The 57,671-nt window shown below is 42.8% G+C and carries 50 protein-coding genes, 1 tRNA gene, 1 pseudogene and 1 riboswitch (2 of these 53 only partly in view); of the genes and pseudogenes, 26 read left to right on the forward strand and 26 right to left on the reverse strand.

Going from position 1 to position 57,671, the window contains the following annotated elements:
• Window positions 1–179 carry the 3' end of a carboxylesterase family protein gene (locus tag FAM09_RS15610; protein ID WP_136578066.1) on the forward strand. Its footprint begins 562 nt before the window's first position, so the window shows 179 of its 741 coding nt (coding positions 563–741); its start codon lies off the left edge, out of view; the stop codon is at window positions 177–179.
• Between the two features lie 22 nt (window positions 180–201).
• Here the strand turns inward: FAM09_RS15610 and FAM09_RS15615 are convergent, their stop codons facing one another.
• Entirely contained in the window at window positions 202–945 is a 744-nt protein-coding gene (locus tag FAM09_RS15615) for a bleomycin resistance protein (RefSeq protein WP_136578067.1), read from the reverse strand.
• 80 nt (window positions 946–1,025) lie between these two features.
• The gene (locus FAM09_RS15620; protein WP_136578068.1) at window positions 1,026–1,835 is read right to left on the reverse strand and encodes a helix-turn-helix domain-containing protein; all 810 of its coding nucleotides are present in this window, start codon (window positions 1,833–1,835) and stop codon (window positions 1,026–1,028) included.
• Window positions 1,836–1,927: 92 nt separating this feature from the next.
• Here FAM09_RS15620 and FAM09_RS15625 point away from each other — a divergent pair, with 92 nt between their 5' ends.
• The 12 genes from FAM09_RS15625 to FAM09_RS30700 all read left to right on the forward strand — a co-directional run bounded on the left by FAM09_RS15625 (window position 1,928) and on the right by FAM09_RS30700 (window position 14,139).
• Window positions 1,928–3,412: a cobyric acid synthase gene (locus FAM09_RS15625; RefSeq protein WP_243751684.1), complete on the forward strand. Its 1,485-nt coding sequence runs from the start codon at window positions 1,928–1,930 to the stop codon at window positions 3,410–3,412.
• Between the two features lie 5 nt (window positions 3,413–3,417).
• The gene (locus FAM09_RS15630) at window positions 3,418–4,437 is read left to right on the forward strand and encodes a pyridoxal phosphate-dependent aminotransferase (RefSeq protein WP_136578069.1); all 1,020 of its coding nucleotides are present in this window, start codon (window positions 3,418–3,420) and stop codon (window positions 4,435–4,437) included.
• Window positions 4,416–5,357, forward strand: a complete 942-nt coding sequence (gene cbiB, locus FAM09_RS15635) for an adenosylcobinamide-phosphate synthase CbiB (protein ID WP_136578070.1) — start codon at window positions 4,416–4,418, stop codon at window positions 5,355–5,357. The genes FAM09_RS15630 and cbiB overlap by 22 nt, the downstream gene beginning before the upstream one ends.
• Before the next feature lie 7 nt (window positions 5,358–5,364).
• Window positions 5,365–5,904, forward strand: a complete 540-nt coding sequence (locus FAM09_RS15640) for an AAA family ATPase (protein WP_136578071.1) — start codon at window positions 5,365–5,367, stop codon at window positions 5,902–5,904.
• 203 nt (window positions 5,905–6,107) lie between these two features.
• Window positions 6,108–6,404: riboswitch (cobalamin riboswitch) on the forward strand.
• A gap of 33 nt (window positions 6,405–6,437) precedes the next feature.
• On the forward strand, window positions 6,438–7,658 hold the full coding sequence (locus FAM09_RS15645) for an ABC transporter substrate-binding protein (protein WP_136578072.1): 1,221 nt from the start codon (window positions 6,438–6,440) through the stop codon (window positions 7,656–7,658).
• Complete coding sequence (locus FAM09_RS15650) at window positions 7,658–8,731, forward strand: FecCD family ABC transporter permease (protein WP_136578073.1); 1,074 nt, start codon at window positions 7,658–7,660, stop codon at window positions 8,729–8,731. Before FAM09_RS15645 ends, FAM09_RS15650 begins: the two co-directional genes overlap by 1 nt.
• Complete coding sequence (locus FAM09_RS15655) at window positions 8,731–9,738, forward strand: ABC transporter ATP-binding protein (protein WP_136578074.1); 1,008 nt, start codon at window positions 8,731–8,733, stop codon at window positions 9,736–9,738. The genes FAM09_RS15650 and FAM09_RS15655 overlap by 1 nt, the downstream gene beginning before the upstream one ends.
• Before the next feature lie 111 nt (window positions 9,739–9,849).
• Window positions 9,850–12,021: a TonB-dependent receptor gene (locus tag FAM09_RS15660; RefSeq protein ID WP_136578075.1), complete on the forward strand. Its 2,172-nt coding sequence runs from the start codon at window positions 9,850–9,852 to the stop codon at window positions 12,019–12,021.
• A gap of 51 nt (window positions 12,022–12,072) precedes the next feature.
• On the forward strand, window positions 12,073–12,675 hold the full coding sequence (locus tag FAM09_RS15665) for a cob(I)yrinic acid a,c-diamide adenosyltransferase (protein WP_136578076.1): 603 nt from the start codon (window positions 12,073–12,075) through the stop codon (window positions 12,673–12,675).
• Between the two features lie 317 nt (window positions 12,676–12,992).
• A tRNA-Leu gene (locus tag FAM09_RS15670) sits at window positions 12,993–13,079 on the forward strand.
• 202 nt (window positions 13,080–13,281) lie between these two features.
• A complete protein-coding gene (locus tag FAM09_RS15675) occupies window positions 13,282–13,905 on the forward strand; it encodes a hypothetical protein (RefSeq protein ID WP_136578077.1) in 624 nt (207 codons plus the stop codon).
• A gap of 72 nt (window positions 13,906–13,977) precedes the next feature.
• Window positions 13,978–14,139: a hypothetical protein gene (locus FAM09_RS30700; protein WP_153825454.1), complete on the forward strand. Its 162-nt coding sequence runs from the start codon at window positions 13,978–13,980 to the stop codon at window positions 14,137–14,139.
• A gap of 185 nt (window positions 14,140–14,324) precedes the next feature.
• Here FAM09_RS30700 and FAM09_RS15680 read toward each other — a convergent pair whose 3' ends face one another.
• Window positions 14,325–14,723 carry a GNAT family N-acetyltransferase gene (locus FAM09_RS15680; protein WP_136578078.1) on the reverse strand — a complete coding sequence of 133 codons (399 nt, stop codon included), beginning with the start codon at window positions 14,721–14,723 and terminating at the stop codon, window positions 14,325–14,327.
• Window positions 14,724–14,932: 209 nt separating this feature from the next.
• The gene (locus tag FAM09_RS15685) at window positions 14,933–15,505 is read right to left on the reverse strand and encodes a hypothetical protein (RefSeq protein ID WP_136578079.1); all 573 of its coding nucleotides are present in this window, start codon (window positions 15,503–15,505) and stop codon (window positions 14,933–14,935) included.
• Window positions 15,506–15,867: 362 nt separating this feature from the next.
• Between FAM09_RS15685 and FAM09_RS15690 the strand changes: the two genes are divergently transcribed.
• On the forward strand, window positions 15,868–16,449 hold the full coding sequence (locus FAM09_RS15690) for a membrane lipoprotein lipid attachment site-containing protein (protein ID WP_136578080.1): 582 nt from the start codon (window positions 15,868–15,870) through the stop codon (window positions 16,447–16,449).
• Between the two features lie 40 nt (window positions 16,450–16,489).
• Here the strand turns inward: FAM09_RS15690 and FAM09_RS15695 are convergent, their stop codons facing one another.
• Window positions 16,490–18,418, reverse strand: a complete 1,929-nt coding sequence (locus FAM09_RS15695) for a beta-L-arabinofuranosidase domain-containing protein (RefSeq protein ID WP_208025577.1) — start codon at window positions 18,416–18,418, stop codon at window positions 16,490–16,492.
• A gap of 634 nt (window positions 18,419–19,052) precedes the next feature.
• The gene (locus FAM09_RS15700) at window positions 19,053–19,475 is read right to left on the reverse strand and encodes a winged helix-turn-helix transcriptional regulator (RefSeq protein ID WP_136578082.1); all 423 of its coding nucleotides are present in this window, start codon (window positions 19,473–19,475) and stop codon (window positions 19,053–19,055) included.
• A gap of 131 nt (window positions 19,476–19,606) precedes the next feature.
• Between FAM09_RS15700 and FAM09_RS15705 the strand changes: the two genes are divergently transcribed.
• The gene (locus FAM09_RS15705; protein WP_136578083.1) at window positions 19,607–20,722 is read left to right on the forward strand and encodes an alkene reductase; all 1,116 of its coding nucleotides are present in this window, start codon (window positions 19,607–19,609) and stop codon (window positions 20,720–20,722) included.
• Window positions 20,723–20,817: 95 nt separating this feature from the next.
• On the opposite strand, the gene FAM09_RS15710 is transcribed toward FAM09_RS15705, so the two are convergent.
• Window positions 20,818–21,582 (reverse strand): sterol desaturase family protein, encoded by a 765-nt coding sequence (locus FAM09_RS15710; RefSeq protein WP_136578084.1) that lies wholly within the window; start codon window positions 21,580–21,582, stop codon window positions 20,818–20,820.
• Between the two features lie 151 nt (window positions 21,583–21,733).
• Between FAM09_RS15710 and FAM09_RS15715 the strand changes: the two genes are divergently transcribed.
• From FAM09_RS15715 to FAM09_RS15730, 4 genes are all read left to right on the forward strand, one after another.
• The gene (locus FAM09_RS15715; RefSeq protein ID WP_262711663.1) at window positions 21,734–22,357 is read left to right on the forward strand and encodes a metalloregulator ArsR/SmtB family transcription factor; all 624 of its coding nucleotides are present in this window, start codon (window positions 21,734–21,736) and stop codon (window positions 22,355–22,357) included.
• A gap of 55 nt (window positions 22,358–22,412) precedes the next feature.
• Complete coding sequence (locus FAM09_RS15720) at window positions 22,413–23,867, forward strand: MBL fold metallo-hydrolase (RefSeq protein ID WP_136578086.1); 1,455 nt, start codon at window positions 22,413–22,415, stop codon at window positions 23,865–23,867.
• A 194-nt stretch (window positions 23,868–24,061) separates the two neighbouring features.
• Window positions 24,062–25,303: an MFS transporter gene (locus FAM09_RS15725; protein WP_136578087.1), complete on the forward strand. Its 1,242-nt coding sequence runs from the start codon at window positions 24,062–24,064 to the stop codon at window positions 25,301–25,303.
• A 450-nt stretch (window positions 25,304–25,753) separates the two neighbouring features.
• Window positions 25,754–27,148, forward strand: a complete 1,395-nt coding sequence (locus FAM09_RS15730) for a tail fiber domain-containing protein (protein ID WP_166437170.1) — start codon at window positions 25,754–25,756, stop codon at window positions 27,146–27,148.
• A 264-nt stretch (window positions 27,149–27,412) separates the two neighbouring features.
• On the opposite strand, the pseudogene FAM09_RS31580 reads toward FAM09_RS15730, so the two are convergent.
• Window positions 27,413–27,535, reverse strand: a pseudogene (locus FAM09_RS31580) (HNH endonuclease); the annotation flags it as partial.
• Between the two features lie 26 nt (window positions 27,536–27,561).
• Window positions 27,562–28,038: a hypothetical protein gene (locus FAM09_RS15740; RefSeq protein ID WP_136578089.1), complete on the reverse strand. Its 477-nt coding sequence runs from the start codon at window positions 28,036–28,038 to the stop codon at window positions 27,562–27,564.
• Window positions 28,039–28,499: 461 nt separating this feature from the next.
• Between FAM09_RS15740 and FAM09_RS15745 the strand changes: the two genes are divergently transcribed.
• Both FAM09_RS15745 and FAM09_RS15750 read left to right on the forward strand, forming a co-directional pair.
• Window positions 28,500–28,826, forward strand: a complete 327-nt coding sequence (locus FAM09_RS15745) for a DUF2200 domain-containing protein (protein ID WP_243751685.1) — start codon at window positions 28,500–28,502, stop codon at window positions 28,824–28,826.
• A gap of 29 nt (window positions 28,827–28,855) precedes the next feature.
• Window positions 28,856–29,461 (forward strand): class I SAM-dependent methyltransferase, encoded by a 606-nt coding sequence (locus FAM09_RS15750; RefSeq protein ID WP_136578091.1) that lies wholly within the window; start codon window positions 28,856–28,858, stop codon window positions 29,459–29,461.
• 1 nt (window position 29,462) lies between these two features.
• Here FAM09_RS15750 and FAM09_RS15755 read toward each other — a convergent pair whose 3' ends face one another.
• The 4 genes from FAM09_RS15755 to FAM09_RS15770 all read right to left on the reverse strand — a co-directional run bounded on the left by FAM09_RS15755 (window position 29,463) and on the right by FAM09_RS15770 (window position 33,185).
• Window positions 29,463–29,927, reverse strand: coding sequence for a heme-binding domain-containing protein (locus FAM09_RS15755; RefSeq protein WP_136578092.1), 465 nt, complete (start codon window positions 29,925–29,927; stop codon window positions 29,463–29,465).
• Window positions 29,928–29,934: 7 nt separating this feature from the next.
• Window positions 29,935–30,519, reverse strand: a complete 585-nt coding sequence (locus FAM09_RS15760) for a DUF3347 domain-containing protein (RefSeq protein WP_136578093.1) — start codon at window positions 30,517–30,519, stop codon at window positions 29,935–29,937.
• Between the two features lie 94 nt (window positions 30,520–30,613).
• A complete protein-coding gene (locus FAM09_RS15765) occupies window positions 30,614–32,683 on the reverse strand; it encodes a copper-translocating P-type ATPase (protein ID WP_136578094.1) in 2,070 nt (689 codons plus the stop codon).
• A gap of 109 nt (window positions 32,684–32,792) precedes the next feature.
• Window positions 32,793–33,185, reverse strand: coding sequence for an HYC_CC_PP family protein (locus FAM09_RS15770; protein ID WP_136578095.1), 393 nt, complete (start codon window positions 33,183–33,185; stop codon window positions 32,793–32,795).
• A 293-nt stretch (window positions 33,186–33,478) separates the two neighbouring features.
• Between FAM09_RS15770 and FAM09_RS31245 the strand changes: the two genes are divergently transcribed.
• Window positions 33,479–33,868, forward strand: a complete 390-nt coding sequence (locus FAM09_RS31245) for a VOC family protein (protein ID WP_136578096.1) — start codon at window positions 33,479–33,481, stop codon at window positions 33,866–33,868.
• Window positions 33,869–34,027: 159 nt separating this feature from the next.
• Here FAM09_RS31245 and FAM09_RS15780 read toward each other — a convergent pair whose 3' ends face one another.
• The 3 genes from FAM09_RS15780 to FAM09_RS15785 form a co-directional block, all read right to left on the reverse strand.
• Entirely contained in the window at window positions 34,028–35,275 is a 1,248-nt protein-coding gene (locus tag FAM09_RS15780) for a serine hydrolase domain-containing protein (RefSeq protein WP_136578097.1), read from the reverse strand.
• A gap of 193 nt (window positions 35,276–35,468) precedes the next feature.
• The gene (locus FAM09_RS30705) at window positions 35,469–35,618 is read right to left on the reverse strand and encodes a hypothetical protein (protein WP_153825455.1); all 150 of its coding nucleotides are present in this window, start codon (window positions 35,616–35,618) and stop codon (window positions 35,469–35,471) included.
• Between the two features lie 1,072 nt (window positions 35,619–36,690).
• Window positions 36,691–39,393, reverse strand: a complete 2,703-nt coding sequence (locus FAM09_RS15785; protein WP_136578098.1) for a sialidase family protein — start codon at window positions 39,391–39,393, stop codon at window positions 36,691–36,693.
• Between the two features lie 381 nt (window positions 39,394–39,774).
• On the opposite strand from FAM09_RS15785, the gene FAM09_RS31250 reads away from it, so the two are divergent.
• Complete coding sequence (locus FAM09_RS31250) at window positions 39,775–40,131, forward strand: VOC family protein (protein WP_136578099.1); 357 nt, start codon at window positions 39,775–39,777, stop codon at window positions 40,129–40,131.
• Window positions 40,132–40,173: 42 nt separating this feature from the next.
• Here the strand turns inward: FAM09_RS31250 and FAM09_RS15795 are convergent, their stop codons facing one another.
• The gene (locus tag FAM09_RS15795) at window positions 40,174–40,557 is read right to left on the reverse strand and encodes a YcbK family protein (protein ID WP_136578100.1); all 384 of its coding nucleotides are present in this window, start codon (window positions 40,555–40,557) and stop codon (window positions 40,174–40,176) included.
• Between the two features lie 534 nt (window positions 40,558–41,091).
• Here FAM09_RS15795 and FAM09_RS15800 point away from each other — a divergent pair.
• Complete coding sequence (locus FAM09_RS15800) at window positions 41,092–42,360, forward strand: HEAT repeat domain-containing protein (RefSeq protein WP_136578101.1); 1,269 nt, start codon at window positions 41,092–41,094, stop codon at window positions 42,358–42,360.
• Window positions 42,361–42,576: 216 nt separating this feature from the next.
• Here FAM09_RS15800 and ppsA read toward each other — a convergent pair whose 3' ends face one another.
• From ppsA to FAM09_RS15835, 6 genes are all read right to left on the reverse strand, one after another.
• Entirely contained in the window at window positions 42,577–45,204 is a 2,628-nt protein-coding gene (gene ppsA, locus FAM09_RS15810; protein WP_136578103.1) for a phosphoenolpyruvate synthase, read from the reverse strand.
• Between the two features lie 18 nt (window positions 45,205–45,222).
• Window positions 45,223–45,678: a MarR family winged helix-turn-helix transcriptional regulator gene (locus tag FAM09_RS15815; protein WP_136578104.1), complete on the reverse strand. Its 456-nt coding sequence runs from the start codon at window positions 45,676–45,678 to the stop codon at window positions 45,223–45,225.
• A 150-nt stretch (window positions 45,679–45,828) separates the two neighbouring features.
• Window positions 45,829–46,464, reverse strand: a complete 636-nt coding sequence (locus FAM09_RS15820) for a hypothetical protein (RefSeq protein WP_136578105.1) — start codon at window positions 46,462–46,464, stop codon at window positions 45,829–45,831.
• A 331-nt stretch (window positions 46,465–46,795) separates the two neighbouring features.
• Window positions 46,796–47,194 carry a hypothetical protein gene (locus FAM09_RS15825; RefSeq protein WP_136578106.1) on the reverse strand — a complete coding sequence of 133 codons (399 nt, stop codon included), beginning with the start codon at window positions 47,192–47,194 and terminating at the stop codon, window positions 46,796–46,798.
• Between the two features lie 86 nt (window positions 47,195–47,280).
• Complete coding sequence (locus FAM09_RS15830) at window positions 47,281–47,670, reverse strand: DoxX family protein (protein ID WP_136578107.1); 390 nt, start codon at window positions 47,668–47,670, stop codon at window positions 47,281–47,283.
• Window positions 47,671–47,710: 40 nt separating this feature from the next.
• Window positions 47,711–48,448, reverse strand: coding sequence for a hypothetical protein (locus tag FAM09_RS15835; RefSeq protein WP_136578108.1), 738 nt, complete (start codon window positions 48,446–48,448; stop codon window positions 47,711–47,713).
• Between the two features lie 207 nt (window positions 48,449–48,655).
• Between FAM09_RS15835 and FAM09_RS15840 the strand changes: the two genes are divergently transcribed.
• Window positions 48,656–50,260 carry a M1 family metallopeptidase gene (locus FAM09_RS15840; RefSeq protein ID WP_208025578.1) on the forward strand — a complete coding sequence of 535 codons (1,605 nt, stop codon included), beginning with the start codon at window positions 48,656–48,658 and terminating at the stop codon, window positions 50,258–50,260.
• A 95-nt stretch (window positions 50,261–50,355) separates the two neighbouring features.
• Here FAM09_RS15840 and FAM09_RS15845 read toward each other — a convergent pair whose 3' ends face one another.
• From FAM09_RS15845 to katG, 3 genes are all read right to left on the reverse strand, one after another.
• Window positions 50,356–53,061 carry a PKD domain-containing protein gene (locus FAM09_RS15845; protein WP_136578109.1) on the reverse strand — a complete coding sequence of 902 codons (2,706 nt, stop codon included), beginning with the start codon at window positions 53,059–53,061 and terminating at the stop codon, window positions 50,356–50,358.
• A 176-nt stretch (window positions 53,062–53,237) separates the two neighbouring features.
• Complete coding sequence (locus FAM09_RS15850; RefSeq protein ID WP_136578110.1) at window positions 53,238–53,696, reverse strand: GNAT family N-acetyltransferase; 459 nt, start codon at window positions 53,694–53,696, stop codon at window positions 53,238–53,240.
• Window positions 53,697–54,351: 655 nt separating this feature from the next.
• Window positions 54,352–56,631, reverse strand: coding sequence for a catalase/peroxidase HPI (gene katG, locus FAM09_RS15860; protein ID WP_136578111.1), 2,280 nt, complete (start codon window positions 56,629–56,631; stop codon window positions 54,352–54,354).
• A 292-nt stretch (window positions 56,632–56,923) separates the two neighbouring features.
• Between katG and FAM09_RS15865 the strand changes: the two genes are divergently transcribed.
• On the forward strand, window positions 56,924–57,671 hold the 5' portion of the coding sequence (locus FAM09_RS15865; protein ID WP_208025579.1) for a T9SS type A sorting domain-containing protein. It continues 593 nt past the right edge of the window; the window shows 748 of its 1,341 coding nt (coding positions 1–748); its start codon is at window positions 56,924–56,926; its stop codon lies beyond the right edge, outside the window.

Consider the following 57,671-nt stretch of genomic DNA (forward strand, 5'->3'; position numbering starts at 1 on the left):
AAGATGACGTTGTACCTGTTCATTTGTCGCGGAATATTTATGAAGCGATCATCAAGCTGGGTGGCAAAAAAACAAAATATACTGAGTACCCCGGCGTAAAACACAACAGTTGGGAAAACGTGGGCCGCGAAAGCGCGTTGTTGCCCTGGTTGTTTTCACAACGGTTGCAGGGTAAGTAAGGGGATTTTGTTTCGGTGAAAGTTAAGAATGCCCAGCCTTCAATTCCTTCAGCAACCTTCGTTCTTCTGTTGCTTCTGTGGCGGGAAATACCGCTAATTGCGCTTCTGTCGCTTTTATCAATTCATTGAACCTGTCTGTTTCGGAAAGTCTGAGGGAGATGTCTGCACGAAGGATAAGCACTTTAATGAGGTTTAAGGTATCCGTTGTATCTGCCGATGCAAGGGCCTTGTCAAGTACGCTGGCGGCTGTTGTGAAGTCGCCTTTTGCATCTGCCAGCCTGCTGCCCGATTCATAGGCTTTGGCCAGTGGCGTGCCCGTTATAACGGCTTTATTGTTTTCGCGAAAGATCAGGCTGTCTGTTTTTTCTATCCGTTGCCCTATCCTGATATAATTGCCATTAGGGTCTACAATGATAAATTGCCGAACCCCGTTAGACGGCATGTCTTTTAACGGGTTTATCCTGGGTATTCCCTTCAAAGGTATTTTGCCATACAACGTTTTAAGTGCTGTCCTGCACGCTTCGTAAAACGGATCAATATCTGTTACAACCAGGTAACAGGTGCTGTAATTGGAAGCAGGTACTAATGGCTTCAGGGCAAAAAAATGCACCTCAATATCCTTTATGGAGAGCCCAATATAATTATTTGGCGCCTTTTGCTTATAGGTTACAACTGCGCCCAACGCTTTATAAAAATTTTCAGTCTCGTTTATTGATATGCAGGGCAGCAACGGAATGGCAAATTGGGTTACATTTTTTTCAGTCATAATACAAACCTGGTTTTATGGCCGTGCGAAGTTGAAAAATTATCCCCGCTTAAAATTGTACCCAAACGACATTTTGAATGCTATTGGTTTTGTACCTCCTGTCGTTTCAGATAACCGGAAGGTGACAAACCGGTAAACTCTTTAAAATGGCGGTTCAGGTGGGCCTGATCGTAGTAGCCGAAATCAAGCGCCATGTCAGTTAGCTTTTGTGATGTAATCCCTTCCTGGCAGGATAATGCTGATGCAAGGCTTTCAAAGCGGCTAATTTTTAAATATGTTTTTGGGGAAAAGCCGGTCAGGTTTTTAAAATGCCTTTCAAATTGCCGCTGCGAGAAATTGGCCTGGTTTGCCAGCTCACATATTGAAAGGTGTTGGGCAGAATGATAAACAGAAAGAATACGCTTTTCGAGGTGCTCTAATTTTGCAGGTTTCTTTTGAAGGCGTGATAGCAGAAAGTCAGCAGCGATCTGCACTCTTTCTTCGAATGATGGCGCCAGAAATATTCTCTCTGATAGTTCCGCTCCCTGTTTATTAAGCAACGAAGCAATGTCAATATGCTGGTTGGTGAGCATGGTAGCCGGAATGCTAAAGAGCAATGGCAACGCATGCGCATATAATCGAACGCCAAAAAAGCCATTTTGGCGGGCTGTTGAAATATATTGTTTAGAAGTGGTGGTTTGTCCGTAAAAGCTTGCCTTGGGCATCTTTACAGGCTGGCCGTTTACACCTGTTGTTACATAATTACCGGCATAACAGAAAAGCAGCTCTACTTTACTATTTGCAATGGCATGATGGGTATGCACCTGGTTGGCGTTAATAACCAATTCTCCTTCCCAAAAGCAGGAAACGTACTTATGGAGTGGCGGTATAGGAAAAGTAGTTTTATACAAGGCGGGTAAAGGTATTACAATTTATCAATGCGCATTAACCCCTTTCTTAGTACGTTTGCAAAAATCAAAGCTGTTTATTCTATTAATTCCTGATGACACCATCGAAAAATGCGCTCCGTTCTTTAATGTTTGTAGGTACTGCTTCCGATGTGGGAAAAAGCATTATTACCGCCGGGTTCTGCAGAATATTGAAACAGGATGGCTACCACCCTGCCCCTTTCAAAGGACAAAACATGTCGCTGAACAGCTATGCCACGCCGGAAGGTTTTGAAATTGGCCGTGCACAGGCGGTACAGGCTGAAGCCGCCGGAATTCCCTGCCATACCGATATGAACCCGGTGCTGCTGAAACCTGTCAGTGATAAAAGTTCACAGGTTGTTTTAAATGGTAAACCCATTGGCACGCAATCGGCCTGGGAGTATTTCATGGGCAACGACCGCCAGGAGTTGTTTGCAGAAGTGACAAAAGCCTATGATCGTTTAGCCGCCCGTTACGCGCCTGTTGTTATGGAAGGCGCCGGCAGCATCTCTGAACTGAATCTTAAACAGCGCGACATCACCAATATGCGCATGGCCATGCATGCCAACGCCGCCACTTACCTCATTGGTGATATAGACCGCGGCGGAATCTTTGGCAGCCTGTATGGCACCATTGCTTTACTTACCCCACCCGAAAGGCAATGTATCAAAGGCATTATCATTAATAAATTCAGGGGCGACAGCCGCCTGTTCGACGATGGCAGAAAGATGATTGAAGAACTGTGTGGCGTGCCGGTCATTGGCGTACTGCCTTATTTCAGAGATATCTTTATTGAAGAAGAAGACTCTGTACAACTGCAGCTTAAGAAGCGCGCCTCGGTGAATAATAAAATAAATGTTGCGGTTGTACTGCTCCACCGCTTATCGAACTTTACCGACTTCGACCGGTTGGAAAAAGATCCCCGGGTAAACTTGTTTTACACCGTTGACCCTGCAGAAATTACAAAAAGCGAGATCATTATTCTTCCCGGAAGCAAGAACACCATAGAAGACCTGATCGCCATTAAAAATAATGGCGTTGCAAAGGCTGTTATTGAAGCGCAAAAAAAAGGAAAAACAGTAGTTGGTATTTGTGGCGGCTACCAGATGATGGGCGAACTCATTGAAGACCCATTTGAAGTGGAAAGCAAAGCGGGAAAAGTGGCCGGACTGGGCCTGCTCCCGGTGCACACGGTTTTAGGAAAGGAAAAAACAACGCTGCAGCGCACGTTTAGGTACCGCCAGTATGCAGCTGCCTGTACGGGTTATGAAATACACATGGGACAAACGGCTGTTACCCGCACGGGGCATGAACCGGTAATTACTTTTTCTGATGGCAGTACCGATGGCTGTTACTTAAACAATACCTGCTGGGGAACATATGTGCACGGCATTCTGGATAATGATGCGGTGGTAAATGATCTGTTGTCGACCTGCACCAGCTCCGTTGCCACTTCCTTCAATTACCGGCAATTTAAAGAAGAACAGTATGACAAGCTGGCGACGCTTATACGAGAACATGTTGACATGAAGCAGGTGTACCAAAATATGAAATCATAAAACTTATGCTGCAGGGACACGGAGATGATGCTTACTGCTATAAACAGGAGATAATAGCTGATTTCAGCACCAATGTATTCTATGGCGGCGAGCCCGCCGGATTGAAAGAACATATTTTTCAGCAGTGGCAGGTGCTCAACAAATACCCCGAAGTGCTGGCCGAAAGCCTTGCCCAAAAAATAAGCCAGCATCATCAGTTGCACGCTTCGAATGTGCTGATCACCAATGGTACTACGGAAAGTATTTACCTCATTGCGCAGGCATATAAAAACCTACAAACAACAATCGCCATTCCGGCCTTTGCCGAATATGAAGATGCCTGCAGGATGCACCATCACCAGGTACAGTTTGTAAACCAGGATGCCATCCATCCAAACATGCAAATGGATAAAGGGTTGTTCTTTCTCTGTAATCCCAATAACCCGACCGGCCATGTTTTTCCGCAACTGGAGGCATTAATAAAAGCCCATCCCGAAACCCTGTTTGTAATAGATGAAGCCTTTATTGAATTTACTGTTGGCATTAATTCCCTTATATCTCTGATCAATACCTGTGAGAATGTTATTGTTCTTCGTTCACTTACCAAGGCTTATGCAATACCCGGCTTACGGCTTGGGTACATTGCTGCGCATGCGCGGTTGATCGATACATTATTGCAGTGCAAAATGCCCTGGTCGGTCAATGCATTTGCCATAGCGGCGGGCCATTATATCTTTGATCATATTTCCGGCATGCAACTTCCATTAGAACGGATCTTCAACGATAAAGAACAACTGATGCAGCAATTACGGCAACTGTCATTCACTATCGACAATAGTTACACCCATTATTTTCTTGCCAAAACACCTGTTGGAACAGCGCGGGAATTGAAAGCATATTTGATCGATCACCACCGGTTATTGATCCGGGATGCTTCCAACTTCAGGGGTTTGACCGAACAACATTTTCGGATTGCCACGCTGACAAAAGATAAAAACGAATTACTAATAGCTGCCTTACAAGAATGGATAAAACATTGCTCCTGATACTGCCGCTGTTGACGGGCTATTTATTAGACCTGCTGCTGGGTGATCCTGAACGGTTGCCCCACCCTATTCGCTTGTTCGGTAATACCATTTACAAAGGCGAAAAACTGTTGAACAAAGGGAATAACCGGTTTTTGAAAGGGACGTTGTTCACGCTTGCTTTATGTGCCACCGCCTTCTTTTTCTTCTATTATTCATCAGTCATGCTCCTCACCTTTCAACCCATACTATATTTGATCTTCAGTACTGTATTTGTTTACTACGGACTGGCTAATAAAAGCCTGATTGAAGAAGGCAAAAAAGTATTTCATGCACTGGAAGCACAGGGCATTGAAGCAGGGCGCAAACAACTGAGCCGCATTGTAGGCCGGGATACCACTGCGCTAACGCCGCAGCAAATACGCATAGCCGTGCTGGAAACCATGTCGGAGAATTTAAGCGATGGCGTTGTTGCACCCCTGTTCTATTACGCCATAGCGGGTGTGCCCGGTATGATGACCTATAAAATGATCAATACCCTGGATTCGATGGTGGGTTACCGCAATGAACGATATGAGCAGTTTGGTAAATTTGCGGCCCGGCTCGATGATGTAGCGAACTTTATTCCCGCCCGCATCACCGCGTTGCTGATGGTGCTGGTTAGTTACAGTTGGCGTGGCCTCCAATTTATTTTCCAATATGGCAATAAGCATAAAAGTCCCAATTCAGGTTATCCCGAAGCAGCCCTGGCCGGCATCATGGATAGCCGTTTTGGCGGACCAAACAACTATCATGGTATTCGGGTGGAGAAACCTTTTATCGGTACCAACGACAGAGCCGTGATGCATCATGAAATAGCTTTAGCAGGCAGCATCAATCATAAAGTATGTTTGTGTGCCGTGCTGATCATTTCTCTTATCATTTACTTGACATTTACATAAGTACCCATTGAATATTTCTGAAAAATATATTATCACCGGAGGGCCGGGAGCCGGCAAAACAAGTTTGTTGCAGGCATTAAAGTATTCAGGTTATCATTCTTCAGAAGAAGCATCCCGCCAGGTGATCATAGAACAGGTTGCTAAAGGCTCCGATTGCCTTCCCTGGCGCAACCTTTCCTGTTTTGCCAATAAGGTTCTAAGCCGAATGATAGAATCGTATGCCCAAACTACTGATTATACAGGCGTAACTTTTTTCGATCGCGGCATCCCCGATATTATCGCTTACCTGAAAGCCGCTGCGCTTCCTGTTGATGATCGTTATTACTCCGCGTTACGACAGCATCCATACCAGCAACTCGTTTTTATTTTACCACCCTGGAAAGCCATCTATGTAAATGATGCCGAGCGATGGCAGCCATTTGAGGAAGCGGTTCATTTGTATGCAAACATCAGGGAAACGTACCAGGCAGCAGGCTTTACGCTGATAGAAGTGCCGGAAGACAGCGTTGAGAACAGGATGAATTTTATATTAAAATCGATTGTTTGATGGTTAAAAAATTGATTGTTTGATTGCCCGATTGTTTGATGGTTAAAAACTCCGCAATTTGAAGAGGCCAACAGTACTCAACAGGTTTATAATTTATCATCCAACCATCAAGCAATCAATCCATCAAGTCATAAGAGCCTTCAAACCATTTAAAGAAATTGGTTTATGCAGGAATTTAAAAACCATAGATAAACAAAATTATTATTACTTTCGCCGCCGAAGGTAGCAGCATCCGCTGCTTTAATAGGGAATCCGGTGTAAGTCCGGAACAGTCTCCGCTGCTGTAAGTTCTTGTTCGTGAAAAGTGAAACGTGAAATGGGGTACCCCGACTTATCGGGACAGGCTGCGAAATTTAATGCGCCTGCTGGAACCGTTTGCTGTTTTACGTTTGCCGTCTCACGACTGTTGCAACTCCATACCACTGTCCCGGCTTAGCCAGGATGGGAAGGTCAGTCAACAGGGAACAAGTCAGAAGACCTGCCTTTACAATAAAATTTACTCACCGCTTTCGGAAGAAAGGCAAAGAGCAAAAATGAAAAAAAGCAGGTTTCTTCTTAAGGGCAGAAAACACCTTTTTCTGCAAGGCCTACCAGGTTTATGTTCACTTAGCATTTACTGTATTGTTGTTTTGTTGGCAGGGTTTACCGCCTGTAAACAAGCGGCCAAGTCATCGCCCGGTACGGTTGCTGACAAGCATGCTGCTGCCGCAAAAACCACCATTCAATATTCAAAAGGGTTTACAATAGAATATTTCGAAAACTACAAGCTGGTTAAAATTGTAAACCGTTTTTCCGACAAAAGCGACACCCTTCAATATTTGTTGGTGCAGCGGGGAACGCCTGCGCCTGCCAATCATCCGGGCGCACAGGTAATACAGATACCCGTGCAAAAAATGGTGGTTACCTCTTCCATGCACATTGCATTGGCAGAGTTTGCCGGTGCGGTGGATGTAATAACCGGATTGGCCGAAGCAAAATATGTTACCTCGCCTGCCGTGCGCAGGAATATGGCAACCGGCAAAGTGGTTGAAGTGGGCAATGGCAGCCAGATGAATCATGAGTTGATCATTGCCATGAAACCCGACCTGGTTATGACAATGGGCAGTCCGGATGCGCCATTCAGCCGCTACCAGCCGTTGACCGGCGCCGGCATTCCGGTAATGATGAATGCAGAATGGCTGGAAACCGACGGGTTTGGACGTTCAGAATGGGTGAAGCTTATGGCAGCCCTGCTGAATAAAGAAGAAGTAGTGAACCCAAAATTTGAAGAGCTGGTAAAAGAATACAATCGCATAAAAGCGCTGGCCGCAAAAGTAACGCTGCAACCTGAGGTAGTGGTTGGAATGCCTTTTAAAGGCACCTGGTTTGTTCCTGACGGCGACAGTTACATCACACAATTATTAAAAGATGCGGGGGCTAAATACCATTGGGCAAATGTAATAGGCACCGGCAGCCTGGCGCTTAATTTTGAAACGGTGGCGCCCATTGCGCTGAAAGCCGATTTCTGGCTGAACATGAGCAATGCCAAAACAAAAGAAGAAATTGCTGCTGCTGATCAACGCTATACCCGGTTTAATTCATACAGGAAAGGAACAATGTATAACAGCAATAAGCGCGTGAACGACATTGGCGCCAATGATTTCTGGGAATCAGGCGCTGTGAATCCACACCTGATCCTCGCCGACCTGGTTAAAATTTTTCATCCGGAGCTATTACCAGACCATCAACTGTTTTATTACCAACAAATACAATAATGAACGTAGCAACTCATCCTGCTACCCGAAAATATCAATGGGCTTCCTTCGGGAAAATGACCGCATTGTTTATTCTGCTGCTGATCGTTTTCATAACAGATGTAGCCTTCGGTTCTGTGTCTATTCCGTTTCAGGCAGTGCTGGATATTATTGTATCGGGCAAATCAGATAATGAAGCATGGCGATACATTATTGAAAACATCAGGATCCCCAAGGCCATTACAGCCATTATTGTTGGCTGTGGACTACCGGTGAGCGGCTTGCAGATGCAAACGCTTTTCCGCAATCCCCTGGCAAGTCCTTCGGTGCTGGGCATTACCGCCGGCGCCAGTTTGGGCGTTGCGCTGGTGATGTTATCCGCAGGCACCATCACTACCATTTACTCCATTAAAGAGCTGGGCATTTCGGGAAGCTGGTTGATCTTGCTGGCGGCTTCATTGGGCGCCGCTTTTATCATGTTCCTCGTAATAGCCATTTCGGCCCGCATCAGAGATAATGTCATTATGCTGGTGGTGGGTATTATGATCGGCAATATTACCCTTTCCGTTATCAGCATCTGGCAATACTTCAGCGCACCGGAGCAATTGAAAGATTATTTACTATGGACATTCGGTTCGCTTGGTGGTGTTTCCGGCAGCCAGCTTTACCTGCTGGCAGCGGTAGTGGCGGTGGGTTTGCTCATTTCATTTGCCTCCTCCAAAATGCTCGATACATTATTGTTGGGTGAGCGGTATGCCCGTACCATGGGTTTAACGGTAAACAGGGCCCGGTTGCTGATCATTGGCAGCACCAGTTTACTGGCGGGCAGCGTTACAGCCTTTTGCGGCCCTATCAGCTTTATTGGCATTGCCGTACCGCACCTGGCGCGCTCACTGTTCAATACGTCGGATCACCGGGTGCTTATACCTGCCTGTTGTTTAATAGGCACCTCGCTTATGCTGCTGTGTGATATCATTGCCCAATTGCCGGGAAGCAATTCGGTATTGCCCATCAATGTCATTACGGCGCTGGTAGGTTCTCCGGTAGTTATCTGGATCATTATGAGCCGGAATAATTTAAAAAATTCTTTCTGATGAATAACACAGCACCTTTATTAAAAGCAAGTCGGTTATGCATCGGATATAAGAAAGGAAAGAAAGAAGAAAAAGTTCTTTCCGGCCCGCTGGAACTGGAAATGCATTCCGGACAGTTGATCTGTTTGCTGGGACCCAACGGCGCCGGTAAATCTACGCTCATTCGTACCCTGGCCGGTTTACAGCCTTCCCTATCGGGCACGGTAGCAATAAATGGTAAGAATATTACGAAGTTACAACCGCAGGAAAGAGCCAAGCGATTAAGTATGGTGCTCACGGAAAGAGTGCAAAGCGGTAACCTCACTGCTTATTCCATTATTGCGTTGGGGCGGTTCCCTTATACCAACTGGTTAGGTACGTTGCAACCGCATGACAGGGAAATAGTGCAATTGGCCATGCGCAAAACAGATACCACTACTTTTGCCAACAGGAAACTAAACGAGTTGAGTGATGGCGAGGCACAGAAGGTAATGCTGGCAAGAGCGTTGGCGCAGGATACGCCGATCATTATTCTCGACGAACCAACCGCACATCTTGACCTTCCCAACCGTATAACCATGATGCGCCTGCTGCATCAACTGGCAAAAACAACGGCCAAAAGCATTTTACTTTCTACCCACGACCTCGACCTAGCCCTGCAATCGGCCGACGAAGTATGGTTGCTGCGTAGCGATGGCGTATTAACAAAAGGTGCACCCGAAGATGTAGTGCTGAATGGCACCTTTGAAACGGCTTTTCACAAAGAAGGTTTTGAGTTCGATAAAAGCAGCGGCACATTTTCCATACACAATGGCAATGGAAAATCGATCGGGCTTACAGGTGAAGGCGCTCCTCTGTTCTGGACAAAAAGAGCGTTGCAGAGGGAAGGGTTCAGGGTTTTGGCCGATGCAGCAGAAAGCATTCACATCATTGACAACGGAAGCACGCTGCAATGGAAGTATAAAAATGAAACGCATGATACCATTGCCGGTTTACTGGCTTCATTGCGTACCCATTACAGTATTTAGTAAAAAGGCAACAAGGTAACAAGGCAACGAGTGAAAGGCAAATTATCAAATACAAGAATCAATATTACTCAATTATTCATCCCACACTATAGGGTAAAGTAAACAAAAACCATGAAGCAATTTTTATTGGTCAGCGCCGCATTGGCTGCTGCTACTGGCACTGCCATGTCGCAAAGCGGGCAAACAGATAGCCTGAAAACACAAACATTAGGGCAGGTTGTGGTAACGGCCACCCGAACCGAAATTCAGCGAAACAAAACGCCGCAAAGCATTACCGTTATCAATCGTACAGACATAGAGACCACCGGCGGACAGGAATTTACCGACCTGTTGAAAAAGAATGCCGCTGTGAATATTGTGCAATATCCCGGGCTACTCTCGGGCATAGGCATCCGCGGTTTCCGTCCGCAAACAGGCGGGTTGAACCAGCGTGCGCTTTTATTGATCGACGGCAGGCCGGCAGGAACGGCTAATTTAGCCACCATCAATCCGTCGGATATAGAACGCATAGAAGTATTGAAAGGATCAGCCTCCGCCATCTATGGCTCACAAGCGATGGGTGGTGTGGTAAATGTAATAACCCGTAAATCGGCAGGCGCTATTCGCAGTACGGTGTCAGCGGAATACGGTTCTTACCAAACCTTTAAAGGAACGGTTGCAACCGGTGGAAATATTACGGACAAGCTTGATTTCGATCTTTCCTTTACCACTTTCGACCGCGCCAAAAACATGAAGCTGGGCGATGGAAATGTGTTCAGAAAAATGCTGAACGCAGAAACCGCCACGCAAAATTTTGCTGACGGCCCGGTAGAAGCAGACGATAAGCGTTCAGATGGGTTACGGCGTGAATACACCCGGTTAAATTACAATACCGGAAGTATACGAGCCGGCTATCAGTTAACAAACAATTGGAAGGTGAATGCAAAAGCCGAGCGGTTCATTGCCAAAAATGTAGAATCGCCCAGTGACATCTTTTACGGGAATGCACAGCCCAGCACCAAAGACATAGAACGATACAACAGTGAATTAAGCATTACAGGCAATTTGCACAATCATGAGGTTTCTATAAGAGGTTATGCTGCTGAGGAGAAAAATTTCAACAATACATTGATCTCAGGCGGCAACTTCATTGCACCGTATCTTTCCTTCCAAAGTAAAGCGGAATGGAATGGCGTACAGTTAAAAGATGTAGTGAAGCTGGATCAGCATACACTTATTTTCGGGATCGATCACAACCGGGCGTCTACTACTTCCAGGGCTTACAATAGCAATCGCACAGAAAGAGCGCCATTTTCACCCAATTACAGCCTGGTATTTACCGCCGCTTATGTACAGGGACAATTGAACTTCTTCAATGAAAAATTGATCCTCAATCCCGGTATTCGCTATGACCTCATTTCTTATGATGTAAAGAAAACGCCGCTGCTTGAAACATATGCGCCCGGCAAAGAAAGCAATCCATTTGTCAGTCCGAGTTTGGCCGCGCAATACCAGGTGTTGAAGAACCTTACCATCCATGCAACTGTTGGACGTGCGTATGTAACACCCGATGCGTATAATGTAGCCGGGTATTCAGAAATTATTACCGGTAACAAGGCTACCGTAACACAAGGCAACCCCGACCTGAAAAATGAGAACAGCATTACCTGGGATGCAGGCATCCGGTATCAGAAGAATGCATCGGGCTTTGCAGCAGACCTTACCTACTTTTTTACCGATGTAAAAGACCGCATTACTACCCAGCGCACTACGCCAACTACGACAGAAACGACAGCTAGCGGTTATGAGATCAGTACCCGCACCACGTACATCAATGCCAACAAAGGAGAAATACGCGGGCTGGAAGGTGAAGTGTCGTATGATTTTGGCGCCCTGCAAAACAATCGATATTCATTAAGGACATTTATCAACGCTACCAAAACGATATGGGCGGAAGAAATAACCATTGCCGCCAACGGTAACAAAACCAAAAGAGATATTTACAACGTAGCCAGCCTGACCGCAAGTTATGGTATAGAATACAACAATAGAAAAGGGCTCGATGTACGGTTAAGCGGACGGTATGCAGGCCATCGTAAGGATACGGATTTCAATACGGCCGGGTCGCCTGAAATTGAATATCCTGAATTTATGGTGCTCGATTTTTATGCCGGTTATACGTATGCCAAAAAACATACATTTGGGGTGTTTGTAAATAATATTACCGACGAGAATTATTATGAGAAGCGCGGCTTTAATTTGCAGGGACGGAACATCAACGTTCGTTATTCAATCACTTTTTAAATAAAACCGGGTCACGGTTCTAAACCGTGGCACGGTTCACAATCAGGAACAATGAAAATATATACCAAAAAAGGCGATAAAGGCACTACCGGATTGTTTGGCGGCAAGCGCGTATACAAGGATGATATACGGGTAGATTGCTTTGGAACGCTTGATGAAGTAAATTCAACCATCGGGCTGCTGCGCGCCAAACTGGGCAATGACCATGAATGGCAGGCTAATTTGCACAAAATACAGAAGGATATGATGGATATGATGTCGCACCTTGCGCGGCCATCCGATACCAAAAAGGTGAACACCAATCCCATGCCCGAAGACGGCGCGGCTTTTTGCGAAGCATGGATAGATGAATTGGAAAATGCCATGACCTCCCCTTCCGACTACTTTTTATTGCCGGGCGGCAATGAGATCTCGGCGTTGTGCCACGTAGTACGCACGCAAATGCGCCGCGGCGAGCGGAAGCTGGTAACGTTGATGAAAGAAGATGAAGTGCATGAGGCGATCCCGGCGTATATCAATCGACTTTCCGATCTGTTCTTTACGCTGGCAAGGGCGGAAATGGACAAGGCCGGCGTAGCAGAAGAAAAGTGGAAGCTCTTTTTGTACAAGCGCTTTAAGAAGCAGGAGCCGGATAGTAGCCAGCCGGAAGCGTGATCATTGCGATTGTCTGATATTTTAAGGTAGGTGGCCGGGTTGGAAAGCGAGTGGCCTGGCTCCTATCCTTGCTTTACTAAAGCCGTTCTATTTAATTCAAAAGTCCAGTCCGTTTAATTTGGGGATTAACTGGGGCCTGAGGGCGATTAGATAACAATGCGTAAGGGCCGTTCAGGGCGTCTTTCCAGACGCATCTCCTTATTTCTCAACCATTTTCTTACAAAAAAGGCGATAATTTTTTGGCTAATTCAGATTTACGGTTATCTTTGCAACCCGAATTAAAAAAGCTCTTTCAGTATTTAATATAGATCTGAAATGCCCAGGTGGCGAAATTGGTAGACGCACTGTGTTCAGGTCGCAGCGCTCGCAAGGGTGTGCTGGTTCGAATCCAGTCCTGGGCACCAAAACTGAAACGCCCTGTAAATCAATATTTACAGGGCGTTTTTATTTATATCCTGGAATGGAATATCGAACCTCCATTTCTGGGATCAAGTCGAATTCTTTCTGGGGCATCCGGCGAGCTAAGTTGATTGCAGCAGCTTTTTCCAATCGCCTTGTATTCTTCAAAATTCCATTCTATTGTAGATTGCCAAAAACCTTTCATATATGCCTACCTCTAAACTTCTAGTTATTCTTTCCATATCATTTCTTTCGTGCAATTATGGGCAGGTAAATAAACAACATACCGGCGCTGCTCGAACCGATACTATGCAGAAAAAAGAAACTGAAATTTCAAAAGAGGCGGGCAACCAGAAAATGCCTATCCCTGCCGATACCACCTCATCAGATTATTTAATTTATTTATTAAAAAACGACATGCCTTTAACGGGCTATTGGACACAGCAATTAAAAAAGCTCGATGCATTTGCAATTCCCCTAGACTCCACGACTCGTTTATCAGTAACTCGTGACTGGACAATCAACGATTCCATTTCGGTTGTTATTCTGCAATATTCCACTAATGTAGGCGGTGATGAATTTTTATTAACCGTAAAGAATAAAAGGCAATTTATTGCTAGAGTTCATATCAGCAACGAGTACGACAGTGATGTGAGCGAAGAAAATCCAGATTATTATTATACGGAATATCAAATGATCGATGATCGAAAAATAAAGTTACTGCTACATAAAATTAAAAATTATGACACTGATAAGGAAAAAGACGTCGTTACCATTGAGCATTGGACTATACAGAGCAACGGGAAGGTATTAAAAAATAAAATGTTATAACAAAACATCGACTTCCAGCCGTCATGGTTCTTTCCCGTTAGTCATCGAATTGGAAAAGTTGAATTAGGAGAAGTGTCTTTGTTTGCAGACACAACGTCTCCCAGGGTATTAACATGGCATCTCGAAGCGAAGGCCGATATGACCCTGCAACTGGTAATGACCATTCAGCTATTATTATTGTCTATTACACTTTACATACCGCAAATAGTACTGATCAGCGGCTTAAGCTTATAAATTAAACTCAATTCCTCCATCTCCTGGTTCGATAATTCTTTAATCCGGGCCACCAAATTAGAAAGCTCCGAATTTTCGGAGCTTTCTTTATTTTTCAGACCCGCTGAAACCCTTGTCTGGTCTGATATCGGTAAGTTTAATTGCCACCAATACTTATAAATTATACTGCAGGCATTTTACAATGCTTAACTTGTTCTGAATATTGCGAATGCCCTGTCTTCTTTTGTAAATCCAACTTTTGGGTAATATTCCATTGCTGTAGGAACTGAAAGCAGTAAAATCATAACCTGTTCCCCTACTTTCTCTCTTGTGAAGTCAATGAGTTTTTTCCCTATTCCAGATTTTTTATAGTTGGGATCTACTGCTAAATCTGCAAGGTAGCAACTCCAGGCCCAGTCGGTAATAGATCTGGCAACTCCTACGAGAGTTGAATTATCCCAAGCTGTAACAATGAGGTTTGAATTTTCAAACATGATTTTGATTCGATCTTTATCGGCTGTTGGTCTCGGTAATCCAGATTCATTATAAAGTTTTACTATCTGGTCGGGAGTAGGAACAATATCAAATTTGTAGATGATTTCCATGTGATGATTTCGATTTGGAATACTATTTTCTTTAATGCTTGCAGCCAACGTTCCGGGCCTCACTAAGTACGGGCATTCGTATCCCGTCTATTCGCCTGGCCGTAACTTTTGATTTTATACGTCTAAAGTAAAAAAAATAAATAGAATTACAACTGCTGATGTGAGTTACTAATCATATCGTATTTTACAAAACCCATGTTGCGTTCGCTTTAGTCACGCAATTTTAAATGTGGTATCAATATTTTTTCAAGTTCTGTCAAACTAATATTGTCAAAATCCCCAGCAGGTGAATATGGCATTTCATTATAAGCAGATGGATTTTCTAAAGCAACGAAGTAGTTATTGTCTATGTTGCTAATTGTTGAAATATAAGCTAAGTACTGTCCGGTCTTGTCTGTCAGACCAATAGCTTCCCTGTCAGCCTCCCAGTGGTCATTGATGATAATATTTGTCTCGCCATATTTGTTTTGCAAAAACGCTAAGACATGCATTATTTTCTTGCTTTTGTTTAGGTTTCTGTTTTTGAGCTTATGTATATACTCAGACTCTTTACCATTCCAAAAGCATTTAATACATCTTCCATTGTCAAACTCATGTTCACAGTTTTTGTAACCAAATAAGAGGAACGGTGGTAAACACCATGTAAATAGAATGTAAATGGATGTAAATTTTTGCAGAGGGTTCGTTCCACAGTAACTTGCGGATATTGGCTGGCGGATGATTTTTTTAGGCCAAGGCCGGTTTGAACGTGACTTTTGGAACAATTCTGTCATTGTCTTCATTATCACGCATTTTGCTGGAAAGTGACCCGCTGATTTCGAAGATATCCTTCGAACAGACAAAGCATATGCCAACCGGTTAGAACGCCATTACCACCTGGTGAAAGACCTAATAAATAATAAAAACCAACGCTGACCCGTGATCTATAAGTTTTATATCGAGTTGCTGGAAAGTGACCCGCTGGTATGGCGGCTTTTTTGTTTCTCCTTGTGATATCCAGGTATGGTCAATGGCAATGTATAGCGTAGCACCCCTGCGATGGCAGGCGCCACCAAATATCATTTCATCCAGCTTCTTTTACAGTTCATCCTTATTTAACACATGCAGGTAACCGAAATAATTGAAGTTTTGTAAAATTTTTTATATGAAAAAGATGATCGTAGTTGCAGGATTCGCTCTACTACTGGCGGGCTGCTGCAAAAAGGATAATGTTCCTGAGGCAACTAACCCTGAAATGCGGTATTTGAATCTGAACGATAGCGGAGTTGTTTTTAACCGGTCGGCCTCATTTGATCTTGATGGCAACGGTTCTAAAGATATTTATTTCACTACGATGTTAGTAGCAGACCCACTGAACAAGCAGGACAAAAAACAATGGTGGGTAACCAGTTCTTTTTATGCTAATCTTCCGGTAAATGACATAGAGGAGATACCGGTCATGCAGATGGGGGAAACTATTTACCCCGAAAGTTTTTCCGGTTATACCTGGTATAATGCATCCGGAGTAATACTGGCGCAAAAAATATTCACTGATAATCAGCCGCCATACTGGGCAGGGAAATGGAAAGATGCGTCACGACGTTTTATAGCTATACAGATTATAAACAACAGTAAAGTGTACAATGGTTGGGTAGAGATAAGCTTCAGTAATACAGAAGAAAAGGTGATCATTCATCGCGCTGCCATCTGCAAGGAGGCCAATAACACGATAAAGGCGGGATGGTAGGGCTGTGGTAAATAATACTCATGTTGCCAGCAGTGTTTTTTCAATAATCTCGTAGCGTAGCATATACTCCATAAGATTGTTCGCCAATATCAAACAACGGTCTAAGCAGGTAGGAGTTTCCATTGTCGGTCAGCTTAAATGTTCGTTGGCTGATATTATCTACAACTATATGCTGAAGGATTTCTTCTTTGTGTAACCTTAGAACAAGTTCAGACTCGCTTTCAAACGCCAATAGCATCGGCCCATAATAAATGGCTATTACGTTCTCGTCGTCGGGCATTGATTTGGCGTGGAAGCGGTAATGGAATACAATCTTTATTTGATCTTTATGCTGCCATTGACGATTGAGCGATACATAGGATGAGGGAATAACGGCCATGGCCTGTTTTACCCCATTCACATACACCTCTGCATTGTTTGCCCATTCAGGAACAAAAAGTTTCAGTGAAAAGCTGGTTTTTGTTTTAACCGATACTTGAAATAAAACGGCGGTATCGGTAGGAAAGTTCCCTTGTTGCTCCAACAGAATGCCTCTGGAAGCCCAATTAACTTTTGAAGGGATGTACATGTTCACCCAAAGCGATGTGTCGTTTTGAAAATAAATACCTGAATTAAGCAAAGCAAAAGCCTCTATGGTGGTGCCATTGCAACATCGGAAATCATCTTCTTTCAGAAAAGCTTTTTTTCCTGGCGAACCCAAAGGTAAATGATATACGCACCTGCCACTTTTGGCGCTTTGCAGCGCAAGTATGGAGTTATAAAACGTATTCATATAAGCATCGGCATATTTCGGGCTCCCGGTCCAGGTGAATAATGTTGAAGTAAGCTTTTGGGTATTGTGCGAAACGCATGATTCCGCAATTTCCTTTGTAAGGGTATTGCTGAGCACTCCGGGCTTACCCCAATGCTCGGAGGTAAGGGATGTAGGCGTGGTAACGTTCGGGCGGGGGCCACTGCTGGAACCGTTTACATAGGCATGACTGCTGATAAGCATATCCCAGAAGTTGGTTATGGCAGCATGATATTTTTCTTCTTTCGTGATGGCATATCCTTGTGCAAATCCGTTCACTATAACTAAATGTGTATTGGAATGCAGCCCGGATAAAAGATCTTTATTCTGAGATAAAGGGTTTAAAAACCAGTTACGGTCAAACAATTTAGCTAAGGCAAGATGCTTCGGGTCATTGGATACTTTGTATAAATTGTACAATACCTCATTCATGGCGCCGGGTTCGTTTGGCGGGTTGGCTGCTGTAGTATAAAGCATTTTTTCTATGGCAGCACTGTCCAGTTTCGACATCCTCTTTTCAACATAATCTGCCATATTTAATACCATCTCGTAGGCTTTTTTGTTCTTCGCTCTTTTGTAAACATCGAGTAGCCCCTGCATGAGTTTATGATAGGTATAATAGGGAGCCCACACACCCCCAAATTTCTTTTCAAGTATATCAAAATCTGTTTGTGGAAAGGCACTCAAATATCCATTGCCCATTGCTCGCTGGCACTTGTACAATTCATCCGTCATGTAGTTTAACCTGTTGGACAACAATGTGTCGCTATATTTTTCCACCACTTCTGAAACGGCAGAAAGATAATGTCCAACAAAATGTCCCCTTATGCCAATATTGGGTGCCTCCCAGCCCTCTAATGGCTTAGCGGAGGAAGGAAGCCCTGCATTCACTCTGAAATTATGCAAAAGCCGGTCAGCATTCAATGATTTTAGATATTGAATATTTAGCGTTTCCCTGTCTTTTATCCATGATGGCGTAAGGGTTACTGCCGTGTTAGAGAAAGGAAAGACCTGGGTTATTTCATCATGGAAAGTAGATGTTTGTCCGAAGATATAAATAGTGGTTGTAAGCAAAGAAAGTAGAAAAGAAATTTTTTTTAACATGCGGTATTTTGATTTTTGATTAAAGTTATATTTCTTGGGTAAGGAGTCGTATGTAAATAAAGCTACTGTTTTCATACATTTGCTGGCAACACTTAAATATATGCCGTTAACCGGTCTTGCCCTAAAAAAATCAGTATTGATAATCAAAGTAGTAGTATTCGCCTTTTAAATTGTTACGGCGCAAATACAAAATAAATATTATTACCGTTCCACCTTTCCGCTACGCCACAGGTCATCCAAAGGACTCTCAATATTAATGAGCACCTTCTTACTAACGTGCAAATAGCGTTCGGTAGTTTTAATGTTAAAATTGCCTAACAAATTACCGGCTGGTGTTCTATCTGTCTTTATTATTTGTTAAAGACATTTTGTTAGGTTTTTCATATTTCAATACGAGGCCATTTCCATGCATAACGTATAATTAGACAAAGAAGAACGACTTCTACAACAGCGCCAAACATCATGTGTTGAATTCCGGGGGAATAGTATAAGTCACCGCCAAGTAATTCCGGTTTTTTTCTCCTGCAAGGGCCTAGATCGCCCATCTCTTTGAATTATTTCTTATTTTTTGTCTCCGATAGGCAGTAACGTTCAAAAGTGTTTATCGGGGATGAGGTAGCGCCACTCTATTGTAAGGAAGAATAAAATTTGGCCGTAATTTTTTTTATTTGCCCCGACAGGTAGAAAATGGGAATAAGCAAAAACAATCTCATCCAATTTTACGCTCTACAAGCATATGCCCGTACTTCAGGCATATCGATTTTGAAGTTTCGCCGATCTTAGGATCCTGCGCAATAACAGTCTCCAAAAAACTGCGATTAGCATCACCCCATTGATTCATAGCATCAATAACAGGTATCAACGACCGGCCGATCTCCGTAAGCGAATATTCCACTTTGGGCGGCAGTTGCGGGTAGGTTTTCTTTTCTACCATACCATGCGTCTCCAATTCTTTGAGTTGTACGTTCAACACCCTTCGCGTAACACCCGGCAATAAACGCAATATCTCGCTTGGTCGCTTTATATCCATCGAAATGGCATATAGCAGGGCCGGCTTCCACTTGCCGTTCAGCACTTCCCTTGTGAGGTGCAGGCCGCAATCTATAGAGAGGGGTGTCTTTCTTTCGTACATATGCTATTCACTTTACTCAAATATACGTAATGTGTCTCGATACATGGAGGGGGATAAATTTATCCCTATGGCATTAGCTTTTCCCATATTGTCCCGCTGAGATACATGCCCGAAGTTTGTAAAAAAAAGCGATGAGAAATACAACACAAGCACTGTTAGAAGAATACCAACTGGGCGATTTAAAACTGAAGAACCGGGTAATTATGGCGCCAATGACGCGTGCGCGAGCCACTAACGCGAGCCTGGCACCTACACCATTGATGGCTACATATTATGCACAACGCGCCTCAGCCGGGTTAATTGTGAGTGAAGGCACCTGGATGAGTTCAAAGGCTATAGGTTTTATTAATGTACCGGGCATCTACACTCAGGAACAGATAAATGGATGGAAACTGGTGACCAAAGCCGTACACGACAATGGCGGTTTGATCTTTTCCCAACTAGGGCATATTGGCTCCGCATCCCACCCGGATTTCTTTGATGGCGAACTGCCTGCCGGACCTTCCGCCATCAATCCGCAAACTCATTCTTTTACTCCTGAAGGCTTTAAAGAAACACTAACGCCACGTGAGTTGACCGCCACTGAGATCAAACAAACTGTGCAGGATTTTAAGCAGGCTGCTAAAAATGCCATGGAAGCAGGATTTGATGGCGTTGAGGTGCATGCGCAAGCCGGCATGTTTATTCCTCAATTTTTAAGTACGGCCACTAATCAGCGCACCGATGAGTATGGTGGCAGTATCGAGAACCGTGCGCGCATTGTATTTGAGATACTGGATGCCATTACAGAAGTTTGGGACAGCACACGTGTAGCCATCAAATTCGCGCCGGTTGCGATCAGTCATGTAGGCATTGTGAAGCCAGATGAAGAAACTATTCCAATGTTCCAGTACCTCCTTAAAAAACTGAGTGATTATAATCTCGCTTACCTGCACATTGTGGGGCCGGCAGAAGACTTAACCGGTACACCGGTAGAAGCATTGCAGCAAAATTATTTCAGCCATTTTCGTCACCACTATCGCGGCAGGCTGATGGCCAATCTGGGCTTTACGCAGGAAAGCGGTAACGCAATTCTGATAGAAGGTACGGCTGACCTGGTATCTTTTGGCACACCATTCATAGCCAACCCGGATTTGGTAGAGCGCTTTAAATATAATCTGCCTTTGTCAGAAGCCAACCGGGATACGTTTTATGCCGGAAACGAAAACGGATACGCCGACTACCCTGTCGCGGTTCTCCCAAGTTAAAAGGAATAAGTATGATAAAAGTGGAGCACCATTTAGGCCCTTCTGGTAAAACCGGGAGGGCATTTTTATTTGACGGCGTCCCGGGCTCTGCTCGGTTAATCAATTTTCTTTCTTGACGTAACTTCTTCAAACGTCTCATCGTACTTGCTGTTCATTGTACCCATTAATCTATCCCATATTGTAAAATATAAACCATAATTTCCTTTGAAATATTGGTGATGCATATTATGGGAAACAGAAGTGTTAATCCATTTTCCAAGCCAATGGGTGCTAAAGCCTTTTGGATAAAGCTCAAAACCCAGGTGCCCATAAACATTATAAATAAGGCTAAAAATAAAAAATAGCATCAGATGAATACTGTGAACAGGAATTGTAAACAGGAATACTACAAATATAAGCGATTCAATCACCGCCTCTAAGGGATGAAAGGAGTATGCAGCCCAGGGTGAAGGATTGCTCGACTTATGATGCACAAGGTGAAAAAATTTGAACAATATCGGATGATGCATAAACCGGTGCATCCAATAAAAGTAAGTATCATGCATTATTAACATTAAAGGGAACGCCAGGATTGCATAAAGCCATCCATAACTTGCAATATCAGGGTAAAAAGTAGTAAGCGGCCTTATGGTATCACTATATAACATGAACAATGGCGGGAATGAAAATATAATGATCGACAATACAGAAAAGAATATCTCCCTCCGGTAATCCTTCGGTTTTGGAAAGCGGCCCTGAATTTTTTTATAAGCGATCTTTTTTCTCAGCCAAACATAAAACAACAGAAACGCAGGGCCGGCTATAAGGAAATACTTATCAGCATTGTCAATCAATAGCCAGGTGAACTTTTCCCAATTCATAATACCAACTTAACAAAAGTTTTACTACCTCCCCAAAAATAATCTATTCAATAATTATATTGAATAGTTGAATTTCCTTATTTTTGACTAACATTTAGAAACTATGGAGAAAAGAGTGTTTAAGGATAAAGCATATTCTATATTGGCAACAATGGTCAAAGCAATGGCCAACCCCCACCGCCTGGAGATTGTTGACCTATTGGGGCAAGGGGAAAAAACGGTAGAGGAAATAGCCGGCGAAACCGGCATGTCAGTTGCCAATACCTCCCAACACCTTCAGGTTCTAAAATCAGCCAACCTTGTAGAAATCAGACGGGAAGGAAACTTTATTAATTATAAGTTAACCCATGAGGAAATTTATAAATCCTGGCAAAACCTCCGTGAATTAGGGTTAAACCATATTGCGGAAATGGAAAAACTGGTAAAAGATTTTAGAGAAAAAAGAAACAGCCTGGAAGCACTCAAAATAGACGAGCTATTGACCAAAATGAAATCTAAGAATGTTGTTGTTTTGGATATTCGCCCTGAAACAGAGTTTCAAAATGGGCATATTACCGGCGCCATTAACATTCCAATAGAAGAGCTTGCCACCCAACTAAAGAATTTACCTAAGAATAAAGAATATGTGGCGTATTGCCGTGGTCCGTTTTGTGTTTTTGCAGATGAAGCAGTAGCTGTGCTTAATAAAAAGGGGTATTCTGCCAAAAGATTAAATGAAGGTTTTCCCGATTGGGTTTTAAAAGGATTGCCGGTTAGTTATTCAAAAGCGTCGTGAGTTCATTCAGTGTGTTAATAGTAAAAAGTGTTAACTCAATTTAAACAATGTAGAAATGAAAAGAAGAAACTTTATTGTTGATATATCGGGCTTAGGTCTGCTAATGTTATCTGACAGATCTAAATTATTGGGCCAAACAAGATCATACCAGTCTAATTACGTAATTGAGCAGTTTGAAGATAAAGGCCTGGCTCACTTTTCATATGCCGTAATGGCCGGTAAAAAAGTTATACTCATCGATCCCCAAAGAAATGTTCAGCCATATTATGACTTTGCACAAAAAAATAATGCCTCAATTATTGGAGTTATAGAAACGCATCCACATGCCGACTTCGTTAGTTCGCACCTTGAAATACATCAAAAACTAAATGTGCCCATTTATGCAAGTAGTTTAACTAAATCAAAATATCCGTTAAAGAAATATGATGATGGTAACATCATTCAGCTAACTGACGAGATCGGTCTCAGAGCAATGTACACGCCTGGTCATGCTCCTGATCATATTGCAGCAATATTGTTTGAAAAGTCGAAGGATATAGCGGTATTTAGCGGGGATTCTTTATTCCTGGGTGATGTGGGAAGGCCTGACCTGCTGGACTTCTCCAGTGAAAGTGAAAAGCAGAGAAAATACCTCGCTGCATTGATGTATGACACTATACACCAGAAGTTCGCCAAACTTAACGACGATGTCATCGTTTATCCTTCGCATGGAGCTGGCTCTTTATGCGGTAAATCGATCCGTAAAGCAGCAAGCTCTACTATCGGATATGAAAAACAAAACAATTATGCTTTTGAAAACCGAAGTAAAGAAGAATTTGTCAATTTGTTATTAAGCGATCAACCCTTTATTCCCAAATACTTCGCTTATGCTGTTCATTTAAACATTAAAGGAGCGCCAGCACTTAAGTCCAGTTTGGATAAACTGAACTACTTACCTAAGAATTACCAGCCAGAATCAAACGTATTAATAATAGATACCCGTCCGGCGCCTGTATTTAAAACGTCTTACCTGCCGGGTGCAATAAACATTCAGGGAACAGGACAGCTTGAAACCTGGTTAGGAACCATAGTTGCTCCTGATACTAAATTTTATCTGGTCGCAGCAGATGAGCAAAGTTTAAAGACAGCGATTATGAAGGCTGCTGCCATTGGCTATGAATCGAATATTCAGGGCGCATTCGTATATGATGCAGGCAATGGAATTCGATTTAACAGTTTTGATGCCAGTTCCTTCAACCCCGGCGAAAATAAATACACCGTGATTGACGTAAGAACTGCAAAGGAGGTAAAGAAGCAGCCGATTTTTAAGAATAGTATTAATATTCCTATGCAAGAGTTCAACGATCGGTTATCAGAAATCCCTAAAGGGAAACCGGTCTTAATACATTGTGGTTCAGGTTACCGGTCTGCTACCGCGGCAAGCATCTTAAAAAGCAACCTGCCTGCTATCGAAGTGTACGATTTAGGCGCAGCTGTTACTGGGTTTATAAGCGCCAACGGAGCCAAATAAATTCATATAATGAACCTTCTGGCATTATAAAAATCATTTAGAAATAAATGAATTATTCCTTCTTTATATATAAGTGATTCATTATGGAAAATAAAGACTTAAGCGTTAATGCCGATGAGCTAAGAAAAAATGTTAGAAAATCAAGAGCGGGTGATTGTACTCGATGTGAGTATTGAAGTTTGAAAAATATTGGTATGAATAAAGTCCAACAAGGATTAAGAGAAAACTGGAAGCAATTTACTTTGCTGGTTATTATCAATGCTTTTGTTGGTGGGATGGTTGGACTTGAAAGAACTATTCTTCCTCAAATTGCTGAAGCAGAATTTCATATTGCAGCTAAGACCGCTATACTCTCGTTTATAATAGTTTTTGGAATTGTAAAAGCTATTACTAATTATTTTACCGGCGCATTGGCAAATAAAGCAGGAAGAAAAAATTTGCTAATAATTGGGTGGCTTATAGGTATCCCGGTTCCGTTTATGTTGATGTATGCAGAAAGTTGGAACTGGATTATTGCAGCCAATATATTGCTAGGTATTAACCAGGGGCTTACCTGGAGTAGTACCGTAGTAATGAAAATAGATCTCGTCGGTGAAAGGCAAAGGGGTTTTGCAATGGGCTTAAATGAATTTGCCGGGTATATAGCCGTTGCTACGGTAGCATTTTGCACAGGGTGGATTGCTTCTATTTACGGGCTACGGCCATATCCATTCTATATAGGCATTGTTTTGGTAATTGCAGGCTTTTTAGCAAGCCTATTATTTGTAAAAGATACCAAACACCATGTATATGCTGAAACAATAACCAGCAATATCCCCAGGCTCAAAAGTATTTTTTGGCAAACAACCTGGAAGAATAAAAATCTAGGCTCGGTAACACAGGCAGGTCTGGTCAATAATTTAAATGATGGTATGGCATGGGGGTTGTTCCCGGTCCTGCTTGCATCCAAAGGATTTACTATTGGACAAATAGGAATTGTAACCGCCGTATATCCTGCTGTTTGGGGAATCGGACAATTATTTACCGGAAAGATGGCTGATCATTTCTGTAAAAAGGACCTGCTTTTTTGGGGAATGTTTTTACAGGGAATAGCGTTAGTCGCATTGATATTTGCCAGCACAATGACGCATTTTATCGTTCTTTCTTCAATCCTTGGTTGGGGAACAGCGATGGTATATCCTACATTCCTTGCCACGGTTGCTGAAAATACACACCCGGCGGACAGGGCAAATAGTTTAGGGGTCTTTAGACTATGGCGCGATCTGGGTTACGCTATAGGAGCTGTTCTTACTGGTATTGTTGCAGATACTTTGGGAATAAAAGCATCTATATCAGTTATTGGACTTTTAACAATTCTTTCTGCCGGAATTATATTTTATCGCATGAGATGCGGTGAATCTTCCAGAGTTAAAATTATCGCAGGATTCACTAATTAGGTGTCAATATACTTATTGTTATTATGAATGTCGTTGATAGAAGAAATTGTTGGAATTTGGGCCGCCTCATCCTCAATTTTATTGTTAACTATGCGGCTTACAGGCTTAATACATTCGGTTTATTAGTTTTTTATTAAGAATATCTTATTTGTTAATCCGTATATATTGTTGTATTTACCATGCTTGTCCCTAAAGGAAGAAATAAGAAACCATTGTAAATCTTCAGAACGAGTTATTACCGCGAAGTTCAAAATGTTTGGTGCGGGGTGTTTCTTTCATTAGTTTACCTCTGCCACTTACCGTCTCAAACCGGCTACTCACTGTTTTGTGCCCTCAACAAAAAAAAGTACTGAATATTTTGTACGCGAATGACAGCTCTGGTATCGGGTTCCCTTTACATTATCAGACACTATTTATAATGAAACGAAAAAAATGAAAATCACTATTCCCATGAAAATGTTATTTGCATCAATTACCGTTCTCCTGTTAGCCAGTATATCGTGCCTTGCTCAAAATGTAGCTATCAATGAAGATGGCTCGCTGCCCGACTCCAAAGCCATTCTGGATATAAAATCGGTCAACAAAGGTATCCTGATCCCCCGAATGAGTACTGCCCAACGGCTGGCTATAACACCGGTTAAAGGCTTGCTTGTATACGACACTACCACCAATTCTTTCTGGTATAACCTGGGAGAGCGCTCAGGATCAGCAGGCTGGAAAAACCTGGCAACGGGGGCCGGCTGGTCGCTTACCGGCAACAGCGGCACCATTGACAGGGTTCACTTTTTAGGCACTACCGATAGCACTCCATTAAATATAAGGGTTAACAACCAGCCAGCCGGTCGTATCGAACATGTTTTGGGTAACACCTATCTGGGTTATCAGGCCGGCGCCTCCATTGGCGGAGGTGACACCGCCTGCACGGCTATTGGGAACTACGCATTGCGGGTGAACGAAGGGCCCATGAATACGGCGGTGGGTACGGGGGCGCTGGCGAGTAATTTCAAGGGAAGAAGCAATACGGCTATTGGTCACCGCTCCATGGCAGCCAGTTGGTGGGGTACCCGTAATACTGCCGTTGGTGGAAACAGCCTTAGCAACAATTCACAGGGGCATTTAAATACAGCCATTGGCCATTCTGCCATGGAATATAGCACCATGGCCTATGAAAACACAGCTGTTGGTGTTAACGCATTACGGAATAATACAACCGGAAGCTGGAATACAGCAATTGGCTCAGGAGCGCTTTCAGGTAATATCAAGGGATCAAGCAATACAGCTATAGGGTTTCATGCAGATGTAAACAACGATTCGCTGACCAACGCCACCGCTATCGGCTACCTGACAACAGTTAATGCAAACAACAAAGTGCGCATAGGCAATAGCGCAGTAACTGTAATAGAAGGTCAGGTGCCCTTCACCACCCCCTCTGATGGCCGTTTCAAATTCAAGGTGAAGGAAGATGTAAAAGGACTGGACTTCATCTTACAACTGCGCCCCGTTACCTATCAGTTTGACGTTAAACGGTTCGATGCCCGGTACAGTATAGCCGGTAACAATAATGAAAATCCCAACGGTAATTATGCATTGCAGGCATCCTATGACGAAGCCGCCTGCATACGCCGCAGCGGTTTCATTGCCCAGGAAGTGGAGAAAGCAGCCGTAGCATCGGGTTACAATTTCAGCGGTATCATTCAACCTAAAACGGCACAGGAACATTATGGACTTAGCTACGAAGCTTTTGTTGTGCCACTGGTAAAGGCAGTACAGGAACAACAGAGCCTGATAGCCGATCTGCAACAACAGATAAATGAACTCAAACAATTACTGCAAAAGTCAAAGTAACGATCGCATAAAATTAAGAAAGCTGCCTCACTCACCGGGCAGCCCGGCTTAAAGTCCCAAACCTCATATAATCAAAAGCCCCGTAAACCAACTTTACGGGGCATGTTGAAATCTATTCTGAAGATCATCACTTTTGAACAAGATGAAGCAAATCCTTGGCGGGAACGGATTTTATTTGTCCGTCTTTATCTCTGATCACCAGTTCCTCATCATTTTTAACTCTTGTCTAATCTTTATTATTCTAATGTCTAATATAAGGAATACTTAATAAAGAAGATAAAAAGACATTTGTTTTGAACAGAGTATTTGTAGATTTTCTAAGATGGTCTCGCCACCTTTTGCCCATGGTTTTATGTGATCGAAGTGAATATCATCTCCAATAAGTGTTAATCCGCAACGTCTACTTAAGCTGTTTAATTCTTGTTATTTCTTAATTCTTCAAATTTGCTTTTTAATTTATTTGAAAGCGCAGTTTTATTTGTCAAAACCATTATTGCATCTTGACAATACTGCGTTTTTCCAATATATTGTTCGTATCCCGATGTCTTAATAGTGGCAAATTCCACCCACTCCTTATTTTCCTTTGAAAGAAATTCTCCGCATAAAATATAGTTCTTGTCGTTATTAGCTGCTTTTAAATAGCCAATTTGTACACTACGGAAATCAGTTGGTGTCGGTGGCTGATGAGTGTGAAAATCGGTAGCTGCCGAAGTAATTAAAAACTGAACCACCGAGTCTGGAATTGACCCATTTTCAGAAATTGTCTGAGAAACTTCGGTTGAATTGTCATTGCTTTCATTTTTGTTTCCCAGGTTGCATGCTGTTATTGCAAATACAGTGAGTATGAAAGTAAATGTTTTTAAGGTGTCTGAAAGTTTGTTTGTATTCATTTTGCGATTCTTTATCATTTCATGTAATAGTTGTTGCCTGGCCGCTGAAATAAATGATTCTGTTTAAAGTGACGCACAACACTTAAATATATGCCGTTAACCGGTCTTGCCCTAAAAAAATAAGTATTGGTAATCAAAGTAGTAGTATTCGCCTTTTAAATTGTTACAGCGCAAATACAAAATGAATATTATTACCATCCATATTCTTGGCTTTTAGCTTTTGGATGAAGATGCGTGTTCGGTACACCGCATTTCTCATTTGATTTTTTTTTATTTTCACTCAAATTAGTGCTTTTTTTAAGGTGTGTATTATACAAGACCGCAGAAACTGCGGCCTTTCTTTATTATCTTAGTCGAACTGAAATGAAATCATATCTTGTTATACTGCTTTTTTAATTTGGGTAACGTTAAAACACTGAGATATGAACAATTCCAACACACAAAATCAGCGTATCGCAAAAATGACCTTCGCTTCGGTCTATCCAATGTATGTAGAAAAGGTAGAGAAGAAAGGCAGAACAAAAGAAGAATTACACCAGGTCATACAGTGGCTGACAGGTTTCAATAACAAGGATCTGCAGGACCTAATAAAAGAAAAAGTAACTTTTGAAACGTTCTTCCAACGCGCCTCAATAAACGCCAATACGCATCTCATCACAGGGGTGATCTGTGGGTATCGTGTAGAGGAGATCGAAGATCCTTTGACACAACAGGTCAGGTATTTGGATAAGTTGGTCGATGAGTTGGCAAAAGGCAGGAAGATGGAGAAGATCTTGCGTGGCTCGTAGAAATAGTATTTTTGTTTAAACCCTGCATTATGATTGACGAATCAAATGGTTACGAAAGTATTGCAGATTTATATATAAAATGGCGGGGACGGGCGGTAGATGGAATAGGTTCGTCTACTGTTCGCGCGTGGGCCCTACCCCTTAATAAAGGCTCCGTGATATTGGATCTTGGGTGTGGAACCGGTATTCCGGTCACAAAAATTTTGCTTGATGAAGGATTGACCGTCTATGCATTGGATGCATCCCCGACAATGATTGAATCCTTTCGCGAAAATTTTCCAAATGTACCTGTTGCCTGTGAATCGGTTGAAAGTTCGCCTTTCTTTCATCGCTCTTTCGATGGCATTATCGCTGTGGGACTGATCTTTCTGCTCTCCGAAGAAACACAGCGGGCGCTGATCTCCAAAATGGCTGCAGTGTTAAATCCTGGTGGAAGATTATTGTTCTCCGCTCCTCTTGAAAAAGTGGAATGGAAAGATACAATGACCGGACTTCTATCGAGATCACTTGGAGCTGAACAATACAGAGCGTTACTTTCGGCCGCAGGGTTATCTATCGTCGGGGAGTTAGTGGACGAAGGCGGAAATTATTATTTCAATGCAATCCGTTTGACCTCAATAGCAATAAAGCCTTGATTCAATAGGTTGCTGTAATGCTGTCTTTTATTTTGTTTACCCAGGCCACTATTAGTGCCTTTTCATCACTGGTCAGCCTGGCATTCTGGTGAAGCAACGTGTATGATGACAGCGGCATGGCGCCATCATTGATACTATTTTCAATCGACCGCAACTTAGTTATTTGCCTTCTGCGTGAGTAAGACCCAAATTCGCTGAAATTAAGTTCCTCTTTTCCTTCTTTAACATGTTTCGCCAGCCACCAGCCGCCGGGCTGTAGATTGGCATACCAGGGATAGCGGGTGTTGTTGCTGTGACAGTCATAACAGGCCACCTCAAGTACCGTCTTTACTTTGAAAGGAACAGAGAACGTTTTTGTTATATCAGTTTGCAAAACCTGCCCGCTTTGATTGCGGGCAGGTCTTATAAATTGAATAAGAATAAAGAGCGTTAAGAATATTAATAACCACCTTCTTGATTTACGCATTTGCATGTTATTTTAATTCTTCCTTAACAGTGCCGCAGGTAGGCATTTCCTTACCAAAATAGGGATTCGAAATTTCCTTTTTTTCACTTATCCAGTCAGCGCCTTTGTTGTTATTGTACATCGGGCAATGATCTACATAAAGCTGTTGGCTGGCGCCGAAAGTTTTCACCAATTCATACATGTCTTTACTTAGCATGTCAAAATGTTCGCGCTGGTGTTTAATATTGCTTCCGTTTTTTCCAATATGCTCTGCATGTTCTTTTGCATCAGCTTCTATGTCTTCATAGGTTTTCTTTTTTTCAGTTGGTAAGGCTGATTTGTCAAGATTTTCAAATGCAGCAACCATTGTATTCCCCGCAGTAGCCGCATCGTTGCCATTATCACTGGCCAGCGCGTTTTTAAGCTGTAAGTACCCACTCACAATATCTTTTACAGGGGAAGCTGACTGCGGTTGAACAGCCGCAGTTTCTGTATTGGCTGCCGGAGCTGATTGGGCCGTGTCGCTGCCACCTGAATTGGCTTGTTTCGAATTGTTATTGCAGGCGGTAAACAATACAATGGCGAATGCTGACGATAAAGCGATGTGTTTCATTTTTCTGATTTATCTAAGTAAATAATGGGTTACAAAATATATTTTACGCATATAGTGTTTGCTCTTTGCCATTGGCAGCATTAAGATTTTTCAGTCAGGTATTTACTTTTAAAAGTTTGGCATTTATAGCTACCACAATCGTACTTGCACTCATTAAAACTGCACCCATTGCCGGACTGAGTATAAATGCCGGATACAATATACCTGCAGCCAGCGGGATGGCTATTACGTTATATCCTACTGCCCAAATTAAGTTCTGTACCATTTTACGGTAAGTAGCCCTGCCAAAAGTAATAATCTGTACTACGTCTTTAGGATCACTGTTCACCAGTATAATATCGGCTGTTTCTGCCGCCACGTCGGTGCCGGAACCAATCGCAATGCCTACATCAGCCTGCGCCAGCGCAGGTGCGTCGTTTACTCCATCGCCGGTCATGGCCACTATTTCCCCTCTGTCCTGAATTTCTTTTACCTTGTTTTGTTTTTCATGCGGCAGAACGTTGGCCATATAACCATCCATATTTAGTTTTTTGGCAACCGCCGCCGCCACGCTTTCATTGTCACCTGTCAATAGAAATGATTTTATATTCATCTGCTTTAACATTGATATAGCTTCAGCAGCCGTTTCACGTATACTGTCTGCCAGCGTAACAATTCCGGCAGGTGTATCGTTGATCAAAATAAAATTGACGGTATCGGTTGACTGATCGACTTGTTCAGGAATAGCAGGCAGATCTTTTCCCTGTAGTTTAAAATAGTTAGGGCCTGCTGCTACTACTTTTTTACCATTAACAGTACCAGTTACGCCCATCCCCTGCATATATTCAAAGCCGGTTGATTTCCATAGCTCCAATTTTTTTTCCTTCAGCTTACGCATAATACCATGCGCTATATGATGTTCAGAGTTCTGCTGTATGGCAGCGGCATATTGAAGTATTTCATCGGCGGTAAACCGGTTATTTAACGGTATGATCTGCTGCACTTCATGTGATCCCCTGGTAAGTGTTCCGGTTTTATCAAAAATAATAGTAGTGATATTACGGGCATTTTCAAAAGCAGTGCGGTTGCGGATCAATAAACCGTGTGTTGCAGACAATGCAGTAGATATGGCTACGACCAAAGGAATGGCAACGCCTAATGCATGTGGACAGGAAGTGACCATTACGGTAACCATTCGTTCCAGTGCAAACGGAAATGTTTTACCGGCGGTCAACCACCATACCAGGGTAATAATTCCAACTGTAATGGAAATAATTGTCAGCCACATGGCTACTTTACCTGCCAGGTTTTGGGTTTTCGATTTTGCTCCCTGAGCAATCTGCACCATATTGATGACCTTGTTTAAATAGCTATCACTGCCGGTTCCGGTAACCTGAATTTTTAACACGCCATTACCGTTTACTGAACCACCGATCACTTTTACATTTTTTTCCTTCAATACCGGAACGCTCTCACCGGTAAGCATACTTTCATTAATGAGGGAGCTGCCTTCCTGTATTATACCATCTGCCGGAATTTTTTCTCCTGGTTTTACAATAATAGTATCGTTGTTCTGTAACTGCTGTAACGGAATATCAATTACTTCGTGATGGCGTTCTACATGCACCGCAGATGGTAACAAGGCTACCAGTGATTCCAATGCCCGGGACGCGGCCATTTGGGAGCGCATTTCGAGCCAGTGACCCAGCAACATAATATCGATCAGGGTTGCCAGTTCCCAAAAGAAGTCCATTCCCGTCAATCCAAAAACTACAGCAACGCTGTATACATAAGCTGTAGTAATGGCTACAGCCACAAGCGTCATCATGCCGGGATTCCCATGTTTGAGTTCCCGCACTAAACCCGCCAGAAATGGCCCGCCGCCGTAGAAAAAGATACAACTGCTTAAGGCAAGCAGTAGATACTTGTCGCCGGTAAAGGTTATCTGAAATCCTATCCATTGCTGTATCATATGCGACAGGAACAACACCGGTATGGTAATGACCAAACATATCCAGAACCGTTTTAGAAAATCTTCCGTGTGATGCCCGGCGTGTTCGTCATGTTCCTTATGACCGGTCATTTTATGTTTCTTACTTTCAGGCTTGTGCACTTCCGTATGATGTTCATGAGCCTGCCCGGTGACTTTTATAGGAGAATGATGACCGTGATGTTCATGATCCATAATTCACTTTTTTGAGGTGATATTTGCCAGGAAAAAAGATATAAGTAGCATTGCTGTGTTTAATACAGGTATAAAAACCAGCGCCTTCTATCAGGGTTTGTAGTAGATATTAAATGCGAAAGGAGCAATAGAGAATATGTATTGGACAATTTCGGGGCGGAGCATGACTTACCGGAAGTTCCTGTTCAACAGGCGGGATAAATGTTCTCGAAAAATCAAAATAAACAGCAGGAACTTCAGCAACCACCTGCATGAACTGGAAGGCGCTATTAGTGGCTTTGTGGTGAGCATTTTCCAGTTTTACTAATTTATGCTCGTCCTTACAGCATTTTTTAGCACAGGTGGTGTTTTTTTTCATTCCACAATTACCACATTTGCCCCCATTCGAATGCCAGAACTTCATAGAAACCAGCTTACCCATGCAATAATGCAGGTGTAAGGTAGCACCGGTTGAAGTGCCCATATAAAGAATGGCTAATATGGTAACCAGGAGCCTTTGCATGCGTGACAAAAGTACGCCCTATTTTTTTTGTTTCTTTTATATAATTTTTTGTATTTGTTATATTTTAGGCTTGTTAATGCGAATCCCGCCACTCTGGAGGAACTGAATAAAACCTTATCTTGAAATACGTTGATGGCAATTATATGAAACAGGCAAATGAATACAATTTTTAATTGCAAGGTTAGTGAGGTAGGTCACTGTTACCAATGTTACGGATATTTTAAATACATAACTGTAGTTAATACATCCCAAATTGCCGTATATTTAAAGGGAAATCATGAATTTTGACTAATATGAAAAAAGTAACAGGCCTTGGCGGCGTGTTTTTTAAATGCGATGACCCGAAAGGCATGAACGAATGGTACGCTAAAAACCTGGGATTGCCTACAAGCGAATACGGAACTACGTTTGAGTGGCGGGAGGTTGATGACCCGTCGAAAAAAGGATCTACGGCCTGGTGTACGTTTCCGCAGGACACGAAATATTTCAACCCGTCGGCTAAGCCATTTATGATCAATTACCGGGTGGAAAACCTGGTTGCGCTTGTGGAGGAACTAAAAAAGAACAACGTGACCATTGTAGATGAAATTACGGAATATGATTATGGCAAATTCGTTCATCTGCTCGATCCGGAAGGTAATATCATTGAGCTTTGGGAACCCAAGGAGGAGTTGGAGGGATAAGTTCGTGCTGTTCTCTATTAATTAATTCGAACCCACTTTACTGGCTTAACATTATTTTGCATATGCCCTTCTAATTGCCGGTGATATTTCCAATTGTATTTTATTTTAAGCGATTCAAATAAGCTGGCCTGCAATATTTTTTCCACCTCCTCCAGTGGGTTAGCGGTTCGTCGTTCTTAATTTGTTTTGCTTTGAGTCAATAGAATTTTCTATGTCAATTTTTGTTATAACCTTTTCAATCTTTTTTGTCAAACTAATGAAGCCATTCCAACCCTTTGCGTTTGTCATGACCGCAATTGTCAAATCTTTTTCTGGCACATAATATACTATTGCAGAGCCACCATCTTGTCGTCCATTGTGTCCAAATTTTATGGTTTCGTTGTCGTTAAACAACATTACACCATAGCCGTACTTTTGTTTTGAAGGTATGGCATCCCGCCAGGTGGAGACAGATTTTAGCGTGTCTTTCATAATGTAGGGCGTGGTCATTTTTTTGATTGTTTCCATGTCTACGAATTTCCCACTTACAAAGCTCATTGCAAAACGAACAAGGTCAGATGATGTTGAAAGGAAACCACCGGCAGGCAAATTTTCGCTAACATCCCGCATATCGGCTCTGCGAATTTCTTTTTTATCCTTTATTAAGTAACCTGATGCCCTTTTAGGGATAATAGCCCAGGCATCATCTTCCACCGTATTTGTCATACCAGCCTTGTCAAAAATTTGATTTTTTATCATTGCTCTATAGCTCAAACCTGATGCTCCTTCAATGATACAACCCAAGACTCTATATCCGTTAGAGGAATATTCCCAGCTACTGCCTGGTTTAAATAACAAACTGTCTTGTTTAAAATTATTGAGAGGGTTTGTCATATCAGTATATCTGGTAAACATACCGAGCAAATCGGGATAACGTCTTTTGTTGATTTCAATAGTGTCAGCTTGGCTTTTTGCTTTTGAAAGTTCTGCATCATAATCCGCATAGTGTCTTATTCCAGATGTATGAGTCAAAATTTGACGGGTTGTAATGTCCCAATTTTTTTGAGGATAATGTTGACAATACCTTTGAATTGGTATATCCAAATCTAATTTAGAATTATTTACGAGCATCATCGTCAAAGTAGATGTCCACCATTTGGCAACAGATGCAGTTCTATATTTGGTTTCAATTGTTGCTTTTATGTTGTTTTCTATATCTGCAAAACCAAATGCGTTTTCGTAAATAATTTTTCCCTTTAAGCCAATTGCAATTTGTAATGAAGGTGTGCCAGTTTCTATTATTTCAGCTCTGGCAATTTTAGAAATACTGTCTTGCCATGATTTTGCCACTTTTTTAAAATTAGTCTGTGCAAATAGTATATTAGTAAAAAGCAAAAATATTAGTCCGAATCTGATTTGTTTACCCATGATTTATTTTTTATCAATTAACTTCTCTAACTGATTTAGGAAATTTTCATCAAATCCTATAAATTTTTCAACAATAATCCCTTCCCTATTGATTAAATAAGAAGTCGGTACAACCTGTACGTCGTAAATTGTTTTTATCCTCCCGTTATCACCTGTTAAATCTGAAACATTTGACCACACAATCTTATCATCTTTACTGGCCCTGACCCAGTCTTTTTGTTCCGTTTTCTATCCCATCAATATGACCTTGAATGGCAAAGCTCTTTTGTTTTATTTTTTGAGCTGCCGAATATAGAAAACACATACCCGAAAGTGTTCCCAATAACAATGTTTTACTAAGCATGAAGGGGTTTTTTAAAATATCGCTAACGAACAGGGTTTGGTACTGTACTGGAATGTATAACGTCCAGATCAGAAGTAAAGCTCAATAAAACTACTGAAGATGAAGATAAAAACAAAACCGAATAGAATTAGTCTGCCGCTGAAACGTTTGGCCGCATCCGGAAGCAAACGATGACGCCTTCATCTTCCCACACTTCTTTCATCAACTTATCACGATCTATCATTTCCTGCTGGGCGTTGGCAAATACATGTAACTGGCCTTACGTTTTCACCAGCAACAGCAGCAGTAGGTAACAAATAAGCTTTAGATCTTCTATCTCCTTTTTCAATAATTCTTTTAGGTAGGCACAAAAAAATAAAGGCTTTAAGTCATTAGATTTGAAGCCTTTTTAGTTTACATTAATGTCACATGCGAACCTCGTAACTTTGCAGCGGGCATATACCACAAATTACTAATCTATATGCTGGTTTTACCAGTATTTTATTTGTTTTTGATATTCTGCTGTGAAATTGTTGAATTGATATGACGATTTTTAGATGTTCACTTCGTGACTTCATTTCTTTGTTGACAGGTTTTTGTAGTATGTTTAATGATTTCAATTCTTTGTTGTCTGGTTTCTACAAACGAATTGTTGATTTTGACAAAAAACTTTCCAGGTTATCTTCTAAAGTTGAACAACATAGTTGCAAGGTTGAATAACAAATGGTCAATACCTGCAAGGGGGTGTTCCAAAATGTAAAACAGGTACGTAAACTCACTAAACAAACTATCAATACCGACAAGTTGATTTGGCGAAGTTGTAAAACAGTTTATTGAAATCGGTCGATCACCTGGTAATGTTGTGTTGCAAACAAATAAAACCGGCAAACCAATGATTGAAACCGGTAAAAGACCGGCCTATAGCGGTAAACCCGTAAGTGAAAATGAACTATGGTCTATGAGAAGTGCATAATTTATTACCAGGCACGTACAATGCCCCGCGCCGGTCCTACATAAATTTTCATATTTAACAAAAACAGACAGCATTAACTCCTTACCCAACTATCAAGCATGTTCCCCGTAAAAGGATATTTTAATTAATAAATTTGATCACTTCAATTTGTTTGCTGTTAGTAGCATTCAAAATTTCAATAAAAGCAATATTTCCTTTGGTAAATTGAACGGCTGGCAATTCAATTATATTGTTGCCGGTTGATATACCGATAATGGAACTTGAATACATAATTCGCCCACTTGCATCCAGCAATCGAATTACTACGTTTTGACCAACAGGGCTGCTGATATTTACTTTTATAATATTCCCTACAGGCGGGTTAGGCCATACATTCACCTTGGTATAGCTTACTGCCGTGCGGCGCAATGAAACCACAGAGCTATATGTAACCCTGTTATCATAATCCACCTCTTTTATCCGGTAGAAAAGTGTTCCGTTTAATGCAGTGATATCATCGCTGTATTTATATGAACGAAGCTGATTGCTGTTAACACGGCCCACTTCTTTCCATTGGATTGTGTCAGTGGTTCTTTCCACTGCAAAATAAGCGACATTGCGTTCTGATGCGGTCGTCCATTTCACATCGGCGAATGTGGTGTTGCTTACATTTCTCGCCGATACACCTACAGACGAAAATAACACCGGCAGCGCAGTTGCATCATCTCCGTATATAATGCCACGCCCGCTGGTACCAATATAAACACGGCCATAAATTTTAGGATCGGCAGTAAATGAACGTACTGCCAGGAAATTATGCGCATCATCATTGATGCGAGCCCACGTACTACCACCGTCAATAGAGCGATAAAAACCGTAAGTGCCCCCTACCCGACCCTGAATATAAATGGCGGGATAGGTAGCGGCACCAGCCGCCATGCCAAATGCTACTTTATAGGCTGCATCCACACCGGTTATTTTTGTAAAGGAAGCGCCACTGTTTACCGAATGATACAAGCCGTTATATCCGCTGGTAAGCCATACATCGCCTTCCACTCCAAACACAGACCGGGTTTGCGCCATCCACAACTCCCAACTTTGTAATAAAGGCAGGCCTGTTGCTCCATCAGAGAAAGAAACGCCGCCGTTGGTACTTACGTGGCAGATGCCCGTAGTAGCGTTATACCCATAAAATTTATTGCTGTTTACTTTATCGCCCGTTACCGCCTGACCGCTGCTGATGCCGGTAGCAGCCGTCCATGTGGTGCCATTGTTGGTAGAGTAAGATACTGCCGCGCCATCGGGCGACCACACAATAGTGGCTGCATTGGCAGATAAAGCAATGCTTCCCCCGCCGGTGGTGCCTGCTGGATAGCTGCCGAATATTGTCCAGCCCGCACCCTGGTTGGTAGAATAAGCGCCGTAATTACCACTGCTGTTGTTGTATGTTCTTACTACGTAGTTTGTATTGGTTTGGCCAACATCGATACTGCCGTTGCTACTATAAGAAGGACTGAACTTTCCGGCTACTGGAGATATATCAACATCTACGTGTCTGAAACCATCATGATCGCCCTCCGCACTTAATAAGGGTACGCCCGATGCCGGACTTGCCAGCGAAAGGCTCACCATTTCTTCCAGGCCTGCATTCTGGAATGTCCAGGAAACCGGTGCAGCAGAAATATTAGTTGTTTGAAACACGCCATAACCGGTAACGAACCACGCTTTTGTATTATCAAAAGGGTCTATTTCAACGTCGGCGATCCAATGCGCTGTGTAGCCGGTGGTGTATGGCGCGGAAGTCTGGTTCCAGGTAGCGGAAGTGAGCAGCGCCGTCCAGGTATTGCCTCCATCGGTACTCCTGAAAATTTCATCGCGCGGCCACCAGCGATCCATAGTACTTACCACTACTGTATTGGCATTGGATGCGTCTACGCTCACGCCCGAAAAGCCGCCCTGGCCTGCCGGAAGCGTCAACGCCGTAAAGGTATTCGTTGATGTAATGAGTTTATATACGGCGCCGGTTGTAATATTACTTGGTCCCGGGTTGTCAGCATAAGTAATATACATAGTACCATTAGATGCCAGTACCCCCTGCAGCGGCATCAGAGTGGTCGGCTGGCCAGGGACAGCGCTCCAGGTAACACCCCCATCTGTGCTTTTATAAAGGTTGGTGCCCGTTTGCATTATGCCTACATAAATGGTTTGTGTAGCGTTGCCGGTTGTGCCTGTGCTTTTATCAAAAAGTACAAACGATACGCCTGCCCCGCTAAATGTAGATACGGGAAAACTGTTTACCTTGCTCCAATTACTGCCATAGTCGGTGCTTTTCCATAGACCATCTTTGCTGGAACCCAGATAAAGTATGCTGCCCAGATTAGGATCAACCGCCAGGCGCTCACCGCTGTTGCGCCCATCTTCATTGCCTCCCAGTTTAATAGTCAGGTTATGTCTCGTCCACGTACTCCCTTTGTCGGTTGATGAAAACACGGCGGCATTACCGGCCCACCAGGCGGTATACAAACCGGTGGCCATATATACCCTGTTTACATCATTAGGATCAGTGGCAATACTTAATACTCCTGAATAATTCTCATCATCCTGGCCCATGAAATCAGTGATGGGAATCCAATTACTGGTAACTGCGTTCCAACGATACGCACCCCCTACATCGGTACGTGCATATAACAGGTCGTTCTGGGAGGGATGAAAAATGAGCCCTGAAACGAAACCACCACCGCCAATTTTTACATTTTTCCAGGTATAAGACTGAGAGAAGGCGTTTGCTGAAATGATCCACGCGGAGGCAAGGAGTAAAATTTTGATTGAATACTTTTTTTCCATTTGCAGGTATTTGTATAAGGATAATTCAGCCTCAACCAAAAATGTATCAAACGGAAACCGGTAGAAACCTGGTTACCAATTGTGTGTTACCGGTATACCTGCCTCAAATTTGAGGCCATAATTACGTAAAACAATGTTGTGAGTATCATTTAAAATCGCTTAATTACCTCTGTTACTTAACGGGTTGCAGTTGTGTAAATGCGTTAATGACTATTATATGAAACAGGCAGGTGACAAAGATTTTATCTCGCAAGATTAATGTTGTGGGTTGGTCACAGCTACCGATGTTATGGATGTTTTTAAGCTGGCCAGTATTTAATTCATAACTGTAGATAATGCAATAGCTGTATATTTAAGGATAATCATGAATTTTTCACTACTATGAAAAAAGTAACGGGCCTGGGCGGCGTGTTTTTTAAATGCGATGACCCGAAAGGTATGAACGATTGGTATGCCAAAAACCTGGGATTGACTACCAGCGAATACGGAGCGACGTTTGAGTGGCGGCAGGCTGAGGATCCGTCGAAAAAAGGATCTACCGCCTGGTGTACGTTTCCGCAGAACACGAAATATTTCAATCCGTCGACTAAGCCTTTTATGATCAATTACCGGGTTGAAAGCCTGGATGCGCTTGTGGAGGAACTAAAAAAGAACAACGTGACCATTGTAGATGAAATTACGGAATATGATTATGGCAAATTCGTTCATCTGCCCGATCCGGAAGGTAATATCATTTAGCTTTGGGAACCCAAGGAGGAGTTGGAGGGCTAGTAACAGGAGTCATGTCATATTCCATCTTGCTTTCTGGCCTCTGATGTCGTAATGCGTAAAATTAGAATATATTCCAATTCCGCCCTCTGACATCATTCCTCTGTCAATTAGTTCCTCAATAATATCTGCTAACTCCCGGGGACGCATGTTGGCAACTGCTATGTCGGCTGCTTTTCCCTGAAGGTGCTGACTCCTTGGGGATGCGCCGCGTAAATTTGAATTATAATCTTCAGTTCTATAGCCACTCGTGATATGAATGGGTTCTCCTATGTAATCGCGAAGTACCTGCAGGTTTTCTGCAAGTAGCTGTACGTTGTCTTGTAAATAACCCGGAACTTCTGTGCCATCGTGACAATTAAATTCCTCCAGTTTGAAATTTGGTGTTAGATGCATAGTGTTGGTTTTTGTAGTTTCCATTAACGTGTCCTTCAATAATTTTAAGCGGGAACGGTAGATACGTTTAACAAAAAGTAGGAATGGTAATTTGGAAATTCAAGATTACAAAGATCTGATGTAATAAAATCGGGTGTTTTTCATGTATTTTAATTGGTTTTTTTAGCTTAAATAGATTGATAGGATGCAAAAGCATCTACTAAAACCTTACTTTGTGAACTAACTGTAATTATGAATACTTTGGATTTAAATCGTTGCTTAATAATTTTGAAAGAGCAGCCTGGATGGTTTCAAAAAGAAAATGTTACTGCAAAACTGAATGCCCTTGACAGTATAAAGGAACTTGGAAAGCCAGGTGCCATTAGCCAGCTTTTTCCTTTCTTAAAAAGCGATAACCATCTTATCCGCGCAAAAACTGCGGAAACGATCTTGTTTCTTTTCAGCAAATTAAAATTCGTAACCGAGTATACTGAATGCCTTAAGCATATTAACCTCGCCGAGAGTGATCTTAATTTTTATAACCATCGTTTTAACATGTCAACCTATTCACAATTGTTGCGAATAGCCAGTGTAAATAAAAGTGGGTTTGTGCGGGAAAAGGCTGTCCGGGAAATTATTAAAACCAGGGATATTGAATCATTAAAGTTTATTCTGTTCAGGTTAGGTGATTGGGTAGAACCTGTGCGACATACAGCGACCGGCGCGTTACGATCATTTATGAAACCGGAATACATTTCGGATTTTTTAAATGAAATTTCAACCATCGAGTGGCTTTTGATTGTTGAACGGGTTGACTTAAGGGTGATCCAACGTGAGATCATTGAGTTCATGTTAAGCCAGGAATTTTCAGAAGATTTTTTTAATCAAATAAATATTCTGAATAACAGAGCAAGGTATTGGATATTCAGGAACCTGCTACAAAAGAACCATGATCCGGTTTATGCAACTTATATTTATAGATTCATTCAGGATAAAAACTTTTTAATACGGTTAGAGATATTAAAACAATTGGCTTCTTTTGATGAATCAGTACAAAGGCAAATCATTAAAAATTATTTACAAGACCAATCGCCGGCCGTAAGGGTAAGTGCATTATATGCATCCAAAAAGTTTGCTCCCGAATTTGATGATACAATAGTTACGATGTTATCAGATAACTCTATTTCTGTTCGCGATCTGTGCAGGCGGTTATTGCAATCTAAAGGGTTTGATTTTGCCGGAGTTTACAGAGACCGTATCAGTAAAATGGAATATTTGGAAGGAAGTTTCATGGGATTGTCAGAAATGGCCCGGGAAACAGATCTGGAATTATTTGAGCAGCATATTTATTCAAATAAAGCTAAAATTGTGGTAGCCAGCCTCGCTGCTATTAATAAAATAGATCAACAAAAGGCCGCCAGTTATTCGTTTGACCTGCTCGCCCATTCTAATAATAAAGTCCGGAACTTGGCCATTGAAATAGTATCAAAAAACTTTGACAGAAGCGCGCTGCAAAGGGTACGGGAAATTTATGCAAATGGAGAGAAGGAACTTAAGGAACTACTTTTGCGGTTGTTTGATAAAGTGGGAAGTTGGGTAGCCGTCTATAATTTTTTACTGGCTGTTACTGACAAGAATGAAGATATTCAAAAACTGGGGTGGAGGTGTCTGGAAAAATGGAAGGCAAAGACTGTCAGGTTATTTACTTCACCGCCAAGGGAAGAAGTGGAAAGAGTAAACCAACAATTTAAGGAAATTGAACAGCGGAATTTCGGGTATCATCAAAAGTGGTTTTTGCAGGAGATACAATCCTATTTCAAATAGTTTGGGAAATTGTGAGATGTTGGGAGGCTTGATATGTTAATGCTGGCGAAACTCTTCAAAGATGTGATGGCCGATAACAAGGAATTTGTTAACGTCTTGACAGACGTGACCGGTCAGTACAACAGAGTAATAATGGTAAGCAAATTTGATAGTTTGTCAGCTTTTGACAAAAGCTGGGAAGAGATGGGTAAGGCTTTCGTTTTATTTTCATTCACTTTACAGGATCTCTATATATCCTTCTGTTCCATGCACGCGAATCCGTTGCCCATCTTTTATCAGTTTAGTGGCATTTTCTACCCCCACCACTGCTGGTAAGCCGTATTCCCGCGCAATAACTGCTCCATGGGTCATTAGTCCACCCACTTCGGTTACCAGGCCTTTAATGGATACAAACAGGGGTGTCCAGCTTGGGTCAGTAAAGGTGGTAACCAATATATCTCCTGCTTCCAGATCAGCATCTTCCATGTTCAGGATCACCCGTGCGCGTCCTTCTATAATGCCCGATGATACAGCCAGGCCTACAATAGCTTCGGCTGGCAGATCTTCCCGGTTATACTTACCTGCAATGATTTCACCATCAGACGTGATAACACGTGGTGGCGTTAGTTTTTCATATATTTTGTATTCCTCTTTTCGTTGGCTGATGACCTGGTAATCCAGTTCATTTGTACGAACGACTTCGCGAAGTTCTTCGAAACAGAGATAGTATATGTCTTCTTTTTCATGAATAATGTGGGCTTGTACGAGCTGTTCTGCTTCTTTCAGTAAAGCCTGCTTATAGATAAAGTAGCAATTGACCATGGCGTATTTGGGATATTCACGATAACCGGCAAAATTCCGAACGAGATCGATCATGCGTTTTGTTGCTGAGGCCTTTTGTTCTCCATCTGGTAACTGCCTCAAGCTATGCAATAGCTCCTGTTCTTTTTTCAAGGCTTCCTGTTGCCCCTGCTCAAATTTCCGCTTGCCGGCGCCCCGCTCAAAGTTTTTGAGATGACTGAGGATCATGGGGACAAGTGTAGTTGGTTTTTCGCTCCAACGGGTCCTGGTAATATCGATTTCTCCCGCACACCGCATGCCGTATTTATTAAGATAAGCTGAGATGGCGTCCCGGGTTTCCTCTCCCCCATCCAACTTCGCCAGTTCATCAAAAAAGCTCTCATCTTTATCGAACTGGGTTCTAGATAAATATTCAATTACTTCCGGGTAAGGACGGGCCACATCTGTTACATCCAATAACTCCAGGCCCATTTCCGAAGTAATGTTATTGGGCGCAGATTGAGCAAGCGTGTCTGCTACATTTTTTTCACCCAACCACTCTTGTATTTTTTCATTGATCCAGGCTGCAGCATTCATAGAAGTCATGATCACGCCAAAACTTTGTGGATCAGATAATCGCTTCTTTAATTGCTGAATATCTTCCAGGATAAAATCAAATAAGGCTGTTCCTGATTTGGTTTGAATGTTTTGTTTTAGCGCTTCTATCGATGCTTGACTATTCCTGATCAGATCAGCAACTATTGCCGGATCGTAATCTTTTAGTATTTGATAATCCGCAGGCGCCTTGCCCTTAATGAGGCTTTGGTCGTTTTTGTCGTCTGGTATCGATTTTATAAAGTCCCTATCTATGATGGTAGTCAATGCGTCTTTTATAAGCGGGTCAAATTTTCCCAGCCTATTAACTACATTTTCCCTGTTGGCAGGGGAAGCCAGCATTTGTGTAACATCAACAAACAACCTTCCGCCGGCTGTACGCATAAACGCAGGGGTGGTTAACAGCCAGAAAGCCAATCCCAATGGTTTCATGGCATCAGTCATCATTTGTTGATGACCGACAGATAAATAAACGTGATTTTCGGGATCATTTGCTACAGGAACCGGGTATAAAGTAGTGATCGGCCGGCTCTGTACAATATAAAATGTATCATCAGCCAGGCACCATTCAATGTCCTGTGGTCGGCCAAAATGTGCTTCGATCTTTCTACCGATGTGCTCAAGCTGCAAGATCTGCTCATCCGTCAACGTTTGTTTTTGCTGCTGCTCTTGCTCAATTTCCTGTTCTTTTGTACCGCCCTCTTTCTGGGCATAAATAGCCAGCTTCTTGGCTGATATCTTCTTATCGATGATCCTGCCATTTCTTACTTTATAAATATCAGGATTCACCAGGCCGGCAACCAGGGCCTCACCCAGTCCGAAACTGGCATCAATGGATGCCAGTTTCCTGTTAGAAGTGACGGGGTCTGCAGTAAACAATATGCCTGCCGCCTGCGGGAAGACCATCTTCTGAACAACTACCGACAAATAAACTTTACGATGGTTGAAACCGTTTTGAATGCGGTAAATCACTGCCCTTTCGGTAAAGAGCGATGCCCAGCATTGGCTGATATATTGCAGGATGGCTTCCTTCCCTATAATGTTCAAATACGTATCCTGCTGGCCTGCAAAAGAGGCCGTGGGAAGGTCCTCCGCTGTGGCGCTGGAACGAACGGCATAAGCATTTGTTAATCCCAATTGTTCAAGATGACTGGTTATTTCCTGTTCGACGCCTTTCGGGATCGCTGTTTCTTCGATCGCCTTTCTGATGGCTGCACTGGTTTCGCTTATCTCTTTCCTGTTATCTGCTTTTAGTTTCGCCAACTGATCCAACAGCGAATTAAGCGCCGGGTTATTGGCAATAATTGCTTTATATACTTCCGTAGTAACGCAAAAACCTTCGGGCACCTGTATCCCATCGATCCTGAAAAGTTCTCCCAGGTTGGCGCCTTTACCCCCGACCAATGTCCCGATAGCTATCGGTATCTTATTGATTTCCTTAAGACCAAGTATATAAGCAGGCTTTCTCATATGATTTTCTTTTTGCGATTATTTCTTGTTGAGTTTACTTGTTGTATCATTCATTATTTCAATTGCTTTTGAAAAGTAAGTCTCAATGATCTTGCGTTCCCTGGTTGAAAATGAGGCAATCAATTTTTCCGACTTCTTCCGGAATTCTTTATAAAGCGGTACAAAAAGTGTCATTATTTTTTTCGTGTCAGGTTCAATGATCACCTTCCGCCTGTCGTCTTCAGCAAATTTTCTTTTCACCAGTTTTTTCTTTTCAAATCTGTCTATTAAACCGGTAACTGCGCCTGTGGTTAAACCTGTTAATGTAGAAAGCTCCCCTGCTGTCATTTGCCCTTTTTCTATTAAAAACCCTAAGTATTTATGGTCGGTTCCTGAAAGCCCTGCCTTCCGGGCAATGGCTTCGTGCATTTGAATAGAAGTGAATGCATATAGCTGGCTCAGTTTTCTTGTTTGCCTGGTTACGTCGTTCTCCATTTTATATCTTATTAGGTAAATATCTTAGTTACTAAGATAATATAATTTTCAGCGGCACCCAAATAAATTTGACCAGTTCGAAATAGTTTAACCGACGGAATGTGTTCTTGCTGCGGAGGATAAATAACTGTAATGCGTAACGCCTTAATGCTATACGCCGGGTTGTAGTTGTGGCGCCGGAGCAAAATGCCTGCTCTCCTGCCTGTGCAACATATATACATATAGCCAAAGCAGGTAATACAATGGAAGTTCCTCGAATTCAGAAATATTGCCTTCCAGCGCCCTGTTGGTGTGGTGCGACAGCGCGTAAAAGATGCCAGCCACTTGTGAAATGATCAGAAAAGCCAGTACCGTTAGTTGCAAACGGATATCTGCCACAAAATGCACCAGCCACGATGGCAGCCCGGATGATGAAAAATAAGGAAGAATGATAACGAAAATGGCAATGAGAATATAAAAGACAAGCCTTATCTGGTTGTTGACATCAGGCAAATTATGGATGTTATGATTAATGCTGCGTTGCCCGGCATCGGCATCATTTAAGTAATTGAGATAATGATGTCCGTAATCGATCTCTTCCAGTAAAACAAAAACCGCCGTGAAAAAGATCAGCAGGTGAACAATCCTTAGCCATTTGCTATGGGGTATTATTAATAACCGAAATGCCATATAAATAGTGCATAACAGTATAGCATTCTGGGTGTTTTCAACTAAACCAAACTCGCGATTGTAGGAAGAGGCCGACAGTTCCTGCAGCCAGTGAGGCCCCTGAAAATAGCAGACCATCAAAATAAAGGATAAAATTATCGGGAAGCCCCAATACAGGAGATGATCTCGCGAACTCATTGATTTCAATGACCTGGTTATGGTTTTCCATTTGTTCATATGTTTTTATGACCGGAGAATGAGATCAGCTACTGGAATAGATGTAAAATCTGTGCCACCGTTTGCGGGACATTTGTATTTCGCCTCAGGAAAAGGTGTATATATGCACCTTCAATGGCAATAATGATAAGCTGATCGAAATTAACGGGTAATACCTTGTAGAAGCTATATTGAAACTGCCTCAAAAAATAAGATCACTCCTATTTTTTGAGGCAGCTATTTAAATCATTAATTACTCAACCCAGAACAAGAGTGATACTTCAATAAATCCATCCGGTCCAACCTGGCTGGGGGTCAGGGTCACTGTCTTTGGTACAGCACCTTCCCAGGGGCCGGGATATGCGCCGAAAGTATACGTACCGGCAGGCAATCCTTCAAATTCATAGCCTTCCCGGTCGGTAGCGTCATAATATACGCCGGTGGCCTCATTACGGGCCCAGCCGCCGCGCAACATTAGGGGGCCGGTAACAGGGCTTCCATCGGAATGTACCAGTTTGATGCGTACATTGTAGGTAGTGGTAATGTTGTTTTGCTGAAAATGCTTTACCCAAAGGGTACGGGCAGGTGTAGCCGCATAAGTCTGAGTTACAACTAACAGTGTCAGAACACTGAATAAGAGTGTTTTTCTCATGGATAAATCGGTTTTTTTGATTAGGCGTCGAATTTAGTGATATTATCCTGTAACATCAAACAATATACGATCACCAAATCCTGAAACTAATGATGCGGCGCGATCTGCAATTTTTTCTTCCAGAAAATATAAGACAAAATACCAGGCACAAACCAAACCAGCATGAAAAGCATCATGGGGTCAAAAGTTTTGGATACGGCAATACCGGCATATACAGCGCCCAAAAGGTCAAAGAACAACCCGGCATACGCCCATTCTTTTGTTGTTTTTAGTGCGGGTATTAAAATTGCAATGGAGCCTATCAGCTTGGCATAGCCTGTGAATGGAATAAAATATACCGGAAAACCAAGATAATCATGTATCAGCTTCTTCGCATCATCGTTTACAAGTATGCTGCCATAAGCAGAAAATAGCATGAGTGCTGCAAACAAAATGGTAAACACCCAGTAAAGAATGTTGATAGTTTTCGGTTGCATAATCGTTAGTTTGGTTAATATTTTAATTTGTCCTTATTCGTCAAAACTTGATCTGCAGTTTTTGCGAAACAAGATTGTTGTCTTTATAGTACTCGTACATCCACTCTTCATTCTTCTTGAACACAACGCCGTTCAACCCACCGTTTTCAGCTATAAAATAATCGGGCATGGAAGTTTTAAGCAGCGTCAATACTTTTTTGGGTGTGGTATCTATCAACTGATAACCATTGGTAGTAGCCTGTGCATATAAGATGCCGGTGATGTCGGTAACAGCGGCCGGTGTTGGAGCGGGCGCCGCAGCCGGAGCTGCCGGGGCCACAGTAGCTTGTTGCGGTTGCATAACCGTGGTGCTGTCATAATTATACGGCGTACTTTTCAGTGTTGAGAATGCATCTCTTAAAGCCTCATTGTACGCCGCCGGCCATTCTTTCTCCCTGCTTTTACCTTCCTTGCTTTTGAAAATGACATTGCCCTGGCAGTCTTTCAACAGCAGGGTTAAGCTGGTGACGAAGAACCCTTTTTTCTCTGTCAGTTCGGCTTTGAGTGCATTGCACTTGTTGGCAGCTAATGGCGGTGGCAATTGCTCGTTACCCATAACCACTGTAAATCCCTTGTCTTCCAGCAGTAATTTGGTTGTAGTGTTCAGCCCATACTGGTTATCTGTCTTGAAGAAATCGAACCTTTCGGGCACTAATACATATTTGTAATTATTGATGGTGTTTTGTGCATGCGTAGCAACGGTAAGAAGTACCGTAATAAATAAGGCAAGTGCTTTCATATTAAATCTTGTTTCAAATTGTAACGAAAATATACAAACATTTTAGGTGTGTAAGGTCGCCAACTTCAAACCCTACAATTATATTCCTTTGAATAACTAATTATTTAGTTATATTTGACTAAATAATTAGTTATGGGGTATACAGGCATGTCCTGCAGGATTTTTATTGTTCTCCTGGCTTTGCTAATGCTTGCGGCGGTAAATGCTTTGGCACAATCTGAACCACCAAATACGCCTACAAGGCAAGACTCATTAAAAGGTGCCGCCAACCTGGCCACCCGAACCTGGTGGAACGTATTGCATTATAACCTAACTATTCAACCGGATTATTTACACAAAAGCATTTCAGGCAAAAATGTAATCAGGTATAAAGTCCTTTCGGCACATCCCTCGCCTACCATGCAAATTGATCTGAGATTGCCATTGCAGATCGATAGTATTCTTTTCAGCAATCAAAAACTACCGTTCCGCAATGAGGGCGATGCCTGGTTTGTTGAATTGCCAGGCCACAAAAAACATGCTATTCAGGATATTACTGTGTACTATTCAGGACAGCCTAAAGAATCGAAAAAGGCGCCCTGGGATGGAGGATTCGTATGGAGTTATGATTCCCTGCAACGCCCCTGGATCTCTGTTGCCTGCCAGTTGATCGGAGCAAGCGTATGGTATCCCTGTAAAGTTCATTTGGGCGATGAGCCCGATAGCGGCATGTCTGTATCCGTGATCGTTCCCGATTCGCTGGTGGCCGTATCAAACGGGCGTTTGCAAGATATAATGCAAAACAAGGACGGTACCTCTACCTACAGGTGGTCTGTTGTAAACCCTATTAATAATTATGGGGCTACACTGTATATTGGTAAATACGTGCATATTCCTTCTTCTTTTGAAGGAGAAAAAGGAAATCTGGATGTTGATTTTTGGGTATTGGATTATAACAAACCCAAAGCTGCAGGCTATTTGCACTATGAAGTAGGCAGAACCCTAAAGGCTTTGGAATATTGGTTTGGCCCGTATCCATTCTATGAGGATGGTTTTAAAATGGTGGAGGCGCCCTATATTGGAATGGAGCATCAAAGTGCCGTTGCGTATGGTAATCAATTTACCAATGGCAGGAACGGGTTTAAAAATCTATCCTATTGGGATAAACGGGTTGACCGTTTGATCGTTCACGAAAGTGCACATGAGTGGTTTGGGAACAGTATTACTGCAAGTGACCCGGCAGATACCTGGCTACAGGAAGGATTTACAGGGTATGCTGAAGAATTGGCTATGAGAAGCTTTTATGGAGAACAAGCTTCGCGGGAATTTTTTATTGCAAGAAGCGCTAAAGGCACCGGGGATAAAAATCCTGTTATTTCACGCTACGGAATATTTGCAAATGCAGGAGACGATATGTATTTGAAAGGATGGATCCTTATTCACATGATCAAAACAATCATTAATAATGATCCCGTATTCGAAAAAATATTAAAAGATATGAATCGCCGCTTTTACCACCAGGTGGTCACTTCAAAGCAGATAGAAGATTATATAAGCAAGGTGGCAAAAATGAACCTTTCTAAAGTTTTTGATCAGTACTTACGTACGCCGCAGGTGCCGGTGTTTGAATATAAAGTTTTCGACAACCAGTTTCATTACCGGTTCAGCAATTGCCTGCCTGATTTTACAATGCCCATAAAAACAAGCCTTACTAAAGAAAAATGGATCCATCCAACAAGCTCGTGGCAGAAAATGAAGGTGAACGGCGTTTCTTCGCAAGATAGCTTAATTATTGAAAAAGATTTTTATGTGAAGGTTAAAAAGGTTGGGTAACGATCATCAGTCACATGTAAATATGCTTAACTTAAAAGCCCCGTAAAATTTGCTTTACTGGGCTTTATTATTGGTGCGTCGTTCTATTTATCGAACTACCTTAACAGGATCACTGTTCCTTTTCTTACCATTGTTTTTCCTTTGTAATCGACGGCCTGTGCAACATAAACAAACGTCTCTGTGCCTACAGGCTTTCCGCCTATTGTTCCGTCCCACCCTTCATTATAATTGGTAGTGCGGAAGACCATTTGCCCCCAACGGTTATATACGGCAAAGTAACCAAACGATTTAATACCGATAGGCTTTACTCTCAACCGGTCGTTATGGCCATCGTTGTTTGGTGTGAAGGCGTTTGGAACGTATAGCTCAGGTCCTGCAAACCGCTTGATAAAGATCTGTGATTGCTTTTTGCATCCTTTATCAGTAACCGTGTATAACTGGTATTGCTGGTCGCGGTCGAGCGTCGCTACAGGTTTTTCAATGTCAGAATAGTTCAAACCTATTGACGGTGTCCAGGTGTATTGCATATTGGGTTCTCCCCTGGCATCCAACTGAACAGGTTCACCCATGGCAGCTATGGTATCTTTTCCTGCAAAGGATTTATTATCGAAAATGGTAAACGGTCTGTAGATCGTGTCTTTGCAACCTTTATCACTTAATGTATACAGGGTAAACGATCTGTTTCCTTCATAATTGAAGTACCTTGTAAAGCGGGAAGTCCATTCTTTATGGCCATCCTCAAATTTCCAGTTGAATTTTACCACATTATTCAACACGTCGGTGGCCGTATAGGTTACCGGTACATACACACAGGAATCGCTGATGTCAAGATCTATTATTGGCTTTGGGAAGATCTCGAAACTACGCTCCAGTGGAATGCTTTTGCATCCGTTACTGGTTTCCGCTATCAGTTGCGCCTTGTGTATACCCGCACTGAAATGGGTATAATGGTTTTGCGTATTGGTGGTGATGGAATTGTCGAATGTCCAGTGCCATTTTGTGATCATTTCCCTGTTTACATCGGCTGCAGGCATTGTAGATTGATCTGTGAAACGGATGACTTCATTATTGCACAACAGATCGCCAATGCCAAAGGCAGTAAGAGGGCGATGCCGGATATTTAATATGGCAGTGTTTGTGTCTGACCGGCAACCTTCCGTTGTGGTCACCACAAGCTTTACAGGATAGGGGCCCGGCTGTGCAGTAGCAGATGGAGCCACCTTAGTTTGCACAATATTCCCATTTATATTCCACCACCACTGGTTAATGCTGGCAATACCCGATGGAACATAAGATTGGTCTGTTAACGTTACCAGGGTTTGATTTTCACACAGGGGTGAAGGGTATGCAAATGCTGCTACCGGTTTCGGCACCACTACAACCAGTTGCGTTTTTTCTGCCGGACAGGTATTGGCATTCATTGCTTTCAGCTTCACATTAAAATAACCGGCTGTGGTATAGCTGTATTTAGAAAAAGTGTCGGTGGATGAATACGTTTGCCCGTCGCCGAATTCCCATTTGTAAGTGGCATTATCCAGGTTGGTGGAGTTGCTTGAAAAAACAAAGCTGTTGCCGTTCTGGCACTGTCGTATATTATTGATAGTGAATGAAGGAATAGGCGTTGAAATAATATTTGCTACAACTTCCCTTCTGAACCCTTCACAACCAAACAGGGCTTTCTGCGAAACATAGTATTTGGATGAAGGGCCGGCGGTGTTCGTTGGTGGCCTTGGCGTGGTAGAAGTTCCAACCCCACCTGTTTCTGATGTATACCATAGCAAGGTATGCCCCGGTAATGCACTTGCGTCTATAGGCGCAGGGTATTGATACTGGCAAAAATATTGAGGCTTCACATCCGGAGTATCCGGCAAAGGCATTGGTTTAACAAATGCCTGTAACGTATCGCGACAACCGAAACCTGGATAAGGTTCCACATCAACATAGAAAACACCTGTGGTCACCGGGGCCGGGATCATCGTCATAGATTGGCCGGTGCCTACTATGGTAGAAAAATCAGAATTGTACCAGGTATAATTTTTAAAGCCAAAGGGCGCATCGAGAATAAGCGAATTTGTCTCTATACAATACGGCGCTGTGGCCAGAATGTTAGAGCAGGCACTCGCTACATCCATATAAGCATATCCAAAGTGGCCACCCAGGGTGCAATCGCCCGTGCGGAACTCCAGGCGAACTTCATGACCACCCAGGCCGGCAAATTGAAGGGATGTAGGCGTCCAGGCTTTAAACAATACACCAGAGTTTGTAGGAGATTGCTGGAAACCGGGAAGTGATGCGGTGGAGACATAATCGAAAGAGGCACAGTTGATCAATTCTCCTGTTCCTACATCATAAGCGGTTACAAAGAAACGTGGTTGTTCCTTCATAGCATGTTGAGGATCTTCAAATACTACCGCATAAAAATAAGTGAAAGTAAAAGTATCGATAGTGGTTGGTACCGTAAAAGTATAGGAGATGGCTTCTGCCTGGGCGTCTATTGCATTATTTCCCAGCTTAACTGAATAGTTACCGCCGTAAGGACAAAGCTTTGGAAATCCGCCATATGGATCTAATCCGGGATTGGAAGAAGCAGAGATGATCTCATGCCTGGTAGGTTCAGGCGATGAGGGATTGAGGATCATTATGTTTTTTCCTGCTAACGTATCTACCCTTCCGGTAAAGCATTGCCAATTAGTGAAATCGCCGGCTTCAAAATCTAAGTTGGGCGGACAGGTTGACTGGTTATACGCTTGCGTAAGAAAACATAAAATAAATAATAAGCAGGTTCCTACGGATCTGAACATTATCAAGGGGGTTAAGGGTTTTGGCAGTCCCAAAATACTCAAGTTTACGCAAAAATCTAAATAGTTTATATATAAGTTTATAAGCGTGCAGTTTTGAGAATAGACGTGCAGTTTTGAGCGATAAACGTGTAAGTGGAACCGGTTTTTGAGCTTGCTTGACTCAGGTCAGGCAGCTCTCATGAAGCCTTGGAAGAATCTATTTCTTCCTTATACAGCAAGTGAATATTGGGGTTATAGAGTTCCAGGATGTTAGATGGGGTTGCAAGGTCCTTAAACTGAAACTGGCGGTATAAACCATGGGCATCGCTTGTATTAAGCATCATCCTTCTTAATCGCTTGCTCCAGGGTTGCATCATAATGTTGGATAACATTTTCCTGGCAATTCCTTTTCCCTGAAATGCAGGTAACACAAAAATATCAGCGAACCATCCGAAAGTATAATAATCGGTTATAACTCGTCCAAACCCTACCTGCTGGCCATTTACAAAGGCGCCGATACAAAAAGAATGAGTCAGCGAATGGTCTACCATTGCATAAGGAATGCCCCTGGCCCAATAAGAATCTTCACTTAAATAGCGATGGATCGTTTTAACATCCATATTCTCTTTACCTGTTTTAATAATTACTTCTGACATGTTTTTTCAATATTTATAATTTGTGATGCAAAACTAGGTAAGCGTCTTCAATGGGCACAGTCACAGTTTGTGTTATTTTTATGGACACAGTTATCTTTGCTATATGAAGAATGATTTTCTTTACATGGAGATCTCAAACAACATTGCCAAACTGATCAGGAGTGAAGTGTTGAAAGCTGGGGAGGAGGCCTTGGCGAAAATGATCTGGTAACTACTGCGGGCGGAATGAACGCTTTGTCTTTTTGTATGATGGCTTTGGGAAAGCCCGGTGATACCATTGCAATGGAAAGTCCATGCTACCCTGGAAGCTTACAACTGGCCAGAAGTTTAGGATTCAAAGTACTTGAGTTACCTACCCATCCAACCACAGGTGTTGAAATATAACACTTTGCATACTAACGGTAATAAAAGCGACGGCAAATTAAGAGTAAAGGCGCTATTATGAAAATAGCCCAACCCAGCTCGATATGAAAAGCAAAATTATTAAGCCATTTACTGGCGGCTATATAAACAACCGGAATAGCAATAACGGCTGCAATGACTATCCCAATCATGATAACAAAAAAGCGCCCCCCGGTTAAACCAGAGGGACGCTTTTTTTTGTTTATTCCACTACCCCACCCGACTGCATTACTGCAATTCGGGCTAAGTGCTTTTACACTAAATCAAACCTGTCAAGGTTCATCACTTTATTCCAGGCGGCTACAAAGTCTTTCACGAACTTTTCCTTTGCATCTGCGCTTCCGTACACTTCTGCAATAGCTCGCAGTTCTGAGTTAGAGCCAAATACGAGGTCTGCACGGCTGCCTGTCCATTTGGGTTGGCCGGTAGCGCGGTCGCTGCCTAAATACAGTTCTTTGTCTTCAGAAACAGCTTTCCAGGCTGTGTTCATGTCGAGCAGGTTTACAAAGAAATCGTTGGTAAGCACACCGGGACGTGCAGTGAAAACACCATTTTTAGAACCATCGAAGTTGGTGTTCAGCACGCGCATGCCACCCACCAATACCGTTAACTCTGGCGCTGTAAGCGTAAGCAAATGTGCTTTATCTATCAGCAACGCTTCGGTAGATGCTGGGAGTTTTGATTTGCGGTAGTTGCGGAAACCATCTGCAAGAGGTTCCAGGTAGCCAACTGATTCTACATCGGTTTGTTCCTGTGAGGCATCCATACGGCCAGGCGTAAACGGAACGGTGATCGCCTGTCCTGCGTCTTTCGCTGCTTTTTCAACACCTGCACAACCAGCCAGTACAATTAAGTCTGCCAGCGATACTTTTTTACCGCCTTTCTGGGCGCCATTAAATTCTTTTTGTATGCCCTCCAGTTTATTCAATACTTTCTGCAACTGCGCCGGGTTGTTTACGGCCCAGTCTTTTTGCGGAGCCAGCCTAATACGCGCGCCGTTTGCTCCCCCACGTTTGTCGGATCCCCGGAAGGTAGAAGCCGAAGCCCATGCAGTGGAAACCAGTTCAGCTACGCTTAATCCGGATGCCAGTGCTTTTGCTTTTAATGCTGCAATATCATTGTCATCTATCAATGTATGGTTAACTGCGGGAATAGGGTCCTGCCAAAGCAGTTCTTCTGCCGGCACATCGGGGCCCAGGTAACGGGCACGTGGTCCCATATCGCGGTGCGTTAATTTAAACCATGCCCGCGCAAAGGCATCTGCAAATGCATCGGGGTTTTCCAAAAAGCGGCGGGATATTTTTTCGTAAGCGGGATCGAATCGTAAAGAGAGATCGGTGGTAAGCATGGTGGGCACCAGCTTTTTTGAACCATCATGCGCATGTGGGATTATCGCGTCTGCATTTTTAGCTACCCATTGGTGTGCGCCACCCGGACTTTTTGACAATTCCCATTCAAAGCCAAACAGGTTTTCAAAGAAGTTATTGCTCCATTGAGTAGGCGTTTTCGTCCAGGTAACTTCAAGTCCACTGGTGATCGTATCGGCGCCTTTACCAGAACCAAAACTGTTGGCCCAGCCCAGGCCTTGCAATTCTATACCGGCAGCTTCAGGTTCTTTGCCTACATTGGGGCCGGCAGGTGCAGCGCCATGGGTTTTACCAAAACTGTGCCCCCCGGCTATCAACGCAACTGTTTCTTCATCGTTCATTGCCATGCGCCCAAACGTATCGCGAATGTCTTTAGCGGCAGCTATGGGGTCTGGATTACCGTCAGGACCTTCGGGGTTTACGTAGATCAAACCCATCTGCACGGCAGCCAGCGGGTTTTCCAGGTTGCGGGCGTGGATCTTCCCATCGGCATTGTCGTCTGACGAAACAACGCCATGTTCCTTTGGCACGCCTGGTGAACCATTGGCGTAACGAATGTCGCCGCCTAACCAGGTGGTTTCTGAACCCCAATACACATCTTCGTCCGGTTCCCATACGTCGGGGCGCCCACCGGCAAAGCCAAATGTTTTAAAACCCATTGATTCCAGCGCTACGTTCCCGGTAAGGATCATCAGGTCGGCCCAGGAGATCTTGTTGCCGTATTTTTGTTTGACAGGCCAAAGCAGTCTGCGGGCTTTGTCGAGGCTCACATTATCGGGCCAGCTATTCAATGGGGCAAAACGTTGCTGTCCGGCGCCACCGCCGCCACGGCCATCATGCACCCGGTAGGTGCCGGCACTATGCCATGCCATGCGAATGAACAAAGGGCCATAATGCCCGAAGTCTGCCGGCCACCAGTCCTGCGAGTCGGTCATGAGTGCATGCAGGTCTTTTTTCACAGCTTCCAGGTCGAGGCTTTTAAATGCTTCGGTATAGTTAAACTCCCCGCCCATCGGGTTTGATTTCTCCCCATGCTGACGCAGGATACTTATCTTTAACTGGTTAGGCCACCAGTCACGGTTCCTGGTTCCGCCACCGCCAACACTTTGCTTTAAACTGCCATTATGAAAAGGGCACTTACTAATGTCTTTTGATTCTTTTTCCATTGTTATAAGTTATGGTGAATGAACTAATTATTGCGCCTGGTTTTTTCAGGGTCATAAAATTATGACATTGAGGTGATCAGCATAATCGATTAATTCTATATTTCGATAGTTAAAACCTATAAGTTGTTTTTTTTTGCCGAAGGTTGATAGTCGAAACAGGTTTTTAAATACATGCTTATGTTCAACATTATGTTGTTTTGGGAACGTTTGCATAAATAAAGGCATCATTAATTATTGCTATTAGATGAATATGGTACTAACCTTGTTATACAAGTGCATCAATAAACATCTTATGAAATCAAAATTCGTACCCTGGGCTATAAGCACAGCCATGTGCCTTACCGGTTTATCTGCAAATAGTCAATGTGCGGTTGTTGGCTGGGCCAGTGAGAACGGCGGCGTAACCGGAGGCGGAACAGCAACGCCTGTCATTGTAACTAATTACACCGATCTTAAAGCCGCCATTACTTCAACGTCAGTTAAAGTGGTGCACGTTTCAGGAACTATTACTATTCCTTCTGGCGGCCGTATCAGTTTCCAGGATCAGTCAGACAAAACTATTTTTGGTTTGCCAGGGGCTAAATTGGTATCAACTGACCTTACAACAAGCAATTCGGGCATCATCTACGTTAAGCGATGTACAAATGTCGTTTTCAGGAACCTCACGCTGGAAGGGCCCGGCGCCTACGACACAGATGGTTGGGATAACATGACCCTGGACAATTGTGCAAACGTGTGGGTAGATCATTGTGAATTTCAGGATGGACTCGATGGCAACTTCGATATTAAAAATATGTCGGATTACATTAGCGTAACCTGGTGCAAGTTCATTTACAACAAAGCGCCTATACCCGATGGGCCTGGTGGTTCTGATGATCACCGCTTTTCTGACCTGTTTGGCTCCGGTGATGGCGCTACTACTGACAGGGGGCACCTGCGCGTTACCCTGCAAAATTGCTGGTGGGCACAGGGCTGTGTGGCACGTATGCCGAGGGTCCGATTTGGAAAAGTGCATGTGGCAAACAACCTGTTTAACAGCA

The organism is Niastella caeni (assembly GCF_004834005.1).
Lineage (GTDB): Bacteria > Bacteroidota > Bacteroidia > Chitinophagales > Chitinophagaceae > Niastella > Niastella caeni.

Bases quoted from the DNA above. Each gene is read 5' to 3' on its own strand.
- FAM09_RS15795 (WP_136578100.1), bottom strand. From the start codon at position 40,557: ATGCATCTAACACCAAATTTCAAACTGGAGGAATTTAATTGTCACGAT.
- FAM09_RS15675 (WP_136578077.1), top strand. From the start codon at position 13,282: ATGCCTACCTCTAAACTTCTAGTTATTCTTTCCATATCATTTCTTTCG.
- FAM09_RS15650 (WP_136578073.1), top strand. From the start codon at position 7,658: ATGAACGTAGCAACTCATCCTGCTACCCGAAAATATCAATGGGCTTCC.
- FAM09_RS15850 (WP_136578110.1), bottom strand. From the start codon at position 53,696: ATGTCAGAAGTAATTATTAAAACAGGTAAAGAGAATATGGATGTTAAA.
- FAM09_RS15730 (WP_166437170.1), top strand. From the start codon at position 25,754: ATGAAAATGTTATTTGCATCAATTACCGTTCTCCTGTTAGCCAGTATA.
- FAM09_RS15825 (WP_136578106.1), bottom strand. From the start codon at position 47,194: ATGAGAAAAACACTCTTATTCAGTGTTCTGACACTGTTAGTTGTAACT.
- FAM09_RS15820 (WP_136578105.1), bottom strand. From the start codon at position 46,464: ATGGTCTGCTATTTTCAGGGGCCTCACTGGCTGCAGGAACTGTCGGCC.
- FAM09_RS30705 (WP_153825455.1), bottom strand. From the start codon at position 35,618: ATGCTTAGTAAAACATTGTTATTGGGAACACTTTCGGGTATGTGTTTT.
- FAM09_RS15750 (WP_136578091.1), top strand. From the start codon at position 28,856: ATGATTGACGAATCAAATGGTTACGAAAGTATTGCAGATTTATATATA.
- FAM09_RS15835 (WP_136578108.1), bottom strand. From the start codon at position 48,448: ATGAAAGCACTTGCCTTATTTATTACGGTACTTCTTACCGTTGCTACG.
- FAM09_RS15765 (WP_136578094.1), bottom strand. From the start codon at position 32,683: ATGGATCATGAACATCACGGTCATCATTCTCCTATAAAAGTCACCGGG.
- FAM09_RS15630 (WP_136578069.1), top strand. From the start codon at position 3,418: ATGCTGCAGGGACACGGAGATGATGCTTACTGCTATAAACAGGAGATA.
- FAM09_RS15705 (WP_136578083.1), top strand. From the start codon at position 19,607: ATGAGAAATACAACACAAGCACTGTTAGAAGAATACCAACTGGGCGAT.
- FAM09_RS15660 (WP_136578075.1), top strand. From the start codon at position 9,850: ATGAAGCAATTTTTATTGGTCAGCGCCGCATTGGCTGCTGCTACTGGC.
- FAM09_RS15700 (WP_136578082.1), bottom strand. From the start codon at position 19,475: ATGTACGAAAGAAAGACACCCCTCTCTATAGATTGCGGCCTGCACCTC.
- FAM09_RS15615 (WP_136578067.1), bottom strand. From the start codon at position 945: ATGACTGAAAAAAATGTAACCCAATTTGCCATTCCGTTGCTGCCCTGC.
- FAM09_RS15625 (WP_243751684.1), top strand. From the start codon at position 1,928: ATGACACCATCGAAAAATGCGCTCCGTTCTTTAATGTTTGTAGGTACT.
- FAM09_RS15655 (WP_136578074.1), top strand. From the start codon at position 8,731: ATGAATAACACAGCACCTTTATTAAAAGCAAGTCGGTTATGCATCGGA.
- FAM09_RS15800 (WP_136578101.1), top strand. From the start codon at position 41,092: ATGTCAACCTATTCACAATTGTTGCGAATAGCCAGTGTAAATAAAAGT.
- FAM09_RS15815 (WP_136578104.1), bottom strand. From the start codon at position 45,678: ATGGAGAACGACGTAACCAGGCAAACAAGAAAACTGAGCCAGCTATAT.
- FAM09_RS15665 (WP_136578076.1), top strand. From the start codon at position 12,073: ATGAAAATATATACCAAAAAAGGCGATAAAGGCACTACCGGATTGTTT.
- FAM09_RS15770 (WP_136578095.1), bottom strand. From the start codon at position 33,185: ATGCAAAGGCTCCTGGTTACCATATTAGCCATTCTTTATATGGGCACT.
- FAM09_RS15725 (WP_136578087.1), top strand. From the start codon at position 24,062: ATGAATAAAGTCCAACAAGGATTAAGAGAAAACTGGAAGCAATTTACT.
- FAM09_RS15740 (WP_136578089.1), bottom strand. From the start codon at position 28,038: ATGAATACAAACAAACTTTCAGACACCTTAAAAACATTTACTTTCATA.
- FAM09_RS15845 (WP_136578109.1), bottom strand. From the start codon at position 53,061: ATGTTCAGATCCGTAGGAACCTGCTTATTATTTATTTTATGTTTTCTT.
- FAM09_RS15715 (WP_262711663.1), top strand. From the start codon at position 21,734: ATGGTCAAAGCAATGGCCAACCCCCACCGCCTGGAGATTGTTGACCTA.
- FAM09_RS15830 (WP_136578107.1), bottom strand. From the start codon at position 47,670: ATGCAACCGAAAACTATCAACATTCTTTACTGGGTGTTTACCATTTTG.
- FAM09_RS15690 (WP_136578080.1), top strand. From the start codon at position 15,868: ATGAAAAAGATGATCGTAGTTGCAGGATTCGCTCTACTACTGGCGGGC.
- cbiB (WP_136578070.1), top strand. From the start codon at position 4,416: ATGGATAAAACATTGCTCCTGATACTGCCGCTGTTGACGGGCTATTTA.
- FAM09_RS15745 (WP_243751685.1), top strand. From the start codon at position 28,500: ATGACCTTCGCTTCGGTCTATCCAATGTATGTAGAAAAGGTAGAGAAG.
- FAM09_RS31250 (WP_136578099.1), top strand. From the start codon at position 39,775: ATGAAAAAAGTAACGGGCCTGGGCGGCGTGTTTTTTAAATGCGATGAC.
- katG (WP_136578111.1), bottom strand. From the start codon at position 56,631: ATGGAAAAAGAATCAAAAGACATTAGTAAGTGCCCTTTTCATAATGGC.
- FAM09_RS15695 (WP_208025577.1), bottom strand. From the start codon at position 18,418: ATGAAAACAGTAGCTTTATTTACATACGACTCCTTACCCAAGAAATAT.
- ppsA (WP_136578103.1), bottom strand. From the start codon at position 45,204: ATGAGAAAGCCTGCTTATATACTTGGTCTTAAGGAAATCAATAAGATA.
- FAM09_RS15755 (WP_136578092.1), bottom strand. From the start codon at position 29,927: ATGCGTAAATCAAGAAGGTGGTTATTAATATTCTTAACGCTCTTTATT.
- FAM09_RS15780 (WP_136578097.1), bottom strand. From the start codon at position 35,275: ATGGGTAAACAAATCAGATTCGGACTAATATTTTTGCTTTTTACTAAT.
- FAM09_RS15760 (WP_136578093.1), bottom strand. From the start codon at position 30,519: ATGAAACACATCGCTTTATCGTCAGCATTCGCCATTGTATTGTTTACC.
- FAM09_RS15680 (WP_136578078.1), bottom strand. From the start codon at position 14,723: ATGGAAATCATCTACAAATTTGATATTGTTCCTACTCCCGACCAGATA.
- FAM09_RS15645 (WP_136578072.1), top strand. From the start codon at position 6,438: ATGAAAAAAAGCAGGTTTCTTCTTAAGGGCAGAAAACACCTTTTTCTG.
- FAM09_RS15720 (WP_136578086.1), top strand. From the start codon at position 22,413: ATGAAAAGAAGAAACTTTATTGTTGATATATCGGGCTTAGGTCTGCTA.
- FAM09_RS15685 (WP_136578079.1), bottom strand. From the start codon at position 15,505: ATGAAGACAATGACAGAATTGTTCCAAAAGTCACGTTCAAACCGGCCT.
- FAM09_RS15785 (WP_136578098.1), bottom strand. From the start codon at position 39,393: ATGGAAAAAAAGTATTCAATCAAAATTTTACTCCTTGCCTCCGCGTGG.
- FAM09_RS31245 (WP_136578096.1), top strand. From the start codon at position 33,479: ATGAAAAAAGTAACAGGCCTTGGCGGCGTGTTTTTTAAATGCGATGAC.
- FAM09_RS15710 (WP_136578084.1), bottom strand. From the start codon at position 21,582: ATGAATTGGGAAAAGTTCACCTGGCTATTGATTGACAATGCTGATAAG.